Annotated in this window: 53 protein-coding genes, 1 tRNA gene and 1 riboswitch (2 of these 55 cut by a window edge); of the genes, 18 read left to right on the top strand and 36 right to left on the bottom strand. The window is 58.0% G+C overall.

The genetic code is table 11. The features are described from left to right. From LKE65_RS01210 to LKE65_RS01200, 3 genes are all read right to left on the bottom strand, one after another. On the bottom strand, positions 1-936 hold the 5' portion of the coding sequence (locus LKE65_RS01210; protein WP_278740119.1) for an NAD(P)H-quinone oxidoreductase. It extends 90 nt beyond the left edge of the window; only the first 936 of its 1026 coding nucleotides appear in the window; the start codon lies at positions 934-936; its stop codon lies beyond the left edge, outside the window. 121 nt (positions 937-1057) lie between these two features. Beyond that, positions 1058-2827: a chloride channel protein gene (locus LKE65_RS01205; protein WP_278740118.1), complete on the bottom strand. Its 1770-nt coding sequence runs from the start codon at positions 2825-2827 to the stop codon at positions 1058-1060. A gap of 89 nt (positions 2828-2916) precedes the next feature. Continuing rightward, positions 2917-3951 carry a sugar ABC transporter substrate-binding protein gene (locus LKE65_RS01200; protein WP_244896401.1) on the bottom strand — a complete coding sequence of 345 codons (1035 nt, stop codon included), beginning with the start codon at positions 3949-3951 and terminating at the stop codon, positions 2917-2919. 108 nt (positions 3952-4059) lie between these two features. Between LKE65_RS01200 and LKE65_RS01195 the strand changes: the two genes are divergently transcribed. Next, a complete protein-coding gene (locus LKE65_RS01195) occupies positions 4060-4284 on the top strand; it encodes a hypothetical protein (RefSeq protein ID WP_278740117.1) in 225 nt (74 codons plus the stop codon). 50 nt (positions 4285-4334) lie between these two features. On the opposite strand, the gene LKE65_RS01190 is transcribed toward LKE65_RS01195, so the two are convergent. The 8 genes from LKE65_RS01190 to tkt all read right to left on the bottom strand — a co-directional run bounded on the left by LKE65_RS01190 (position 4335) and on the right by tkt (position 13686). Continuing rightward, positions 4335-4562: a hypothetical protein gene (locus tag LKE65_RS01190; RefSeq protein WP_086646239.1), complete on the bottom strand. Its 228-nt coding sequence runs from the start codon at positions 4560-4562 to the stop codon at positions 4335-4337. Positions 4563-4575: 13 nt separating this feature from the next. Continuing rightward, the gene (locus LKE65_RS01185) at positions 4576-5154 is read right to left on the bottom strand and encodes a gluconokinase (protein ID WP_278740116.1); all 579 of its coding nucleotides are present in this window, start codon (positions 5152-5154) and stop codon (positions 4576-4578) included. 2 nt (positions 5155-5156) lie between these two features. Further along, positions 5157-5870, bottom strand: a complete 714-nt coding sequence (gene rpiA, locus LKE65_RS01180; RefSeq protein WP_278740113.1) for a ribose-5-phosphate isomerase RpiA — start codon at positions 5868-5870, stop codon at positions 5157-5159. 17 nt (positions 5871-5887) lie between these two features. Beyond that, positions 5888-6637 (bottom strand): 6-phosphogluconolactonase, encoded by a 750-nt coding sequence (gene pgl, locus LKE65_RS01175; protein ID WP_278741722.1) that lies wholly within the window; start codon positions 6635-6637, stop codon positions 5888-5890. 17 nt (positions 6638-6654) lie between these two features. Continuing rightward, positions 6655-7563, bottom strand: a complete 909-nt coding sequence (locus tag LKE65_RS01170; protein ID WP_278740112.1) for an HAD family hydrolase — start codon at positions 7561-7563, stop codon at positions 6655-6657. 53 nt (positions 7564-7616) lie between these two features. Further along, positions 7617-8615 (bottom strand): phosphogluconate dehydrogenase (NAD(+)-dependent, decarboxylating), encoded by a 999-nt coding sequence (gnd, locus tag LKE65_RS01165; protein WP_278740110.1) that lies wholly within the window; start codon positions 8613-8615, stop codon positions 7617-7619. 25 nt (positions 8616-8640) lie between these two features. Further along, the gene (locus tag LKE65_RS01160) at positions 8641-11496 is read right to left on the bottom strand and encodes a bifunctional transaldolase/phosoglucose isomerase (RefSeq protein WP_278740109.1); all 2856 of its coding nucleotides are present in this window, start codon (positions 11494-11496) and stop codon (positions 8641-8643) included. 87 nt (positions 11497-11583) lie between these two features. Beyond that, positions 11584-13686: a transketolase gene (gene tkt / locus LKE65_RS01155; RefSeq protein ID WP_278740108.1), complete on the bottom strand. Its 2103-nt coding sequence runs from the start codon at positions 13684-13686 to the stop codon at positions 11584-11586. A gap of 329 nt (positions 13687-14015) precedes the next feature. Here tkt and LKE65_RS01150 point away from each other — a divergent pair, with 329 nt between their 5' ends. The 5 genes from LKE65_RS01150 (at position 14016) to LKE65_RS01130 (ending at position 19193) form a co-directional block, all read left to right on the top strand. Next, on the top strand, positions 14016-14588 hold the full coding sequence (locus LKE65_RS01150) for an ankyrin repeat domain-containing protein (RefSeq protein WP_095349579.1): 573 nt from the start codon (positions 14016-14018) through the stop codon (positions 14586-14588). Positions 14589-14704: 116 nt separating this feature from the next. Continuing rightward, a complete protein-coding gene (hisC, locus tag LKE65_RS01145; protein ID WP_278740106.1) occupies positions 14705-15772 on the top strand; it encodes a histidinol-phosphate transaminase in 1068 nt (355 codons plus the stop codon). A 159-nt stretch (positions 15773-15931) separates the two neighbouring features. After that, a complete protein-coding gene (locus tag LKE65_RS01140; RefSeq protein WP_086646257.1) occupies positions 15932-16210 on the top strand; it encodes a hypothetical protein in 279 nt (92 codons plus the stop codon). A 186-nt stretch (positions 16211-16396) separates the two neighbouring features. After that, positions 16397-17431, top strand: coding sequence for a transporter (locus LKE65_RS01135; protein ID WP_086646256.1), 1035 nt, complete (start codon positions 16397-16399; stop codon positions 17429-17431). A gap of 337 nt (positions 17432-17768) precedes the next feature. After that, positions 17769-19193 (top strand): lytic transglycosylase domain-containing protein, encoded by a 1425-nt coding sequence (locus tag LKE65_RS01130; RefSeq protein WP_095349576.1) that lies wholly within the window; start codon positions 17769-17771, stop codon positions 19191-19193. 64 nt (positions 19194-19257) lie between these two features. On the opposite strand, the gene LKE65_RS01125 is transcribed toward LKE65_RS01130, so the two are convergent. From LKE65_RS01125 to lgt, 4 genes are read right to left on the bottom strand one after another with little or no spacing between them, the layout of a single operon-like run. Continuing rightward, positions 19258-20229 carry a hypothetical protein gene (locus LKE65_RS01125; protein ID WP_253528334.1) on the bottom strand — a complete coding sequence of 324 codons (972 nt, stop codon included), beginning with the start codon at positions 20227-20229 and terminating at the stop codon, positions 19258-19260. Next, the gene (gene pgeF, locus LKE65_RS01120) at positions 20226-21029 is read right to left on the bottom strand and encodes a peptidoglycan editing factor PgeF (RefSeq protein WP_278740104.1); all 804 of its coding nucleotides are present in this window, start codon (positions 21027-21029) and stop codon (positions 20226-20228) included. Before pgeF ends, LKE65_RS01125 begins: the two co-directional genes overlap by 4 nt. After that, positions 21026-22012, bottom strand: coding sequence for a class I SAM-dependent methyltransferase (locus LKE65_RS01115; RefSeq protein ID WP_244896400.1), 987 nt, complete (start codon positions 22010-22012; stop codon positions 21026-21028). Before LKE65_RS01115 ends, pgeF begins: the two co-directional genes overlap by 4 nt. 50 nt (positions 22013-22062) lie before the next feature. Next, on the bottom strand, positions 22063-22911 hold the full coding sequence (gene lgt, locus LKE65_RS01110; RefSeq protein ID WP_086646226.1) for a prolipoprotein diacylglyceryl transferase: 849 nt from the start codon (positions 22909-22911) through the stop codon (positions 22063-22065). A 258-nt stretch (positions 22912-23169) separates the two neighbouring features. On the opposite strand from lgt, the gene LKE65_RS01105 reads away from it, so the two are divergent. Next, a complete protein-coding gene (locus LKE65_RS01105; protein WP_278740102.1) occupies positions 23170-23466 on the top strand; it encodes a putative quinol monooxygenase in 297 nt (98 codons plus the stop codon). Between the two features lie 50 nt (positions 23467-23516). On the opposite strand, the gene LKE65_RS01100 is transcribed toward LKE65_RS01105, so the two are convergent. Further along, a complete protein-coding gene (locus LKE65_RS01100; protein ID WP_165926066.1) occupies positions 23517-25112 on the bottom strand; it encodes an L-lactate permease in 1596 nt (531 codons plus the stop codon). Positions 25113-25333: 221 nt separating this feature from the next. Between LKE65_RS01100 and LKE65_RS01095 the strand changes: the two genes are divergently transcribed. Together LKE65_RS01095 and LKE65_RS01090 are read left to right on the top strand one after the other, a co-directional pair. Further along, entirely contained in the window at positions 25334-26671 is a 1338-nt protein-coding gene (locus LKE65_RS01095) for a PQQ-dependent sugar dehydrogenase (protein ID WP_278740098.1), read from the top strand. A 149-nt stretch (positions 26672-26820) separates the two neighbouring features. Beyond that, complete coding sequence (locus LKE65_RS01090; RefSeq protein ID WP_278740096.1) at positions 26821-28005, top strand: lipase family protein; 1185 nt, start codon at positions 26821-26823, stop codon at positions 28003-28005. A 234-nt stretch (positions 28006-28239) separates the two neighbouring features. Here LKE65_RS01090 and LKE65_RS01085 read toward each other — a convergent pair. Both LKE65_RS01085 and LKE65_RS01080 read right to left on the bottom strand, forming a co-directional pair. Continuing rightward, positions 28240-28316 (bottom strand) — tRNA-Arg (locus LKE65_RS01085). A gap of 71 nt (positions 28317-28387) precedes the next feature. After that, positions 28388-28825 (bottom strand): hypothetical protein, encoded by a 438-nt coding sequence (locus LKE65_RS01080; RefSeq protein WP_165926068.1) that lies wholly within the window; start codon positions 28823-28825, stop codon positions 28388-28390. 227 nt (positions 28826-29052) lie between these two features. On the opposite strand from LKE65_RS01080, the gene guaA reads away from it, so the two are divergent. Both guaA and LKE65_RS01070 read left to right on the top strand, forming a co-directional pair. Beyond that, entirely contained in the window at positions 29053-30651 is a 1599-nt protein-coding gene (gene guaA / locus LKE65_RS01075; protein WP_278740095.1) for a glutamine-hydrolyzing GMP synthase, read from the top strand. A 481-nt stretch (positions 30652-31132) separates the two neighbouring features. Next, entirely contained in the window at positions 31133-31777 is a 645-nt protein-coding gene (locus LKE65_RS01070; protein WP_278740094.1) for an SCO family protein, read from the top strand. Positions 31778-31779: 2 nt separating this feature from the next. Here the strand turns inward: LKE65_RS01070 and LKE65_RS01065 are convergent, their stop codons facing one another. The 10 genes from LKE65_RS01065 to mtnA all read right to left on the bottom strand — a co-directional run bounded on the left by LKE65_RS01065 (position 31780) and on the right by mtnA (position 42513). Continuing rightward, positions 31780-33132: a PepSY-associated TM helix domain-containing protein gene (locus LKE65_RS01065; RefSeq protein WP_278740093.1), complete on the bottom strand. Its 1353-nt coding sequence runs from the start codon at positions 33130-33132 to the stop codon at positions 31780-31782. Positions 33133-33143: 11 nt separating this feature from the next. Further along, the gene (locus LKE65_RS01060) at positions 33144-35474 is read right to left on the bottom strand and encodes a TonB-dependent receptor family protein (RefSeq protein WP_278740091.1); all 2331 of its coding nucleotides are present in this window, start codon (positions 35472-35474) and stop codon (positions 33144-33146) included. A gap of 70 nt (positions 35475-35544) precedes the next feature. After that, complete coding sequence (locus tag LKE65_RS01055) at positions 35545-35934, bottom strand: hypothetical protein (protein ID WP_278740090.1); 390 nt, start codon at positions 35932-35934, stop codon at positions 35545-35547. Positions 35935-36482: 548 nt separating this feature from the next. Further along, positions 36483-37246, bottom strand: a protein-coding gene (locus LKE65_RS01050; RefSeq protein WP_278740088.1) for an IS5 family transposase whose coding sequence is annotated in 2 segments (ribosomal slippage) — positions 36483-36904 and positions 36904-37246 — 765 coding nt in all. Because the reading frame shifts where the segments join, the coding sequence is not laid out codon by codon here. A gap of 371 nt (positions 37247-37617) precedes the next feature. Then, complete coding sequence (locus LKE65_RS01045; RefSeq protein ID WP_278740085.1) at positions 37618-38367, bottom strand: class I SAM-dependent methyltransferase; 750 nt, start codon at positions 38365-38367, stop codon at positions 37618-37620. A gap of 6 nt (positions 38368-38373) precedes the next feature. Then, positions 38374-38592 (bottom strand): hypothetical protein, encoded by a 219-nt coding sequence (locus LKE65_RS01040; RefSeq protein ID WP_086646214.1) that lies wholly within the window; start codon positions 38590-38592, stop codon positions 38374-38376. A gap of 129 nt (positions 38593-38721) precedes the next feature. Further along, entirely contained in the window at positions 38722-39765 is a 1044-nt protein-coding gene (locus tag LKE65_RS01035; RefSeq protein ID WP_278740083.1) for a cysteine synthase A, read from the bottom strand. A 72-nt stretch (positions 39766-39837) separates the two neighbouring features. Beyond that, positions 39838-40728, bottom strand: coding sequence for a DUF2272 domain-containing protein (locus LKE65_RS01030; RefSeq protein ID WP_095349611.1), 891 nt, complete (start codon positions 40726-40728; stop codon positions 39838-39840). A gap of 157 nt (positions 40729-40885) precedes the next feature. Further along, on the bottom strand, positions 40886-41383 hold the full coding sequence (locus LKE65_RS01025; protein WP_278740078.1) for an aminoacyl-tRNA deacylase: 498 nt from the start codon (positions 41381-41383) through the stop codon (positions 40886-40888). A 32-nt stretch (positions 41384-41415) separates the two neighbouring features. Then, a complete protein-coding gene (mtnA, locus tag LKE65_RS01020) occupies positions 41416-42513 on the bottom strand; it encodes an S-methyl-5-thioribose-1-phosphate isomerase (RefSeq protein ID WP_278740076.1) in 1098 nt (365 codons plus the stop codon). A gap of 323 nt (positions 42514-42836) precedes the next feature. Here mtnA and LKE65_RS01015 point away from each other — a divergent pair, with 323 nt between their 5' ends. Continuing rightward, complete coding sequence (locus LKE65_RS01015; protein WP_278740074.1) at positions 42837-43541, top strand: histone; 705 nt, start codon at positions 42837-42839, stop codon at positions 43539-43541. 159 nt (positions 43542-43700) lie between these two features. Here LKE65_RS01015 and LKE65_RS01010 read toward each other — a convergent pair whose 3' ends face one another. The 3 genes from LKE65_RS01010 to LKE65_RS01000 are packed head-to-tail and all read right to left on the bottom strand — an operon-like array spanning position 43701 to position 45868. Further along, the gene (locus LKE65_RS01010; protein ID WP_278740073.1) at positions 43701-44738 is read right to left on the bottom strand and encodes an asparaginase; all 1038 of its coding nucleotides are present in this window, start codon (positions 44736-44738) and stop codon (positions 43701-43703) included. 27 nt (positions 44739-44765) lie between these two features. Then, complete coding sequence (locus tag LKE65_RS01005) at positions 44766-45287, bottom strand: hypothetical protein (RefSeq protein WP_278740071.1); 522 nt, start codon at positions 45285-45287, stop codon at positions 44766-44768. Next, the gene (locus LKE65_RS01000; protein ID WP_086646208.1) at positions 45287-45868 is read right to left on the bottom strand and encodes a Fur family transcriptional regulator; all 582 of its coding nucleotides are present in this window, start codon (positions 45866-45868) and stop codon (positions 45287-45289) included. Before LKE65_RS01000 ends, LKE65_RS01005 begins: the two co-directional genes overlap by 1 nt. Positions 45869-45991: 123 nt before the next feature. On the opposite strand from LKE65_RS01000, the gene LKE65_RS00995 reads away from it, so the two are divergent. From LKE65_RS00995 to LKE65_RS00985, 3 genes are read left to right on the top strand one after another with little or no spacing between them, the layout of a single operon-like run. Next, positions 45992-46903, top strand: a complete 912-nt coding sequence (locus tag LKE65_RS00995; protein ID WP_278740068.1) for a metal ABC transporter solute-binding protein, Zn/Mn family — start codon at positions 45992-45994, stop codon at positions 46901-46903. Continuing rightward, positions 46900-47706 (top strand): metal ABC transporter ATP-binding protein, encoded by an 807-nt coding sequence (locus LKE65_RS00990; protein WP_278740067.1) that lies wholly within the window; start codon positions 46900-46902, stop codon positions 47704-47706. Before LKE65_RS00995 ends, LKE65_RS00990 begins: the two co-directional genes overlap by 4 nt. After that, entirely contained in the window at positions 47706-48500 is a 795-nt protein-coding gene (locus LKE65_RS00985) for a metal ABC transporter permease (RefSeq protein ID WP_095349547.1), read from the top strand. The genes LKE65_RS00990 and LKE65_RS00985 overlap by 1 nt, the downstream gene beginning before the upstream one ends. Before the next feature lie 34 nt (positions 48501-48534). On the opposite strand, the gene LKE65_RS00980 is transcribed toward LKE65_RS00985, so the two are convergent. Together LKE65_RS00980 and LKE65_RS00975 are read right to left on the bottom strand one after the other, a co-directional pair. After that, the gene (locus LKE65_RS00980; protein WP_255375217.1) at positions 48535-48666 is read right to left on the bottom strand and encodes a hypothetical protein; all 132 of its coding nucleotides are present in this window, start codon (positions 48664-48666) and stop codon (positions 48535-48537) included. Positions 48667-48715: 49 nt separating this feature from the next. Next, entirely contained in the window at positions 48716-49210 is a 495-nt protein-coding gene (locus LKE65_RS00975) for a flavin reductase (RefSeq protein ID WP_095349546.1), read from the bottom strand. Positions 49211-49272: 62 nt separating this feature from the next. Between LKE65_RS00975 and LKE65_RS00970 the strand changes: the two genes are divergently transcribed. After that, positions 49273-50292, top strand: a complete 1020-nt coding sequence (locus LKE65_RS00970) for an enoyl-CoA hydratase/isomerase family protein (RefSeq protein ID WP_165926086.1) — start codon at positions 49273-49275, stop codon at positions 50290-50292. Positions 50293-50397: 105 nt separating this feature from the next. Here the strand turns inward: LKE65_RS00970 and LKE65_RS00965 are convergent, their stop codons facing one another. From LKE65_RS00965 to LKE65_RS00955, 3 genes are all read right to left on the bottom strand, one after another. Continuing rightward, on the bottom strand, positions 50398-50997 hold the full coding sequence (locus tag LKE65_RS00965) for an acetate uptake transporter (protein ID WP_278740066.1): 600 nt from the start codon (positions 50995-50997) through the stop codon (positions 50398-50400). Positions 50998-51186: 189 nt separating this feature from the next. Continuing rightward, positions 51187-53397, bottom strand: a complete 2211-nt coding sequence (locus tag LKE65_RS00960; protein WP_341461203.1) for an FUSC family protein — start codon at positions 53395-53397, stop codon at positions 51187-51189. A gap of 25 nt (positions 53398-53422) precedes the next feature. Then, positions 53423-53905 carry a MarR family winged helix-turn-helix transcriptional regulator gene (locus LKE65_RS00955; RefSeq protein ID WP_341461176.1) on the bottom strand — a complete coding sequence of 161 codons (483 nt, stop codon included), beginning with the start codon at positions 53903-53905 and terminating at the stop codon, positions 53423-53425. Between the two features lie 180 nt (positions 53906-54085). Next, positions 54086-54318, top strand: a riboswitch (cobalamin riboswitch). 175 nt (positions 54319-54493) lie between these two features. Between LKE65_RS00955 and LKE65_RS00950 the strand changes: the two genes are divergently transcribed. Together LKE65_RS00950 and cobW are read left to right on the top strand one after the other, a co-directional pair. Further along, positions 54494-54934, top strand: a complete 441-nt coding sequence (locus tag LKE65_RS00950; RefSeq protein ID WP_278740063.1) for a DUF1636 domain-containing protein — start codon at positions 54494-54496, stop codon at positions 54932-54934. Further along, on the top strand, positions 54931-55660 hold the 5' portion of the coding sequence (gene cobW, locus LKE65_RS00945; RefSeq protein ID WP_086646200.1) for a cobalamin biosynthesis protein CobW. It continues 323 nt past the right edge of the window; the window shows 730 of its 1053 coding nt (coding positions 1-730); its start codon is at positions 54931-54933; its stop codon lies off the right edge, out of view. The genes LKE65_RS00950 and cobW overlap by 4 nt, the downstream gene beginning before the upstream one ends.

Raw genomic sequence — 55660 nt, 5'->3', positions numbered from 1 at the left:
GGTGGCATGGATAAGCGGTTTTATGCTTCCCCGGTCCAGCAGGGGCCATACCCGCTCATGCAGTTCGCGGGCAATGCGGGCCTTGTTGGCGCTGTCTCTGGGGCGCAGGCTGCTACCTGTTACGGTCAGGCGGCGGGTCATAATCCGGGCCAGATCGGCCTGTTCCGCCTTGGCTCCTCCCTGAAGGGCAATAATAACCAGCCGGCCATCAAGCGTGAGGGATTTGAGGTTGCGGTTGAAGTAAGCGCCGCCAATCATGTCCAGAATAATGTTCACGCCCTGATCGTGGGTCAGTTCGCGAATACGGGTTAAAAAATCTTCTGTGCGGTAGTTAATGGCCGTAGCCCCCAGCTCCGTGCACAGGGCGCATTTTTCATCTGTGCCAGCGGTTGCAAAAGCCTGCCCGCCAAAGGCTTTGACAAGCTGAATGGCCGTGGTGCCAATACCGCTGGTGCCGCCATGGATCAGCACCCGTGCACCGGGTTCGGGCATGGTCGGCATGAACAGGTTGGACCAGACGGTAAAATAGGTTTCCGGCAGTGCGGCGGCCTGCTCGGCATTAAAACCCTTGGGCCATGGCAGGCACTGGCCTGCGGGCACAAGGCAGTACTGCGCATAACCGCCGCCATTGGTTAAGGCGCATACACGGCTGCCGGGAGCGGGCATGGGGGTGCCCTCCTGTGGCAGGCCACAGGCCACCACTTCCCCTGCTATTTCCAGCCCAAGCCGGGGGCAGGCTCCGGGCGGAGGGGGGTAAAGCCCCTTGCGCTGCATAAGGTCGGGGCGGTTAACGCCTGCAGCCATGACGCGCACTAGCACTTCCCCCCGGCCGGGTTGGGGAACCTGCAGGGTTTCAAGGTGCAAAACGTCTGGCTCTCCGGGTTCGGTAAAGCAGATTGCTTGCATGGAGGATGGAACAACAGGTGCAGCAGGCATGGGACACCGCCGGTTTTTGATAACAATCAGACCCTGTTATTATGGGGGGTAGCCGTGCGGGGCAAAAGAGGCCGGGCGATCACGTCCGTGCTACGTGACGCGGAGGCAGGCGGTTGCCGGGCTATTTACCGTGTTTTTCCCCCGCCAGTTCGCGGCGGGTGCGTTCGAGTTCTTCCGCGTAACGGCGCAGGACGTAACGCTCGCTGAGAATACCCAGCACATGGCCCTCCCTGTTTGTTACGGCCAGTGCCGGGCGGGTTGTGCGTTCAAAGGCGGCAACGGCATGCCCGATTGAAAAATCGGGGGAAAGTACTTCCCCGTCATGCTCCACTAGAGCGGAAAGAGGCTGGTCGGGGGCAATGGTAATGGACTGGATCAGGTTGCTTTCCAGTAGTCCGGCGTAATGGTTCTGGCCATTGTGCAGCACGATATAGCGGGGCATGCGCCCGGCAAAGTTTGTGCGGGCCGTAGCAACGGTTGTGTCTGCGGCCAGCGTATCCAGCTCCGTACGCATCATGCGGCCTACGGTTAAGGTGCGCATCCACCCCACATCTACACCGGAGCGAATATTTTCTCCCCGCAGGTGGAAGCGCCATGTGGCGAAGGAATAGCCAAAAATGCGTTTGACCGTAAAGGAGGCAACAAGGGCGGTCAGGGCTACGGCGGCGGTCAGGTTGGCACTGTGGGTGGTTTCCAGCGTGAGCAGGATCATGGTCAGCGGTCCGCCAATAATGGCGGTGGCCAGCGCGCACATGCCCGCAATCGTGCACAGTCCCAGAGAAAGATCCATAACGGGGGCAACCACACTGGCAAAAGCGGCCCCGGTCAGCACCCCCAGATAAAGCGAGGCAAAAAACAGTCCCCCCCTGAACCCCGACCCGATTGAGAGGGTAGAGGCCGCTGCCTTGAGCAGCAAAAGCCCCAATGCGGCCCAGAGCAGGGGTGGGCTGACCAGCCCCGCCCGCATGGCAATATGGCCCGAGGACAGAACGGTGGGGGATATAATGGCCAGCCCGCCGACCAGCAGCCCACCCACCATGGGCCGTAGCCACAGGGGCTTGATGCACACCGCAAAAATCTGTTCCGCGTAGGCAGCACTTTTCATGAGTGCAACGCCGATCAGGGCGGAAATACCCCCCAGCACCGCCAGAAGGGGGTAGGCCAGTGCTGGAATATCCTGCGGAATGGTCATGGTAATGGCGGGGAGTGTTTCCCCCGTCAGGTGCACAACAGCCAGCGCACATAAGGAGGCGCAGGCAACCGGGGCCAGCAGGGGAAAAGCGTAGGAACCTATAATGAGTTCAAATGCGTAAAACGCCCCTGCGAGGGGGGCATCAAAAGCGCCACCAATGGCCCCGGCTGCGCCACACCCCACAAGCAGGCGCACATCAGCCCGGTGCATGCGCAGGTTGCGCCCGATGCGCGAGCCAAAGGCCGCGCCAATCTGGGTAAATCCGGCTTCCAGCCCAAGGGAAATACCACAGCCGTTGGAAAGAATGGTCTGCCCCGTTACAATCAGGCTATCCCGCAGGGACATACGCCCCCCATGCAGGGCATTGGCCTCAATCGGGTCAACCGGTCTGTGGCGGTTGTGGCGTTGCAGGGTGTAATGCCAAAGCCCCAGCAGCAGGCCACCAATGGCGGGTACCAGCAGGGCGCGCCAGGGAGCCACGTGCTCCAGCCCGGACAGGCGCTTGTAACCGGGAGCCAGCAGATTATGGGCGAGCAAGGTGGTAAAGGTGATCAGGCTTACGGCCAGCCCTGCCAGCACGCCGGTTATGGCCCCCAGAACAAGCAGCCAGAGCGAATCCGTGCGCACCAGTGCCCGCAGGGCCGCAAGCCACCGGGCTGGCGTCTTATGGGAGCGCAGGTGTTCCAGCAACGCTGTCATGCTGCATGGCATAACAGCATGGGGGCAGGGCGTCCAATAAGATGTATGAATGCCATACCGCTTATGGGGCAGCCTGCTATTGCGCTGGCTTATGGGGCAGGGGGCTGTGCTGCCAGAATGCGCGAAATATCATCCTCGCTCAGATGGTAGCGGAAGAAGATGTTGTAAAAATTGCGCAGTGCGGTCCGTATATCCAGGTCCGCGAACAAGGTGGGGTGGAGTTTTTTTGCAACCCACTGGACCTGTAGCAGGGCTTCGCAGCCGTAGCGGTCCCATGCAAATACCCCTTTGGGGTTGGTCCACCATTTTTGCTGCTGGAAGGCGTTGAGCGTGCGCAGGGGGGAAGATTCGGGGAGTTCCCCGGCGGCGGAGTCCACAATAACCACATCGGGGTTCCACACAGCGATCTGCTCAAAGCTGACTGGCCTGTGATTGCCTGCAATTTTTGCGGCGTTGATGCCTCCGGCGGCCTGAATCCAGGCATCAATCAGGGTTTTCTGCCCATCAATCTGCAGGGGGGAGAAACGGGCAATGTGGAGCACGCGTGGGCGTTCGGTTGCAGGAACCTGTGCCGTGCGGAACTTGAGCAGCTCCAGCACGCGCTCCATTTCCTGGCGGTAACGCTTGGCGGTATTATGGGCCTCCTGCGTGCCAATGGCCTCGGCACTCATGTCGAGCGAACTCAGCAGGTCCGGCATGGTCATGTATTCGGCAGCAAGGGCTGCCACGCCTGCGCGCCTGAGCTCTTCCGCCTTGGCTTTGGTGGGCACAAATGTCAGGCCAATTCTGTTGGCCAGCAGGTATTCCGCGCTGGCCGTATCGGGTTTGACACCCATATGCGCCATGTACAGAACGGGAGAAATTTTGAAAAGCCAGGGATTATCGCCCGGATTTTCCGCCGTGACCCGTATGCGCGGTGCCGCACCCAGCATGACGCTTATTTCGTTATGGGCAAACCACAGGTCGGCAATGGGGGGGGCACCATCCTTGATCTCGACCGTTGCGCCACTCATATCTGTTACAAGGCGGGCCTGTGCGTGCAGGGGAGCGCAAAAAGCAAGGCTTGCAGCCATGGCTGCCATAATGCGTGGCAGGCTGAAATATCTGGGGCGGTGGAAGGTCATGCGCTTATCCTAATTTCAGATATATTAAAATATGGACAGGCGGCTTGCAAGCCACATCGGCGGGGGAGGCAAAAGCCCCGCAGCCATACCAGCAGAAGGCGGCAGAGCGTGCGCAAACATAGTGTTATGGTGGGGGACAGGGTTCTGTATTACGCAGCGCAGTTATCGCACGCGCAGCGTTTTGCCCGCGCCCGGCAGGCGGAAGGCATACAGGCCTATGTTGTGTCCGACCCAACGCCCCAGCGCACCCGCACAGCACGCATAAACCCCCTGACCGGCAAGCCTTACAATAAACCCCAGACCGGCAGGCAGGCGGCAAAGCGGAAAGCCTGAGCTTTATGGCGCATGTTATGCGCGGATAACGGGCTATTGGGTTTTTAACGTCAGACCGTAACCGTGCGGTTACGGCGCCAGCTATCTTCCAGTGCATCGGCCGGGTCGGGGTGGAGGTCACTCCATGCGCCATCCTGTCCGGGGGCATGGGCCAGCGCCCGCCATTGGGCCTCCCCCGCCTGCCGCTCCACCACCACATGCCACGATGGGGGAATGCGGCCTAACAGGCGTTCCATTTTTTGGCCCGAGGTCAGTGGTTTGGCGTAGTTATGCCCCATAGCTGGCGGTCTTTCAGTGTTTGCTGGCTTTGAGCAGACCCATGATCTCGGCAATGGTTTCTGCTGGCTGGTGCAGGGTTGGCAAGGACCATGCAGCCTCGTCCGGGTGTGGGGGTTCGAGTGTTTCCAACTGGTTGGGTAGTTGCTCGGGGGGCATAAAGTGGCCTGTGCGTGTGCTTAGGCGCGTGTGCAAAGTTCCTTCATCTGCATGTAGATAAACAAACTGCACAGCCAGCCCCTGTGCACTCAGCATGGTGCGATACGCACGCTTGAGTGCCGAGCATGCCAGAATACCACCGGTATTGTGTTCCGCGCAGGATTTGAGCCACGCGTGGCACCGCTCCAGCCATGCTTTGCGGTCTGTGTCAGTCAGGGGAATACCATCGCGCATTTTGGTAATGCTGCTGGCATCGTGCAGGGTGTCCGCATCCAGCCATGGCCAGCCCAGTTCGTTATGCAGGCCCTCGGCAATAGTGGTTTTACCAGACCCACAAACCCCCATGACAACAATAAGGCGTTTGCCAATACCATGTGCCGCAGGCTGGGCGGGCAGAACATGCCCGGGCGGAAAAGCTGAACTGTTCAAAGACATGCCTAGCTCCCTTGTGGTGTGATGATCCGAATACCTTCCGGGCCTGCGGTAATGGTCTGTGTGGCCATATGCAGGAACAGCCCATGTTCTACCACGCCAACAATGCCATACAGGGCGTGGCTCAGCTCTTCGGGCTCCATAATGGCTGGAAAAACACAATCCATGATCAGGTTTTTTTCATCCGTGAGAAAAAAAGACCCATCGCGCATGCGGCGCGGTGTAACCTGTGCCCCCAAAAGCCCCAGCTTACGTGCGGCATTTTCCCATCCAAAAGGAATGACCTCTACAGGCAGGGGGCAGCGCGTGCCTAAGTGGTCCACGTATTTGCTGGCATCAGCCACTACCACAAACTGGGCTGCCGCGGCGGCCACAATTTTTTCCCACAGAAGTGCCCCGCCCAGCCCTTTGATCAGGTTCAGGGTTCTGGGTTCAATTTCATCCGCGCCATCTATGGCCAGATCAAGCTCGGGCTGCTGGCCAAAGGTGGTCAGGGGAATACCCTCTTCGCGCGCCTGCTTTTCAGTCACGATGGATGTGGGAATGGCGGTAATCCGCAGCCCTTCCTCGCGTATGCGGCGGCCAAGTTCGGCAACCACAAATTTGGCGGTGGAGCCGGTGCCAAGGCCCACGGCCATACCGCTTTGCACCAGAGATGCGGCTTTTACGGCGGATTGCTGCTTAAAAGCTGCTGCGGGGTCGGGTGTGGTGGTTGTCATCTGTCTGTTTGTCCTTGTTATTCTTGGCCCGATGGGGCTGCAGCCTGGTCTGTAAACCATATCAGTTCGCCTTGCGCCGTAACCGCGCTGGCCGGGCATGCGGGGTCCTGCGCACGAATGCGGGCCAGAATATCCCGTTTGGCGGCGCCTTCCACCAAAAAAACCACATGCTGGCTGGAATGAATGGCAGGGTAGGTCAGCGTCAGGCGGGTATGGGGTGCTGTGGGGGGCACACAGCTTGCAACCCATGCGCTACGGTTGTCGAGCACAGGCTGGCCGGGAAAAAGCGAGGCCGTGTGCCCGTCCGTGCCTATGCCCAGCAGCTGCACATCAAAAAAAGGCCGCTCTGGTGAAAAATCCTGTTCCCCGTAAAGGTTTTTCAGGGTCTGTTCGTACGCTCCAGCAGCCTCTTCGGCCAGCCCGTGGTCTGGCATGGGAAAAATATTGGAGGCAGGAATAGGGGCTTTTGAAAAAAGCAGACGCTGCATCATGCCAAAATTGCTGTCGGCATGGTCATGGGGCACAAAGCGGTCATCCCCGATAAAAAACTGCATGTTATGCCACGGAAAGCGCGCAACATAGGGTGCGCTGGCCATAAGGGCATACAGATGCTGGGGGGTGGAACCCCCGCTGAGCGCCAGCCGGAACGGTGCTGTGTCAGCTTTGGCAAGGCTGCGTTCGAGCAGCCAGTCCGCCAGTCCGGTTATCAGTGCCTCCCGGTGGGGAAAAACATGCATGGTTCCAGTGGCGGTGGTCTGTCCGGGCATCATGGGGTCTTTCATGCTCATGGAGGGGGTGCAGCATTTGCAGGGGCGGGAGCATAATGCGGGGCGGGGGCCGTATGGCAACGGGGCAGCACAAACTCCGTTATCGCGCGGGCCCAGCCCTCCTGCGTGTTGGGGGAGGTTATGCAATGCGCGTAGGCCTGCACACCCGGGGTGGACTGGCCCATTGCAATGGCGAGCCCGGCAATGGCCAGCATGGGAATGTCGTTGTTCATATCCCCGATACAGGCAACTTCGCCCACACTTATGCCGTAGTCAGCGGCCAGTTGGCGCACGGCATATCCTTTGTTGGCGTGCAGGGGGGTAATATCCAAAAACCATTTGCTGCAGAGGGCAACACTGGCCTGCCCGGCCAGTTTGCGGCCTATATGGACTTCCTGCTCCTGTAGCATGGCGTGGTCTGCCGTGGAGCCGGTAACCTTGCCAATATCATGCACACAGGCGCGCAGGTCGCCCACTTGTGTTGGTGTGCTTTGCACGGTCTGGCTTTCTGCCAGCACAAGAGGGTTCTGAGCATCGCGTACAAGCCACTCATGCCCACGGAACAGCCACGGGTCCACCTGCGGGGCAGTCAGCAGGTTCAGGGCTTCCTGCACGGTTTGTGGAGCGAGTGAGAGGCTGGAGCGGATGGTCCGGTCGGGGTTGAACAGGGTGCCGCCATTAAGCGCGCCGTAAGGGGTGCTGACCCTTAACTGCGCAAAATACATTTCCATTCCACCGGGGGGGCGGCTGCTGACAAGGCAGAGAGGTACGCCCGCAAGCTGCAATGCCTGCGCTGCCGCCATGCTTTGGGGGGTAATCTGCTTGTCCGGCGTGAGCAGCGTGCCATCCATGTCGGAAACAACAAGGCGGATCTGGCGGGCAGGGGGGCGTTCGGGGCCATGTCTGTTCTGCCCAAAGCCTGCCATTGTGTTCTTCCCCCAATGCCCCGGCCCGTATAAGGGCCGGGGGTAAAAGGCGTTTAGCCTTTGCTTTCTACGTGGCCGCCAAAGCCGAAGCGCATGGCGGACAGGATTTTTTCTGCAAATGTATTGTCACTGCGTGAACGAAAGCGCGTAAACAGGGCAGCCGTCATGACCGGCACGGGCACGGCTTCTTCAATAGCGGCTTCAATGGTCCAGCGGCCTTCGCCCGAATCGCTGACTTCCCCACTGAATTTGGAAAGCTCGCCATTATTGGCAAGAGCCTGTGCCGTCAGGTCCAGCAGCCAGGAGGACACCACGCTACCCCGGCGCCAGACTTCGGCAATATCGGCCATGTTAAGCGAGAACCGTTCGTCCTCGGCCAGAAGTGGGGAGTCCTTGCGGTACATAACGTCAAAGCCTTCGGCAAAGGCCTGCATCATGCCGTATTCAATGCCGTTATGGACCATTTTGACAAAATGACCCGACCCCGCCGGACCACAATACAGGTACCCCAGCTCGGCCCGCGGGTCCAGCCCTTCGCGGTCACGCTCGGGGGTGCGGGGGATGTCCCCCATGCCCGGAGCAAGTGCTGCCAGAATGGGGTCAATATGGTCAGCGGCTTCTCTGGCGCCGCCGTACATCATGCAGTAGCCCCGATCCAGCCCCCACACGCCGCCGGATGTGCCAATATCAAGGTAATCAATCCCTTTTTCGGCCAGCACCCTGGCGCGGCGGATATCGTCCTTGTAGTAGGTGTTGCCCCCATCAATAACGATGTCGCCCCGGCCCATCAGCCCGGCAAGGGACATAACGGTTTCTTCCGTAATGTCGCCAGCGGGGAGCATGGACCACACAATTTTTCTCGGGCCACGTAGCTGCGCAACAACATCGGCCAGACTGCTTGCCCCTGCTGCGCGGCCGGGTTCTGCCCGTGCCACGGTTTTTTCCACCGCTGCGGCGTCCCGGTCGTACACAACAACGTCGTGCCCAAAGCGTGTCAGGCGGACGGCAATGTTGCCCCCCATCCTGCCCAGCCCAACAATGCCTATCTGCATGATCTCTCTCCGCTTTCAGTCTTTATTACAGGGCGTCATGCAGGGCGGAGGCCAGTGCTGCAAGCCCTTCCTTGAGATTGCCACGGATATGCACGCGCAGGGCGCGGCGTTTGCGCTCGCTCAGCACGTCAAAATCACCACGGGCCTGTGCGGCCTTGACCACGCCAAACGTGTAGCTGGTGCCGGGCACGGGCAGGTCACGCGCATTGTCTGCCGTAATCTGGAGGAACACCCCTGTATTGGGGCCACCTTTATAAGCCTGCCCTGTGGAGTGGAGGAAGCGCGGCCCAAAACCTGTTGAGGTGGCAATGGTTTTGGCATCACGCACATGCAGGCGGATGTGCTGGAGCCATTCTGCCGTTTCGCGGTTACGCTCGATAAAGGCGAGCAGGGCCACGTAGTCACCCGGTTTTACGCGGTCAAAATGGGCCTTGAGAACACCACAGGCGCTCTCGGCCTTTACGGCAGCGGCGTTGGTGGGGTCCGTATAAAAGGCTAGAGGCCCAAATTCGGCAAACGGAGCCTGCGCAGGCAGCATGCCGGTCTGTTCGTAAGCTGCGGTCAGCTTGCGGGTTTCGATTTTTGTGGATTCCACATCGGGCTGGTCAAACGGGTCTATGCCCAGAAAAGCCCCGGCAACAGCGGTTGCCACCTCCCAGCGGAAGAACTCCTGCGCAATCTGGCGCTTGTTGTGCAAGGTGATGGTCAGCACCGGCTGCCCGGCTTCGATCAGGGTTGCAATGGCTTCATCCTGCTCATGCCGGTGTTCGGGGGCCAGACGCAGGTAAACAAACAGCCGGTCGTGGCCATAGCGGCTGGGACCACCCAGAGTTTCGTTATCAACCGGAATAATGCCCTTGCCGTGCTTGCCGGTGGATTCTGCCACCAGTTGCTCCAGCCATGCACCAAAGCTTGCAATCTGGGGTGTGGCAATAATGCTCAGCTTGTCACGGCCCAGTGCCTGAGCGGCAACGCCCATAAGTGTGCCAAGCTGCACACCGGGGTTGAACGCGGGCGGCACGCTGGCATCGCACAGGCGTACGCCACGCAGGGCATCTTCCAAAAACAGGCGGATGGGCACACCGGCGGCAGCCGCTGGCACAAGCCCGAAGTTGGAGAGAATGGAATAGCGCCCGCCAATTTTGGGGTCACCTGCAAAAACCTTCCAGAACCCTTCCTGCCGGGCCAGTGCCTCCAGTTTGGAGCCGGGGTCTGTAATGGCTACAAAATGCGCGCCCGCTTTATCCTTGAGGGCGCGCTTGGCCAGATCCTGAAAATAGGACAGCATAATATTGGGCTCAAGCGTGCTGCCGGATTTGGAGGCAACAATAAACAGCGTGTGCTCGGGGTCTATCTTGCGCTCAAAGGCCGCAACCTGCTGCGGGTCCGTGCTGTCCAGAACGTACAGGTGGCCAAAGCCTTCATGCTTGCCAAAAGTCATGGCCAGCACTTCCGGCCCCATGCTGGAGCCGCCCATGCCCATCAGCAGCACCTGCTTGAAACCGCGCGCCTTGACCTCGGCCTGAAACGCTTCCAGCTCGTCCACATGGGCCAGCCGTTCGTCCACAACATCCAGCCAGTTCAGCCAGTCGGATTCGGAATTGCCGGTCCAGACGGAGGCATCCTTGCGCCACAGCCGGCGGATGGTGCCATCCTTGCGCCATGCTTCCAGCCCCGTATCCAGCGCCGTTTGCAGGTCGGCTGGCAGGTTGGCTTTGGACGTGGTCAGCTTGTTGCCCATCAGGGCGATCTGTTTGGCGGCAACGGAACCAAGGAGGGCGTCAAACGCATCTTCAAATGCACTCACACCTTCATTGAGCAGCGTGGTGGTTACGCCATCCAGATCAAGGCCAAGGCGTTCGGCCTCTTCCATCACCTTGCGGGCTTCGGCCACGCCCTGTGTCAGGCTTTCGCTGACCGTACCGTGGTCGCGGAAGGCATCCATGGTGGCAGGGGGCAGGGTGTTGACTGTCTGCGGGCCGATAAGCGTGTCCACGTACAGCACATCGCTATAGGTTTTGTCCTTGGTGCCGGTGGAAGCCCATAGCAGGCGCTGGGTCTGTGCCCCGGCTTCTTCCAGAGCTTTCCAGCGCGGGGTCTGCATGATGTTCTGCCAGTAGGCATAGGCCATTTTGGCGTTGGCTATGGCAACCTTGCCGCGCAGGCTTTTAAGGTGCTCTGCGTCCTTGTCCGCTGCTTTGGTCCGCTGGTCTATGACGGCGTCAATCTTGCCATCAATCCGGCTGACAAAGAACGAGGCCACAGAGGCCACGCGGGACAGATCCCCCCCGCGGGCCTTGAGGTCTTCCAGCCCGCTCAGCCATGCTTCCACCACATCCGCATAAGCTGCGAGTGAGAAAATGAGCGTGACGTTAACGTTAATCCCTGCAGCAATGCTCTGGCGGATGGCCGGAATGCTCTGCGGTGTTGCAGGGATTTTGATCATCAGGTTCGGGGCGTTTACATCTGCCCACAGCCGTTTTGCCTCATGCGCAGTCCCGGCCTCGTCCCGCGCCAGATAGGGGGACACTTCAAGGCTTACAAACCCGTCGCGGCCTTTGGTCTGCTCGTAAACAGGGGCCAGAACATGGGCTGCGGCCTGAATGTCGGCTACGGCAAGCCGCTCGTACAGAGCGCCGGGGGAGAGTGTTTCATGTGCCAGAATATCGCGTATCTGCGGGTCATATTCCGTGCCTTCTCCCATGGCTTTCTGGAAGATGGCCGGGTTGGAGGTTACGCCGCGTATGTCGCCACTGTGCACCAGTTTGGCCAGCGAGCCGTCTTCCACAAAGGAGCGGCGGATAAAGTCCAGCCAGGGGGACTGATGGACCGTGGCCAGGGCCTGTAATGGGTTGCTGCCTGTTGGCACAGAGGCGGTCATACGTGCATATCCTTATCCTGCCCGGCTGCTGTTTGGCAGTAGCCGGGCTTTAGTCCTGTAACCGTTACGCCAGAGGGGCTGTCTGGTTCAGCCTGCCTGTTTGCGGGCGGCGTCTACAACAGCATCCACCGTAAAGCCGAAGTGCTTGAGCAGCTGGCTGGCCGGGCCAGACGCGCCAAAGCCGTTCATGGCAATAATGGTGCCGGTGGGGCCAGCGTAACGGTCCCACCCAATGGGGGAGCCCGCTTCTACCACCACGCGCCCCGTAACGGCGGAAGGTAGAACGCTTTCGCGGTAAGATTGTGGCTGCGCTTCAAACAGTTCCCAGCTTGGCATGGAAACCACGCGGGCGGGCACGCCTTGGGCACTCAGGGTTTCATACGCTTCGACCGCCAGCGAAAGTTCGCTGCCGGTTGCGATCAGGATCACCCGGGGGGTCTGTTCGCTGCTGGCCAGCACGTAAGCACCTTTTGCCAGACCAGAGGCCGGGGCATAGCGTGTGCGGTCCAGTGTCGGCAGGTTCTGGCGGCTCAGGGCCAGTGCTGCAGGGCCGGAGCGGTTGGCAATAAGGTAGCGCCAAGCCTCGGCAACTTCGTTGGCATCTGCCGGGCGCAGGGTGGTCAGGCCGGGGGTTGCACGCAGTTGCACCAGTTGCTCAATTGGCTGGTGAGTTGGCCCGTCCTCGCCCACGCCAATGGAATCGTGGGTGAAAATATAGGTCACTGGCAGCCCCATAAGGGCGGACAGGCGGATAGGGGCCTTCATGTAGTCCGAAAAGATCAGGAACCCTGCACCATATGGGCGTAGGCCATACAGGGCCATGCCATTTACAATGGCGCCCATGGCATGTTCACGCACACCAAAATGGAAGTTGCGGCCAGCATAGCTGCCACCCCATTTGGCAGGCTGAAAACTCTCCTGCCCCTTGAGCAGCGTTTTGGTGGAGGGGGCCAGATCGGCCGAACCACCCAGCAGCCACGGCAGGCGGCCTGCAACGGCGTTCAGCACTTCGCCCGAACTGGCGCGCGAAGCGGTGCCCTTGGCGTCTGTCGGGTAAAGCGGAATATCCGCATCCCAGCCTTCGGGCAGGGTGCCGCTGAAAATGGCGTCCAGTTCGCCCGCTTTTTCCGGGTGGGCGGTGCGGTAGTCCGCGAACAGTTTTTCCCATGCCGTGCGTGCGGCCAGCCCGCGCGCGCCAAGCCCTGCGCGCATGTGCGGCAGAACGGCATCAGGCACGGCAAAGCTGCTGTCTTCGGGCCAGTTGAGGAACTTTTTGGTTTCGCGCACTTCTTCCGCACCCAGCGGTTCACCATGGGCGGAGGCCTTGCCCGCCTTGTGCGGGGCACCCCATGCAATAACCGAGTGCGCAATAATCAGGGTTGGTTTGCTGGTCTGGGCGCGGGACTGGGCCAGAAGTTCTGCAAAAGCGGCTGTGTCGTTGGCGTCCTTGAGCTCAAGCACCTGCCAGCCATAGGCGGCAAAGCGTTCGGCTACGTTTTCGGTAAACGCAACATCGGTCGAGCCTTCGATGGAAATCCGGTTGGAATCATAGATCCATGTCAGGTTGCCCAGTTCCAGGTGTGCGGCAAGGGAGGCGGCCTCGCTGGATACGCCTTCCATCATGTCTCCATCCCCGCACAGGGTGTACACATGGTGGTCGAACAGCGTAAAGCCGGGCATGTTGTAGCGCGCGGCCAGCCATTTTTCGGCAATGGCCATGCCTACGGAATTGCCACAGCCGGCGCCTAGCGGCCCTGTTGTGGTTTCCACCCCCGTTGTGTGGCCGTATTCGGGGTGGCCGGGAGTTTTGGAACCAAACTGGCGGAACTGGCGGAGGTCTTCCACGCTCAGGGCGGGTTCATCCGTAACCTTGCCGTTGGTAACCTGCCGGATGCCTGCAACATGAATAAGCGCGTAAAGCAGCATGGAGGCATGGCCGATGGACAGCACAAAGCGGTCACGGTTGGGCCAGAGCGGGGCAGTGGGGTCGTAATTCAGGGTGTTCTGCCACAGGGTGTAAGCAATGGGGGCCATGGACATGGCGGCCCCGGGGTGCCCGGAATTGGCGTTCTGCACGGCATCCATCACCAGAGTGCGGATGGTGTTGATGCACAGCGTATCGGGGCTGTTCACTCTACCGGCTTCTGCCCCGGCAGGTGCACGCAGGGGGGTAGAAAAAGAAACGCGCATAGCGGGCCTGTCCTCCAGCTGGGCTTTAGTGCCAAAGCCCGCAAATATAGGGTTGGGGCCTGCGCACGAGGCCCCATTAAAAAACGTTTTTGCACAATTCCACGGTTCTGCATTTTTCGGCAAGAGACGAGCTTGCCGGGAGCGGAACCCTTGCGGAGTTATCCAGTTCAACCCATTATATCAAAAGAGTTGTTATTCTGCCATGTTCCCCGCCCGCCATATGCCAACAAGTTGCTTTGCGGTGGGTAGGCAATGTGACAAAATGGAACAATCGCGCAGGGCAGGACGTTGCCCTGATCAGGATAAACCGTTTTTTCCGGAGGTCAGCCATGACAGAAGAGTCTACACGGACACAGTCCGAGCAGGCCCCCGCCAATCCGGCAGCCGGAGAAGGCGGGCAGGCTTTTACGCGTGAGCAGGTGGAAGCCCTGTTCATTAACGCAGCCAGAGAAGGGGATGCGGACCTGCTGGCCCGCTTCCTTGAAGCTGGCATGGACCCGAATCTCAGGATGGAAAAAGGGTACACCCCCCTTATTCTGGCGGCCTATAACGGGCACACGGACGCCGTGCGCGTGCTGCTGGACCGTGGCGCGGACCCGAACCTGAAGGATGAAAAAGGCTCCACCGCCCTTTCGGGTGTGGCGTTTAAAGGGGATGTTGCCTTGGTGAGCATGCTGCTTGCCGCCGGTGCCGAGGTAGATGCCGCCAATGCCGTAGGCCGCACGCCGCTTATGTTTGCGGTCATGTTCGGGCGGGACGATGTTGCCCGTGTGCTGCTTGGGGCGCGGGCCAATGTGCTGCTGCGTGATGGTGAGGGGCTGAATGCCCTGGACCTGGCCCAGCGGCAGGGCAATGGCGCATTGTTGCAGGACCTGAAAAAAGCGGTAGGCGTTTCCGCCTGAGCCTGATGCAGGGGTACTGCTGCAAGGCTGTGCCGCGCCTGATTTTTTGACTGAGCTTTTTTGAGCAACGGCCTGCCAGCGCAGGCCGTTCAACTTATGTGCATGGAATGATCGGAATGAGCCGTTTCTGGAGCCCTCTTGTTCACACCCTTACGCCTTACGTGCCGGGTGAGCAGCCAAAAATTGCCAATCTGATCAAGCTGAACACCAATGAATCGCCCTATGGCCCATCCCCCCGTGCGCTGGAGGCCATAAAGGCCGCTACCAATGACACCCTGCGCCTTTACCCCGACCCGGAAGCCTTGGCACTGCGCACGGCGCTGGGCCAGCGTGTGGGGCTGGGTGCGGACCATGTGTTTGTTGGTAATGGTTCGGACGAGGTGCTGGCCCACGCTTTTCAGGCTCTGTTTGCACACGGGGGCCCGCTGCTCTTCCCCGATGTCAGCTACAGTTTTTACAAGGTTTACTGTGGGCTGTACAAACTGCCTTACCGTATGGTGCCATTGCGTGCGGATATGGGCATTGCGGTGGAGGATTACACCGGCCCATGCAGTGGCGTGGTCATTGCCAACCCCAATGCGCCAACAGGTATTGCTCTGGGGCTGGATGCCATACGCCAGTTGCTGGACATGCACCCCGAGCGGGTGGTGCTGGTCGATGAAGCCTATGTGGATTTTGGCGCACAGAGTGCGGTGGAACTGGTCCGCGATTATCCTAACCTGCTGGTTGTGCAGACTTTTTCCAAATCCCGCGCGTTGGCAGGGGCTCGGGTGGGTTTTGCCTTTGGGCAGCCTGATCTGATTGAGGCACTGGTGCGGGTCAAGGACAGCTTTAACTCGTACCCGCTGGACCGTCTGGCACAGGCGGGGGCTCTGGCCTCTGTTAAGGATGAGGACTGGTTTGCCAAAAGCGTGCAGCGGGTTATGGACAGCCGTACGATGCTGAGCGAAGGACTGCGTGGACTTGGTTTTGAAGTCTTGCCGTCCATGGCAAACTTTGTTTACACTCGGCATCCCGATCGTGATGCAGGAGAACTCGCGGCGCAGTTGAGAGCCCGGGCCATTCTTGTCCGCCACCTCAAGGGTGAACGCACAATGGCGTGGTTGCGCGTTACGGTGGGAACGCAAGAGCAGTGTCAGGCCTTGCTTGATGTGTTGCGCGACAGTGTTCTTCGCAATTCGTAAAAACTGTCTGGTCATTCGCCCAGCCGTTACAGCCTTGCCCGGGCCTGTGCCGCGCAGTGTGCGCGGTGGGTTTGGCAAGGCGGTCAGGTATTAAATTTTTAAGACATAAACCGTGCTGCGACCCCGTCGCACGGTCTTGATTTGATGGAGGGTCTGTTCATGCGCGCTTTTCGCGGCCAGATGTCTGATAACCAGCCAATCCGGCGCTCCCTGCCGGAAAAACAGAAGCAGCTGCGTGACCTGAAGGAAACGCTGGCTGCCATGAAGTCCCACACATCTCCTGCACTCAAGGAGAGTGTGCGCAAACGCATTGCCCAGCTTGAGGCCGAGCTTACGGCGGCTCCTGTTCTCAAATCCAACAACCGGCCCAGCGGCACTGCCCGCCCCCGGCAGGAGCGGGGGAACGCACCACGGCGGCCAACAATACGGTCTCTTTAAATAATGAGCCAGAAAGGGGAGAGGTGGTTGACCTCTCCCCTTTTTGTGTGGCTTGTGCGTGTTATAGCGTTTGCTTGACGTCTTTATTATCGCAGAATCAGATGGTTTGCGGTGCATTGGAAAAACCCCCCATAACAGATTAGCAGAGCAGGGAGATCGGAATTGGCTGGAACCACCTTGTCTCAACTGACCGATCTGCTTTCTGAAGGGGGAACCCTGCTGCGTGATGGTCTGGTCTGGGCCATTTACTGCCGCCCCGGTCAGGAGCCGCAGGAGCTTGAGCGCGATGTGGTGGTCCACCGCCTGACAACGGGGAACTTCCCCCCCGAATTTGCCGAGGGTGAAGGCTGGGCGTGGTTTCATTTTGATATTGTCCACACCATGTCCCGCCATCAGATCGAGACCATTCCCTCCCTGCCGGAAGAAGTGCGGCAGGTTCTGACCAACCTGGAACGTAGCACCCGGCTGGAAAACGAGGGGGATATTGTGTTCGGCGCACTCCCCGCGTTTGACGATACCTCCACCGATGATGATCGCAACGTCAGCACGTGGCGTTTTGCCCTTGAGCCGGATCTGCTGCTCACCACCCGCCGCCACCCTATTCCTGCCCTTGGTGTTGTGTTCCACGAACTCAAGCGTGGGCTGGTGCCCCGCTCCCCCGCCAAGGTGGTGGACCGCGCCCTGCTGGAATTTGCAGATACATTGCGGCGTGACTTTGCCCGGCTGGATGACCAGCTTGACCGGGCGGAAGATGTGCTGCTGATGCTCGACCGGGATACGGATCTGGGCCGTATGAGCGGCCTGCTGGGTATGGTGCGCCGCCGTTCCACGGAACTGCGGCGGGTACTGGCCCCCGTGGACCGTATTTTCCGTGATGAAGAACTGGAACTGCCCGAATGGGCCGAGGACGACCTGAAGGACCGCTCGCACCGGCAGGTTCATGCTGCGCTCGATGACCTTCTGGCCCTTCAGGACCGGGCCCGTTCCTTGCAGGACGAGCTGACATCCAATCAGGCGGAAGAAACCAACCGTCGGCTGTATATTTTGACCGTGGGCACCATTCTTATGCTCCCCGCAACGCTGGTCACCGGCTTTTTTGGCATGAATACGGGCGGGATGTTCCTGACCGATGGCCGCTGGGGCACGGTGGATGCGGGTGGACTGTGTTTTCTGATCATGATGGGAACATGGTTTTTGCTCAAGTTTATTCGCTTTTTGTAAAAGCTGCTGGTGGCATGTGGCAGGGCAAACCACACGCATCAGAATTGTTACGTGCGGGTGTGCGTGCCATAAAATAAGCCAAGTTGAAGAACACAGTCTCCGGCTGGGGATTTTGGCATGTTCTGGCCAGCCCATGGGTAAAAATAGCCATGTCCGTGTTGTTTGCGCATAGTAAAGCCGGTTCTGCCACAAAACGCTTGAACGCGGGTGGAGCGTTTTCTTGCATGTGGGGTATGGCCCGTATAAACACATGGGCGTATTTTCTGGTCCGGGCATGCGGGAGTGAGCATGGAACCGGCCGGTTTTCCTGTGCCACGGCAAGGATGGATAAAACAGCATGACAGGCAGACAGCCCTTTTCCAGGATGCAAGACTGTTGTGCCGCCCGTAATGCCCCCATCAGGTTTGGGCGTGGTATCAGGGGTGTGCTTGCTCTGGGGCTGCTGGCCGTGCTGGCGGCCTGCGCTGGCCAGCCGGGTGGAAGCGATACGGATGTTCCCATAGCGCAGGAAGCCGAGTTCTACCGTGCTCATGCCCGGTCCTACTATGCGCCTCCCGGCCCGGCGGAAGACCCGTGGGGCCCTTATATCCGCGAAGCTTCCAAACGCTTTGATGTGCCAGAGGAGTGGGTGCGCGCCGTTATCCAGCAGGAATCCGGCGGCAAGCTGTTCCATGACGGCCAGCTTGTGACATCCGGCCCCGGTGCCATGGGCCTGATGCAGCTTATGCCCCCAACCTATGATGAAATGCGCGCCGCGTATAATCTGGGTGGGGATGCCTACGAACCGCACGATAACATCATGGCGGGGACTGCGTATTTACGGCAGTTATACGATGTTTATGGCTCCCCCGGCTTTCTGGCCGCATATAATGCGGGCCCTGGACGTCTGGAAGATTTTATCACCCGCAACCGGACCCTCCCGCGGGAGACACGGAATTACGTGGCCTCCATCGGGCGGCGTATTGTGGGTATTTCACCTCTCAATCGCTCTCAGGCCGATATGCAGGTGGCCAGCCATGATTCCTTTACACAAAGGGCGGTTGGCAATGGCGCTGGCCGGAATGCTGGCGGCATAAGTGCTGTACAGGCTGCATGGTCGGCCCGGCAGCAGGGGAGCATGCAGCCCGTGCAGGTGGCGGACGCCATTGGGGATGATACGGCAGATACCGCCAGTGCCCCCGCGGCCACTTATGGGCAGGACTGGCATCCTGTTTCACGTAAAACAAGAGTGGATGGGCTGACGGAAAGCCCATCGGATGTACGGGCCATATGGGCCAAACGGCTGGGAGCAACCGCGCAGACTACCCCAGAGACACCCGTGCAGGTTGCTCAGGCGGGGGAGGCGGAAACAGATGAACCCGCATATATTCCCGCGCCCCTGACCGAATCGGGTGTGTCTGATCCCGAACCGGCCCGGCTAAGCGTGGCGGATGGGCGCAAAGGGGGCAGTTTACGCCTGATCCCCATGGCGCATGCGGAACCAGCCCCCTTGCTAAGCAGGAAGGTACGCGGTGTGGATGCCAGAAACTGGGCTATTCAGGTTGGCGCGTTTGGTTCCGCTGCTCTGGCGCAGCAGGCATCGGGGCGGGCACAGCACCAGAACACATCCCTCTCTGGTGCACGGGTGCAAATTGCTGTGGTGCAGGCAAAAAAGGGGCGGCTGTATCGTGCGCGTCTCACCAACCTGTCGCATACCGATGCAGTGGGCGCCTGCCGCAAACTGAGCGGGTGCGTTGTGATTTCGCCTGAATCACACCTCTAGGCGGGTGCTTCTGGCCTCTGGCCTGTATGGGCCGAGGCACTATGCCTGCCGGGACTACCTTGCTCTAACCGGCCGGAGCGGGCGTGGTGGCAGGCGCTGCCGGGGCGGGTTTGGATGTGCCGGGGGCCGCAAGAGGGGCATTATCCCGGCCGGAATAACGGTCAATAATCTGCTTTGTGGCGGCAGCGGCTTCCTGCGCTGCTGCTACGGCCACATCCCCCCAATACTGGTCGAGCGAATGGGCGTCTATGTCATGTAGTTGCGTGGCGGCCCCGGCTTCCTTGCCGTTTGCATCCACAACATGCCAGACAATTTCGATATGTTCCTGAGGGTGCCCCGTAGTGCCAGCTGGGCCGGGCGTGAGCTTTACGGTGGTGCTTACAATAAAGTCGGCATTTTTGGCCGAGTTTTGGATTGTATCCTCACTATCCCGGAACGAGGCGGCAAAGGCTTGCGCCAGTGATGTGTTGCCATCGCCCGGAGCGCCGGTAACGCCTGTAAAATACACCCGCGCGGCCCGGTGCTTAAGGCTGTGTGGGTCCTTGTCCATATCATCAGCCTGAATACCCGTCAGCACCGCGGCAATTCGGCTTGCCGCATCCTGCGCAACCAGCGTGAAGAATGGCCCGTCCCCCGCAGACCATTGCTCCACTGGAACCGGCTGGCCCTCCTGCGTGGCGCGAACCGTGTTTTTGGGGGTCATGACCGTATAAATGGGCACAACCTGCCCGTTGCGCAGTTCGGCCCGCATGTTCAGCCACCAATCCCCCTTGCGTGTGGGCTGGGCAATGGCTGGAATGGTCTGCTGGAGGAGTGCCTGTGCGACATCCTTGGCCCACAGGCTGGCATTGGCGTCGGAGAGTAGGGCATTGGGTGGGGTGGGTACATCCAGCCGTGCAGGGGGCGCATTGGCAGCCAGTCCCGGCCCGTTTTTGCCTGAATGTGCAAACGGGTGTGGCACATCAAGACAGCCGCCCAGCAAAAGCAGGGCAGAACAGGAAAAGGCTAGGCGTAAAGGCTGCTGGCGGCGTTTCATCCGTTACGGGTTCCCGTGGCGATAACAGAAATCTGGTGTCCAATGGGGCCGCCCCCCGCCAGCGTGCGCCGCCGATGGCTGAAAAAACGTGTCTCGTCACTCAGTGTATCCACGCCCAGAGCGGCTACATGTTTGAGCCCTGCACGTTGCAGGCGAAAAACACACCATCCGGCCAGATCAAACTGGTAATGGCCTGCCTGTTTGCCGGGGGCAAAAAAACGGGCAGCCTGTTTGTCAGCACTTGTAATGGCGGTGTGCATGTCCTCGGCTGTTTCATAGCTTTCCTGCGCAATGCAGGGGCCAACTACGGCGCGTATATCTTCCCGCACGGCACCAAGGGGGAGCATGGCCTCTATTGTTGCTTCCAGCACGCCACTTAATGCACCGCGCCAGCCTGCATGGGCCGCGCCAACAACGGTGCCCTGTGCAGTGCTGAACAGGACCGGGGCACAGTCTGCCGTAATCACCCCTATGGCCAGTGCGGGGTTGCTGGTTACCAGTGCATCTGCCTCAGCGCCGGTGCCGGCAGGCCACGGGCTGGTAGCCGTCACAACCACTGGGCCATGCACCTGTGTTACACCCAGCAGGCAGTCTGCCTGCACACCCATATGGCTGGCAACAAGCTGGCGGTTGTGTGCCAGATTTTCTGCGCTGTCCCCTGATCGGGTGGAGCAGTTCAGGCTGGTATATGGGCCGCTGGACACACCGCCTTCACGCGTAAAAAAGCCATGCCGGGCTTGCCCCAGCAGGGGGCTGGTCAGGGGTGCCAGACCAGTGGGGGTGGTGGAGGAGCCGCTCATGCAACCGGACCTTTCGTAAAGCCAGGAGGCGTAGGCAGGGAGGGGCTGGCCAGCGCCATGACCTTGAACAGATGCCCCATTTTATCTGGTGCGACCAGCCGGTTTGCGGCCGAACGCAGCATGGCTGCATCCTGTGGTGCGGCGTTGCGTGCCAGTTGCTCGGTGCGTTCCATAATGCCCAGATGCTGCAAAAAATCACCCTGATCTTCGGTCCCGTAAGTGGCGGCCTCACCTTTGCGGGCTACGGCCAGCAGGGCTGTAAAATCGACATGGGTGGTTAGGTCTGCCTCACCTTCCTCCGCCTGAAGCGGATGGGTCGGGCGGGCATGGCGCAGCGCCTGAAGCGAATCCCCGGTGGAGCTTGTGTTGTGCCCATAGTCAATAAACAGCGCCACACCGGGGGAATGGGTAAACCTGTGGGCAAGGCCACGCACAATATGCTGGGCCTGTTCGCAGACTTCCACAACCGTATTGGGCTCGAGTACACGGCTGTCCGGCAGGGTAGGCGGGGGGCAGGCGATCAACTCCAGCGTCTTGTTGGCCACATAATGCTCATGCCAGCCCGTGCTGGTCTGGATGAACTGCCGCACGGGCAGGGCGTCCAGAAACTCGTTGGCCAGCAGGATCATGGGGCTTGCGGGTATGTCCTCGACGTGTTTGTGCCACACGGGCTGCGTGTAAGGCTGCAGTATTTCTGCCTGCACCTGCCGCAGCCGGGGGGATGTTTCGACCAGATGCACACTGAGCGCCTGCGCCATGGCAGGGGCCTGACGGGTGATGACACGCAGGGCATCGGCCATGAGTGTGCCCCGCCCTGGACCTGCTTCGGCCAGAATGATCTTGGCGGGGCTGCCCATGCCCTGCCACACCGTAATGGCCCACGCACCCAGCAGTTCGCCAAAAACCTGAGAAATTTCTGGCGCGGTAATAAAGTCCGACAGGAACGGTGTCTCGGCGTAATACTGGGCGTTTACCCGTGCCATAAAGTGGTCAAGTCGCTCTGCGTGGTAGATGTGTGGTGCCATAGGTCCGTTCAGTTTTTTTCAGCGGGTTGATCTTGCGGGTCGGGCAGGCCGACGTAAATGGGCTGGCGGCGGGCGTACAGCATCAGGCCAATGCCTGCGACCAGCATGGGCAGGCAGAGCAGCTGCCCCATGGTAATGCCGCCGGGCAGGTAGCCGAGAAAGGAATCCGGCTCGCGAAAGAACTCGCAAAAGGATCGTGCACAGCCATATCCTGCCAGAAACATGCCAGCCAGAAAACCGGGATGTTCCCGTACCGACAGACGGCGGGATGCGGTAAACAGGATTAAAAACAGCAAAAGCCCTTCGGTCAGGGATTCATAAAGCTGGGAAGGATGGCGCGGGATTGGCCCCCCGGTAGGGAAAATCATGGCCCAGGGCAGGCTTGCCGGGGCTTCGCGGCCCCAGAGTTCCCCGTTAATGAAGTTGGCCAGACGCCCCAGCCCCAGCCCGATGGGAACAGCCACGGTCACGCGGTCTGCAAAAGCCAGAAAGTTCAGCTTATACCGCCACGTAAACAGCACCATGGCGGTAATGACCCCGAGCGCGCCCCCATGGAAGGACATGCCCCCATGCCACACTTCCAGTATGGAAAGCGGATGGCTGAGGTAATAGCTGGGCTGGTAGAACAGCACGTAACCAAGCCGTCCTCCCACAAGCACGCCAATGGTGACCCATGTTAAAAAGTCATCCGCCAGTTCTGTTGTGCCAGCCCGCGGGCGCAGGGCCAGCAGCTTACGGAGCAGCATGATGCCCAGCACAATGCCCAGAATATAAGACAGCGCATACCAGCGAACGGCCAATGGCCCGAAATGCACCAGCACCGGGTCGAACTGTGGAAACATCAGAACAGGAAGCATGGAAAGGTCAATCCGGTGCGTGAGGGGCCAGAGGTCGGGGCGGCCTGCGCTTGGGTGGACCAGAGCAGGAACCGGCCCACCAAGGGGTGGGGCTTAGGCGGGACTATAAAGGGCGTGCCTGTTCCCTCCAACCCAGCAAATGCGCGGCAGCGTATTTGAACGCGCAAAAACAGGGCAATAAGCTGGTAGTCAGGGCGGTGTCAGTTTTCTATCATGCCCAGTATTATCCCTTTTTGAGAAGACAGAAGGTTTTTACCCATGAGCGATGAAATTACGGTCGTTGCCATTCTCAAGACCAAAGCGGGCTGTGAGGATGCGGTTGCAAAAGCCATGGCGGCCTGTGCGCCTGCGTCGCGCGCGGAGGCTACAAACCGCCAGTATGTGCCCAACCGGGATCTGGATGACCCGCAGACACTGATTTTTATTGAACGCTGGGCCAGCCGGCAGGCTCTGGCTGACCATATGGAAACACCGCACTTCAAACAACTGGCTGCCGCACTGGAAGGCAAGCTGGAAGCACCCTTGCAGGTGCATATTCTGCAACCTGTCGCCTGAAGCCAAAAAGCCCCCGCGCTCCCCGGCAAAAGGGAGCGCGGGTGTTGTGACTAACGCAGGACAAACTGCTGGATAACCACCAGCACCCCCATGCAGAAGGTCAGGAACAGGCTGTGCTTGAACGTGCGTGCCAGCACAACACCCTCCTGCCCTTTGAGTGAGGTTACGGATACACCGGTAGTAATGTTCTGGGGTGAGATCATCTTGCCCATGACCCCGCCAGAGGAATTGGCCGAGGCAAACAGAACAGGATCAAGCGAGAGCTGGTGGGCCGCAGCCACCTGAAGGTTGCCAAAGAGCGCATTGCCCGATGTGTCGCTCCCGGTCAGGAAGACAGCCACCCAGCCCAGAAAGACCGAAACAAGTGGGAAGAACATGCCGGTGGAAGATACCGCATAGCCCAGCGTGTAGGTCATGCCCGAATAGTTCATTAAAAACGCCAGACCAATGGTCAGTGCTACGGTTACAACCGCCAGCCATGCCTGCCGCACGGTTGTAACAATGGCCGCACCAAACTGGCGCAACGTAGTGCGGGTGAGCAGGGCGCTCAGAATAGCGGAAACCAGAATGGCCGTGCCCGTGCCAAGGGGTTCAAACTTCCAGACCGCAGCATAAACGGATTTGTACAGCGATATGAAAACAGCATTGTCCAGCCCCGGCCAGTGTATGGGCAGCGCGCCAATACGGGCAACGTGCAGTGCGTCCCACGCGATAACAACGGCAATAACCGTAACCCACGGAATCCAGCCCTGCCAGAGCGGCACGGGGGCTGCGTTGGCGGGTTTTTCCGCGTTGATCCGGCTAAGGTCTATGGCATATGCCGGGTCCGGCGCAGGCTGCCAGAAGCGCAGGAACACAATGCTGGCGACAAGAGATACGCTGGAAGACAGCACGTTGCTCAGGCTGTACAGCCCCGCGCCGGAAATGACGAGCAGGGTCAGGGCAAAGCTTCCACCAGCTACAAGCAGAATGGGCCATGTCTGCCGTATGGAGCGCCACCCACCGTAAAGCGCCATAACATAAAACGGAATAAGGCAGGCAAAGGGGGTCAGCTGGCGGCCAATGGTCGCACCAAGCACATCTGGCGGCAGCCCGGTAATGGAGCCCAGCACGGTTACGGGAATGCCCAGGCCCCCAAAAGCTACGGGTGCTGAATTGAAGATGAGCACATAGGTTAGCGCATCCAGTGCGGGAAAGCCCAGCATGATCAGCAACGCACTTGTAATGGCAACGGGTGTGCCAAACCCGGCAACCCCTTCCAGCGCTGCGCTGAAGCAGAAGCCAAGCACGATCAGGATTATGCGGCGGTCATTGGGGACATGCCGGATAATCCAGCCCCTGAAGGCATCAAACCGACCATTATGCACGGCAACGTTAAACAGCAGCAGGGCGCACAGCGCGATCCACATGACCGGCAGCAGCGAAAAAACCATACCGTTGGTTATGCTGGCCACAGCCAGTGCAGGGGGCAGGCCCCATAGGCCAATGGCAATAACCAGCCCCACGGCCAGCCCCCCAAGGGAGGACTGCCATGCTGGGCGGCGCAAAACCCCCATAAGAAACAGGGTAACAAGAATGGGGCAGGCTGCAACAATAAAGGAAAGCAGCAGGCTGTGACCCACAGGAGCAAGAGGCTGTATGAACATGATTGTTCTCAAACAAGGCGTTGTACCTCTCTCGTGATGGAGAGAGCGTTTGAAGTAACGCGTGCTCCTGTGTGAAGATGCAATAAAATTTCGTGTTATATCATGCACGGTGTTCCTGCGAGCCGCCTGCGAGTGCGGTTTTTGCCGTGCAAACCCGCGGCCACATGCTGCGTTCGGGTTAACATGGATTAAGTGTTGTGCGTTGTACGGAGGGCGGAGTTATGGGGTCACGAAGAATATGGGTGGCGGGCGGTGCGCTGGTTGCGTTGGCTGCCGTGGTTGGTGGGGGTGTTCAGTATTCCCGCACAGAGCGGGCAAGGCTGGCTGTGGAGCAGGGTATGGGGCCTGCCCCCGAGTTGCCCGCACCTGCGCCAAGGCTGTTGCCTACGGTTAACATTGCCAACCCCATAGGTTGGGGCAAGGGGGAGCACCCAACTCCTGCCCCCGGGCTTGATGTTGCGGCTTTTGCATCGGGGCTGGATCATCCGCGTTGGCTCTATGTCCTGCCCAATGGGGATGTATTGGTCGCCCAGAGCAACTCTCCGGGAACGGATATACAAACATTCAAGAACCGTATTGCCAGTTTTGTTATGGGGGCTGTTGGCGCGGGGGAACCCAGCCCCAACAGGATTATGCTCCTGCGTGATGAAAAAGGGCAGGGGAGAGCAACACTGCAAACGGTCCTGCTGGACCATCTCTACTCCCCATTTGGCATGGCGCTGGTCGGGAATGACCTTTACGTGGCAAACGCCAATGCTATTGTAAAATTCCCCTACCATCCGGGGGATACGCATATTACGGCCGAACCTGTAAAAGTGGCTGATCTGCCCGCAGGGTATAACCACCACTGGACCAAAAACATTCTGGCCAGCCCAGATGGGCGATTTTTATATGTGACCGTCGGCTCCAACAGTAATGTGGCCGAACACGGCATGGCGGTGGAAGACGGCCGCGCACGGATTGACAGGCTGGACCTGCAAACCGGAAAGCTGGAGCCATATGCAACGGGTTTGCGTAACCCGAATGGCATGGGGTGGGAGCCCAAAACAGGTGCCTTATGGGTGGCAGTCAATGAACGTGATGAAATTGGCAGTGACCTTGTGCCGGATTACATGACATCGGTGCAGGAGGGAGGGTTTTACGGCTGGCCCTATAGTTATTACGGCCAGCATGTGGATGTGCGGGTGAGCCCACCACGCCCCGATCTGGTCGCTACCGCACTGGTGCCTGATTATGCGCTCGGCCCGCATACCGCATCCCTCGGCCTGACATTTACAGATACCGCACGGCTGTTGCCTGAAGCCATGCGTCAGGGTGTTATGGTTGGGCAGCACGGGTCTTGGAACCGGCGGCCAAAAAGTGGTTACAGGGTCATTTATATTCCCTTTAACGCGGGCAAACCCGACGGCGCTGCACAGGAGGTGCTGACAGGCTTCCTCACCCCTGATCAGGAACATGTACATGGGCGGCCTGTGGGCGTGGCCATTGACCAGAATGGCGCGCTCCTTGTTGCCGATGATGTGGGGAATACCATCTGGCGCGTGACCGAAGCGCCCTGAGCAGTTCAGGGCGGGGCGTGTTTGGTTTTTTGTGTCCTTGCGTCCGGGGCGGGATAATGAAACTCTGCGGGCATGAAATTGGCGGAATGTTTGTATTTCCGCCGTTTTTTGCAATGTGGGGCGCATAAGCCCCGTATAAGGGGTCTTTCATGAAATCCGTCCCACGTCTTGTTGCTGCTGTTTCCCTGCTTGCTCTGGCGGCATGCCAGACGCCAGCACCGCAGGTTCCGGCCCCACCTGTGCCGGTGAGTGGTGCATTAACGCAGCACCAGCCGCTAGCTCCCGCGTTGGGGGTTACGGGGAGTGGTCCGGCTTTTAGCATTAAGTATCTGTCCACCAATGGGGTGTCAGGTGTTGGGCTGGTGCCGGTTACGGGGGTTGTTATTTACCCTGCGGGCCCGGCCCCACAGGGTGGCTGGCCTGTTGTGGCATGGGCACATGGCACGGTGGGGGTTGCCAACAGTTGCGCGCCCTCTCTCAACCCCCGCTCCGCACGGGACCAGACATATCTGGGTGAGTGGCTGCGCCGTGGGTTTGCTATTGTCGCAACTGATTATCAGGGCTTGGGGAGTGATGGCACACATCCGTACCTGAACGCCCGGACAGAAGCCTACAGTGTGCTTGATGGGGTAAAGGCTGCACTGGCCGGTCTGCCCGACCTGAGCAACAATATCATGATCGTGGGGCAGTCTCAGGGGGCAGGGGCGGCTTTTGCTTCCGCGGCTTATGCCCCAGCCTACGCTCCGGCATTGCATGTGCGTGGGGTAGTGGCCACGGGTATTCCCTACATGTCGCCCGAGGTTATCAAGGCCGTGCTGCATGCCAAGCCGCAGAACAGTGCCAGCGGCATAGACCCGGTTGTTGCTTATGCCTTGCTGATTGGCGCATCCGAGGCCGGGCTTAACCCTGCGTTCAATCCGGAGCAGGCCTTTACGCCGCGCGCCATGCCCGCATTCCATGCTGCATCGGAAATATGCGCCCGTCCGTTGATGGAGCGCATAAAAACAGAAGGGCTGACGCGGGCCAATGCGTTTGAGCCAACTCTGCCACAGGCTTTGGTGCCGGCGTTTAAAGGCATGCTGTTCCCTACGCTCAAGCTTGATGTGCCATTGTTCGTTGGCATTGGCATGACAGACCGGGACGTAGCACCCCAGGGGCAGCTTATGCTGGTCAAGGATGCCTGCAAGGCGGGCACAGTTGTGCAGGCACATCTGTATAAGGGGCAGGACCATTCTCAGGCTGTTCTGGCATCCATGGTGGATTCCGCAGCCTTTACAGCAGCGGTTATGAGCGGCCAGCCCGTTCAGGCGGTATGCACGCCCGTTGCGCAGTAAGGTTATGTAAAAAAGCAGGCATAAACCGGAACATTACGCAGTGTTCCGGTTTATGCAGAATATGAGCGGGGATTTCAGGCAGTGCAGGTGCGTGCCACGGCGTAATGCCCTTGGAACCTGCTTGTGGCCACAAAGCCAGAACAGTGCAGGCCTGAATTGGCAGCGTTGTTCCAGTGTAAACAGAAACAGCAAAACTGTTGTCTGTTTCAGGCATTTTTTATTTTAAGGAAAGTGTGGTGCACCCGAGAGGACTCGAACCTCTAACCCCCAGATTCGTAGTCTGGTGCTCTATCCAGTTGAGCTACGGGTGCGCCGTGAGGGGGTGTTTAGCCGAGCATCCCGACCTCGGCAACCCCTAAAAATGATATTTTTGATTTTTTTTCTAATTTCGGTTCAAAAAGTTATCCAGCGGGTGGTTTTCCGGGCGGCGGAGTATGATGTGCGCGCGGCAGGTGGGGGTGCCGTAAACACCTTCAAACGTGTCGTCTATCGGGTGAGCCTCAAAAACAATGGGCAGGGGCTGCTTGCGGGCATCGGTCAGAATAAGCTGGGCATGGTAGTGCTGGCGCTCCTTGTTGGGGACACCATGTAGGACCAGGTTGCCCATCTGGGGCACAAATATCATGCGCTTGGGCTGGATCTGCATATAGGATAGCCCTTCGGTCGGGCAGTCGCGGCCTTTGTCCGTTACCAGCATGCCTGTCCAGTCCCCATATGGGTCATTGGCAGCGGAGGTGGCTGCCTGTGCGGGGCTCAAGGCTGCCAACCCCATGCCCAGCAGGGCGGCGTATCCGCATAACTGCAAGTGTCTGGCGTTCATGTTCGGTGCTCTCCTGTGCTGTCAGCCTGAATCTGGGGTGATAAGCAGGTTGTGGCAAGCCCGGGTGGAAAACAGATTTGCTCGTTATTCTGGCTTTTATAGGGTGACGAGGCCGCCGCATGGCTTTATATCCGCTGTCATACTTACTTAGTGGTGGGCCTTGAGCGTGTTTGTCGCCACTGCACAAGAAAGCCAACCCTGACGCAGACCAGAAAGAACCATGACCCATGTCCGATGCCGCTCAACCCGTTTCACCTGTTGTGCTGGATGAAGCCTTGCACCATGACCGTATTCTGATTCTGGATTTTGGCAGTCAGGTTACGCAGCTGATTGCCCGCCGTGTGCGTGAAAGCGGCGTGTATTGCGAAATCTGGCCCTTTACGACAGATGCTGAAAGAATACGTTCTTTTGCTCCGCGTGGCATTATTTTGTCCGGCGGCCCGGCCAGCGTAAATGGGCCTGACGCCCCCAGAATTCCGGATGTGGTGTTTGAGATGGCAGTGCCCGTTCTGGGTATCTGCTATGGTCAGCAGGCCATGTGCAAGCAGCTGGGCGGGGAAGTGGAAAGCGGGGAACACCGCGAGTTTGGCCGCGCCTTTGTTGATATTGTAGAAGATTGCGCCCTGTTCCGTGGGGCATGGGCACGTGGTGGGCGTGAACAGGTCTGGATGAGCCATGGTGACCGGGTGGTGGCATTGCCGCCGGGGTTCCGTACGGTGGCGGTCAGCCAGGGGGCACCGTTTGCGGTGATCGCAGATGAAGGGCGCCGCCTTTACGGTGTGCAGTTCCACCCCGAAGTTGTGCATACACCGCACGGTGCAGCACTGCTGGAAAACTTTACGCATAACGTGGCAGGCTGCTCTGGGTCATGGACCATGGCGGGTTTCCGCGAAATGGAAATTGCTCGTATCCGCGCTCAGGTAGGGACCGGCAAGGTAATCTGCGGCCTGTCCGGCGGTGTGGATTCCTCCGTTGCTGCCGTGCTGATCCACGAAGCCATTGGCGAACAGCTTACCTGCATTTTTGTCGATCACGGCATGCTGCGTGCAGGGGAGGCGGATGACGTTATCAAAACCTTCCGTGGCCAGTTCAACATCCAGCTTATTCACCGGGATGCGTCTGACATCTTCCTGAGCGCGCTCGACGGCGTGACAGACCCGGAAATCAAGCGCAAGACCATCGGCCGTTTGTTTGTGGAAGTGTTCGAGGAAGAAGCCACCAAACTCGGCGGCGCGCAGTTCCTTGCTCAGGGCACACTCTACCCCGATGTGATCGAAAGCGTGAGCTTTACGGGTGGTCCGTCTGTTACCATCAAGTCCCATCATAACGTTGGTGGCCTGCCCGAACGCATGAACATGCAGTTGGTGGAACCGCTGCGTGAACTGTTCAAGGACGAAGTGCGTGACTTGGGGCGTGAGCTCGGGATTCCGGAAGTTATTGTCGGGCGGCATCCGTTCCCCGGTCCGGGGCTTGCCATTCGTATTCCCGGGAACATCACGCGTGAAAAGCTGGATCTTCTGCGTAAGGTGGATACCGTTTTTCTGGAAGAAATCCGCGCGGCCGGTCTGTACGATGCCATCTGGCAGGCTTTTGCCGTGCTTCTGCCTGTGCGCACCGTGGGCGTTATGGGGGATGGCCGGACGTATGATCAGGCCTGTGCCCTGCGTGCCGTAACCAGCACAGACGGCATGACAGCAGATGTTTACCCGTTTGACATGAGCTTCCTGACCAAAGTGGCCGGGCGGATTGTTAACGAGGTCCGCGGCATTAACCGCGTGACATATGACATCACCTCCAAACCCCCGGGCACGATTGAGTGGGAATAATCCCGCGTCTGGCATAGGGTGGTATCACCCGGCATGAAAGTGCCTTAAAGCCCGCAGAAATGCGGGCTTTTTTTGTTTTTTTGCTCGGGCATTGTCTGGCACCGGACGGTATCGCCAAGCAGCAATTTTTTACGGCATAGTGCGTGGCACAGACCGAGTCTGATGCCATGATTTAAACCGATACCAAGTTGGGAAACTTGTAAGCGGCATGGAGCGATGCTGGCCAAGAGCCCGTTGATTAGTGAGTTATGAATCCATTTAATGTGTCTAATTTTTACTCAGGCAGGAAATATCTACTGATTAATGATAAAAACGATAAGCGCATTTTGGATGGGTTTTAAGAGCTGATGCCTGCTGCGCTTATGTCGGCAATGGGGCGAGAATGGAAGCTCGGCCTTATGTTTGCGTGTAATAAAAAGCAGCCTTTGAAATTGAAAAGGGATGTCTTGCTGTCGTTCGGCATACTGTTTGCTATGATGGCATGATGAATCGCAAAAAGCCCACAAAGATTGCATTAACCAAGCCAATGCCCCTTTCCAGATGGCAGGAGTGGAAAAAAATATTTCCTCTGCTTGGTATCATCTTGCTTCTGTTTTCTGGCGCTGCATGTCTGAGAATATTTCTGACGTCGCAGAAGCATACGCAAATAGGCGGGCCTTACACTCTGGTTAATGGTCAGGGGCAGATTGTCACTCAGGCGGCTTTTGAGGGCCACTATACGCTTCTGTATTTTGGCTATACGCACTGTGTAGACATCTGCCCGTTGACACTTGCGACTGTATCAGCCGCTCTTGATGAGCTTGGTAAGCGGGGAGAAAGCATTATTCCCGTGTTTATTTCAGTTGATCCCGAACGGGATACCCCAAAAGTTTTACAGGATTACGTTGAACGGTTTTCCCCTCGTATTGTTGGCCTGACTGGGTCCGAAACTCAGCTTCAGTCGGTCGTGAAGGCTTTTCATGTTTCCGCACGACGTCAGGCCCCCAATGGTTCAGGCTATCTCATTGATCATAGTTCGCTTCTTTACTTCATGGATGGGCACAACCATCTGGTCGGCATGATCCCCGTGGATGCCAGTGCCCACCAGATTGCAAGCGAACTCAGGCGGTTTTTACCGCCATCGTGATGTCAGGTCGGACGGAATTTCGCAAATATCCGGTTTGCAATGGCCAGAACAAGTAATGCGGCCCCTAGCTCTGGTAGAAGCAACCCTAGAGTGACGAGCATTACAATGCCGATAATCCCATATTGCTGAGAGTGCATGGCAGGTGGAGCCCCTAGGGATCCCGCAGGTTTACGTTTAAGCCACAATACAGTTGCAGCACTACTCATTGCCAGTAAGCCCATTGCCACCAACAGGTTGATGACCTGATTTATCCCCCCAAAAAGCTGGCCTTCATGTACCGCAACGCCGTAGCCAATGATGCGATCCATAAGGCCTTTCCGGGCGAAGGTTGTATGTGCCTGCACATGGCCATCTGGTGTTACCGTCACACTTTCTCGCAAAGGTCGGTTTTGCGTGTCGGAACGTACAGTCCACATAGAACCAGACGGTGTAATGATGACCGGAGCGGGCATGGAGAGAGTGCTCGCGGTCTGTACAACAGTATCCAGACTACTTACCAAGTCCTCTTCAGGAAAAGAGGAGGAGACGGTTGGCATGTCCATACCGGGCATATCCATGCTGCCTGTTGCAGGCTGCTTCTGTGATGGCCCGACCGGATGTCCGGCAATGACCGTGGCGGCTGGAACCGCGCCGATTTCCCAGTCCTTGACAGAGGTCAGACGACCAAACGTGTTTTCGATCGATTGCAGGCCATGCCCCCAGACAAAAGACCACGGTAGACCGGATACCAGAAACAGCACCAGAAACACTGATGCCCACACGCCAGTGACAGCATGGAGATCCCGCCACCGGGTTCGTCCCTTTATGCCAAGGCGTGGATAAACAACGCCTGCCAGTCCCTTCTGACCGCGAGGCCACCAGAGCAGCAGGCCTGTCACAATGAGCACAATGGTCCATGATGCGACCATTTCCATAATGACAGAACCCACATTACCCAACAGCAACTGCCCATGCAGCCGGAAAACCAGCCGCTCAAATCTGCTTTCTTCCAGAACAGTTTTCACAACAGTGTGGGTGTTCCTGTCCACATAGACCCGCACGGCTTCTCCGTCTGGCCTGCTGACCAGAACACGTGCGGCACTCTGCGACGTCCGCGGAAGTTCATAAGCCAGGAAAGTCCCCTGCGGCACTGCTGATAAAGCCGCCTGAACGTCACGCTTGGGAGAGGGCGACTGAGCTGTGGGCAGATGGTCATATCGCCAGTCAATCCAGTCATCAATCTGAGGTTTGAAGAGATAAACTGTTCCGGTCAGAGAGAGAAAAGCCACAAAAGGCAGGCAGAACAGTCCTGCGAAGAAATGCCAGCGCCAGAGCGTGCGGCGGTCTGGCCAGAGAGTGGCAATGTGTATGGTCATGGCACTATCCCTCAAAACCTGATCCGCACGCCGCCAAAATACGCACGTGGCGAACCCGCGTAGATGGAGCCTGTGCTGTTCATGAGTGTCGTAGCACCGGCCTGCTGACCATTGGCCTGCAGTTTATCGCTGATGTTTGTGGCGCCCGCGATATAGGTCTGGTTGGCGACGTTCTGTACTTCAAAATACCAGTGCAAACGATGTGCCCAGCCACACCGAGCGGGGGGATCATAATGTATTTCAAGATTAAGCAGCGCATACCCCGGCGCTTTCAGGCGATTGGCGTTATCTAGCCAATAAGAATCACGCCACGTGACTTCCGCGTATCCGCCCAGTCCCTCCAGTAAACCGTCAGGCTGGTCGTAAAGAAAGCGGGCATTAAGAAAATTGGGAATGACCCCGGGGATATAATGCCCTTTACGGCTGAAGCTGCGTGAAAGCGTGCTATTGGAAAGAACCTCGGTATAATTGGTATAAATCTGATTATCGTAGGTGTAGCTCAGTTTAACCCGACCACCGGAAAGCATTTTAGGCAACGGTTTCCACTCCACACCCAGAACAACACCACGATGTTCGGACGCGGGTGCGTTAAAAGTGTAGGAGCCAACGGTGTTAACACCGGCAGACTGGCTGACCAGTTCGTTCTTATAAAACTCGTAAAAACCTGTTGCCTGAATGCTGATCGTCGAAGAGGGATGCCAATCAGCGCCCAGATCAATGCCGACACTTGTCTGGCTTTTCAGTTGTGTATTGTTCCCGTATTCCCCCTGTGGGGTAATGAAAAGATTGGAAGAAGATGGCGTGCCATAGGCTGTGCCAACACGGGTATGAAGCATCCAGTCTTTGGATGGCGTGTAAATTAACGCTCCTTCTGGTGCGAGATTGAAATAGAAACGATTGGCTGTGATGGCCCGTTGGGTACTGGCTGTCGCAGAGTAGCCATACAGTGTTTCTGTTGCACCAATGTCGGAATATGTGCCGCCAAGACCGGCGACGATGTGCCAGTCAGGTGCAAAATGCCAGTCTTCCTGAAAGCGTGCACCAAGATTCCACTGGTGCCCATAACTTTCCGAATTCATGGCCCCTCGTGTTGCACCGCCCAGGGGCATGATATTGTAAGTCTGTGAACCAAAATCGAGATAATCAAAATTCACGCCCGCAAATGTTTCCAACGCTCTGCCAGCAAGTTGCGCATGGTTGGTTATATCGCTGCTTACATTATAGGAATTATAAGGACCGACATACGCCATAGGCGACGTTGGTTGGTCGATATGGCGCTGATCGTATGTAAACTGGTTTCGCCAGATTGTGTGGCTGTTGAAATCATGCTCCCAGCGCAGGCCAACCACCGTGCGCCGGTCAAAGCGCCCCAGCCCTGCCTCTTCAGGGCTCATGGCAACCTTCGTGCCATAGCGGCCATTGACCAGCAGATTGACAGACGCACAACCGGCCGCCGCACCGGACGCATTGGTGCACCCCTGCTGGTAAGGATTGGCCCGGTACTGGTTGAGTGACAATCTTGCTGGTAGAAAAGCATCCGTGACGTTGTTGACGAATTTCAGGATAAGACGATCCGATGACGTCAGATTGACACGAAGCCGCATATTTTCTGTCGAGGTATTATAACGGCTATTGGCAATGAAGCCGTTTCCACGCACATCGCTGCCAAAGATCATCAGATCGTAGTGTCTGTTGCCAAAGCCGAGGGTGGCATAATTGTTGAACATCCCGAAACTGCCGAAATCAGAGCCCAGTTCCAGCCCGTGAATATCTGCTCCCTTCCGGGTGCGGAAATTGATGGCGCCGTTGATGGCATAATTACCATACAGGGTTGAGGCAGGCCCCTCAAAAACATCGACACCCTGATAAGCATGGGGGTCGATCAGATCGGCCCGGGCTGTCCCATCTGGTTGAGTCATGGGGAATCCATCTTCCAGAACCTGAATATTTTTAAGTCCCCATGATTGACGATCTCCCGACCCACGAATGGAAATATTCGTATCGCGGGGGCCATTTCCCTGCGTAAAGCTGACGCCGGGAATGGTCACCACCATATCGGCAACGCTCTGGCCAACTTGGTTCGCGAAATTACTTCTGTCGGAACTATAAGTCGTCTGGCCTGCCGGACGTGTAAGGGCAGACGACCGGCTTAATCCCGTTACAAGAATCTGTTCGGTTTTGACGGGGTTTTTGTGGGTTTTGGGCACAGAAGGAGCATGTTGACTCAAAGGCGAGCGGGGTTTCTCTGCACCGATGGCAGCGTGCAGAGTGCTGGCCGAGAAAATGACGGCAGCCGTTAGTGTCCCGTAAAACGGGAGTGAAAAACAAGACGTACGAAACATGTGAAGGAACCTGAATAGACAGCACAAAATGCTCACCTGCATGGTAGGTGAGCGGCTCTTTCAATTCAGATCAGGCAGGAGGTCCCTGCGGGCAGAGAGAAGTCCGTTTTGGTGTTGGCGGCCCCCGGATGGATGTGAACATCCATGACTGACGAATGGCAGCAATACGCAAGTCCACAAAAAGACAGAAAACGATGCTCGCAATAAGCAGGTCCAATGCTTCGGACAGAAGAAAGCCGTCATCATCGGGGGTGGTCGAGTGATGGTTCTGTCCGTCTGGATCAGACGATGTGCTTTGAGCATCGCAAAGAATGCTCAGCTTCGTAAAAGTTTTGAGGGGATCGTCGATCAGTGCTGTTGGGGAAGCAATTCCGCCAAATGTCAGGCGTGCAATCAGTGCAAGCAAAACGAGAGGCCAGAAGGCCAGCAGGTAAGCTGAACTGTGAGCACGTGGAGTCATGTCTCACCGTTACATCAAGTTCTTTCGGTTAACCAGTCCATATCGGTAGTGCGAACTCTACCTTTCGATGACGATAGCCCCGGTCTTTGAACCGTATTGCATGTCCGTTTTCGGGAAACGGAAATTGATCTCTGCACGACTGATAATGAAGGCAGAGCCGCTTGTCTGGCTTCATTATCATGCAGTTCTTCACCTCGTGTATGTGCTGGCGAGAAGACCCCTTCATCGTCCGGGTGTTGCCTCGGCGTCAGGAGTGGAGCAGCTGATCGGACTAGCAAGGCTTGTAGACGCGGCCTGTTCGTCAGAGGCTCGCATATCCACAATGAGGGCAAGAATGGACGGGCTGTACCAAATGGGTCAGGCTAGAAATCTTGCCGACAATTATGATAATTGTAGCCAATCCACCGGGCAATGGCGTGACTGGATGGGTAACAAGTCGTGCGGGGGTAGTGCCGTGAACAATGAAAACCTAACTGATCGTCAGAGACAAATCCTAAATCACCTTTATGCTGAAGCGCCTGTGTCGGTTAAAAATCTAGGCTCAGGACTCATTCTTTAAGATAGAAGATGAAGCTTGCTGCGATTTGGATTGCGGACATGAATGTATGAGCACAGCGGTCGTATCGTGTTGCCACCCGTCGCCAGTCTTTCAGCTTTGCGAACATGTTTTCGATCAGATGGCGCTTTTTATACAGATGCCAATTGTAAGGTGGCTTTGATTTCCGGTTCTTCTTCGGCGGAATACAGGCGGTGATATTGCGTTCTGCGAGAGACTGTCTGATTTTATTGCTGTCATATCCCCGATCGCCGATGACTTCCTCTGTCTCATCCGGCAGGTCCGACAGCAGCGCATCAGCGCCTTTGAAATCACTGACCTGTCCCGCAGTCAGATGAAGGCGAACAGGACGCCCTTGTCCATCACATATGGCATGAAGCTTTGAGTTCAGGCCGCCTTTTGTCCGTCCGATATGGCGGGAAAAAGCCCCTTTTTGAGCAGGGACGCCGATGTCCGGTGTGCCTTGAGATGTGTTGCATCGATCATCAGACGCTTCGAACGGCCTGCCTGTTCTGTCAGGGCGACAAAGATCCTGTCAAAAACACCGAGGCGGCTCCACCGGATAAAGCGGTTGTATAAAGTCTTGTGCGGACCATACGCTTTCGGAGCGTCTTTCCACTGAAGGCCGTTACGGATCACATAAACGATCCCGCTCAGAACACGCCGGTCATCCACGCGTGGCACTCCGTGCGCCAGAGGAAAAAACGGCTCAATCCGCTCTATCTGGCGCTCAGATAGCATAAACACATCACTCATAGGCCCACCTTCCATCGGTAAGCCTGTGAATCACAACCGTTCGTCCAGTTCAATAAATTAATAGGTCCTGAGCCTAGGGATATGATGGAAACGGCGCCCGTGAAAACCTGCTTTTCCACGGGATATTGCCCATCATTCTGTAAGTTCGAACTGCACACAGCGCATCCGTTGCAATTCTCTTCGAGGCTGTGATCGCAATAGGATCAAGAGAGTGCTCAGCAGTTGCTGAATGGCAGGAATATCATAGCGGCCTTGTTAATAGAGGCTGACCTTCCATAAGGATATGCCCTGTTTTTTGCCCAAAAACGAGGTGCCTGTGGCGAGCTCTGCGTAAGGTTGAAAATGCCGGGCGTGAGTAACTGCTCAATTCTTCAGGGTTTGCGCAAGCAAATGAAGATAATGGAAAGCGAGAATGTTTTGGGGAGCCAGTCAAACGGATTTGTATGAATCTGGCTGATCCGCATGTTGTGGCGGATGGTTTGTGCCAGCCAGCGCCAGTCAAACCCTTTATGCCCCGTGCCGTGTGTTTCCACCTTATCCAGATTGAACAGTGCGGCATGCAGGGTTTCGGCCCATGTGTATTCCTTGTGCCGCATATAACCGGTGAGCAGGGAGCCAATGTTTTTGACCAGAATAACCGGGCCGACCTCGTTAGGGACCGAGCACATAAAGGCGGCCGGCCGAGCAAGAGCGACCTGCTCTATAATACGGACAACAAGATTTTCTGGAATATGCTCTAGGGTTTCCAGCGCAAGAATAACATCGGTATTCTGGAACTCGCCATAGTGGTCGGCAATGGAACCCGTGATGATTTTAAAGTTTGGATGGGCCGAATACCTTGCCCGTGCAATGCCGCTTAATGCCTCATCCTGATCTATGCCGATATATGTGATGTTGAAGCGGCTATTGAGGACCTGGAACGCTTTGGCATGTGCACAGCCTATGTCCACCACCCGTAAGGTGCGGGATGGGGCTTGGGCGGCCAGCTTGGTAAACAGGCGGATTAAATGCTTGTATCGGGTAGTATGCAGGTAAGAAACCAGCGGGTTGAAAGCCTGTTTTTTTTCATAACAGGTCAGGCCCTTATTGCCGGGTGGTGTGGATGAAGTGGGCTGTACCATAAAAAGCTAGCTGTCATGCGATGGCGGGCGGTTGTGCCAATCTATGCAGACATCTGACAGCCACAAGGTAAGTGCCGAAACAAAAAGCCAGAGAAGGCCGGGGAAGATATTAAAATCCAGAATGACAACAATACCGATACAAAACGCGGCAATGGAAATGCTCAGGTTAACAAGGCAACAGAACACCGCAACAGGCCAGCTTTCGGGAAGACCAAGTTTTGTCATCAACACCTCACGCCAAAAACGGGGGCGTGCTCCTTGATAAGGGCCAGAAAACAGGCGTAACCCCGAGTGCTGGCAAAATCTGCCCCAAGAGCGGGCCTGAGCGGCCTCTCTTGGGGCAGGGGCATAATCTTACTGATCAAGCCAGGGAGCAACCGGCAGGTTTTTCTCCTGCAGGAAGGTCGGGTTGAACAGTTTGGATTCATATCGTGCGCCACCATCTGCCAGAATGGTCACAATTCTATGGCCCGGCCCAAGCCTGCGTGCGGTGCGTATGGCGGCCGCGACATTAATGCCCGATGACCCCCCAACAGACAGGCCTTCTTCCCCCAGCAGGCTGTAAATCACGTCCAGTGCTTCGGGGTCGGGAATGCGCTCTGCATCGTCAATGGGAGCGCCTTCAAGGTTGCCGGTCACGCGGGACTGGCCAATACCCTCGGTAATGGAAGACCCGGCTACGGACAGGTCGTTATTCTTGACCCAGCCGTACAGGCCGGAGCCTTCGGGGTCTGCCAGTACAATCTGCGGGGCCTTTACACCGTCACGCCGGGCTGCATCGTGCAGGCCAAGAGCTATGCCTGCCAGTGTGCCGCCCGTGCCGCATGCGCAGGTAAAGGCATCTACCTTGCCATCCATCTGCTGCCAGATTTCCTGCGCTGTGGTGGCGCGGTGGCCTTCACGGTTGGCGGTGTTGTCAAACTGGTTGGCCCAGACCCAGCCGTTTTCTTCCGCCAGACGGCGGGAGACATGCACGTAATTGCCCGGATCGCGGTAAGGTTTGGCGGGCACAAGGCGCAGGTCCGCGCCAATCATGCGCAAAAAGCCGATTTTTTCGCGGCTTTGTGTTTCAGGCATGACAATAACGCATTTATAACCGCGGGCGTTGGCGACCAGAGTCAGGCCAATGCCGGTATTGCCCGCTGTGCCTTCCACCAGAGTGCCACCGGGCTTGAGCACGCCACGGCGCTCCGCATCATCAATAATGGCAAGGGCCGCGCGGTCCTTTACGGAGCCGCCGGGGTTCATGAACTCCGCCTTGCCGTAAATCTGACAACCCGTTGCTTCAGATGCCTTGCGCAGAAGGATAAGAGGGGTTCCACCTACCGCACCGGGCATGTCGGGCGAGAGTGAGGTCCAGCCTGGACGGGTGGTGGAGGGCGCTGCGCTTTCGGTCATCTGTATACCCTGCTTGCTATGATCAGGTTGGGCGATCGGGGCTGGTCTGCGTTGGGGAGTACCCCCTGCGGCCTACCGGCCTGCGTCCGGTTCTTCTTGTGCATCATATAGCACTTCCAAAACCGCACACCAAGGATAGCGTGGGTCGTAGCTCTGCCCGGTCGGGCTTGCCAGGCGCCCCTGCTCATCCGTGGGAACGTGGGTCAGGGCTACGGCATCATCAATATTACCGCCAATAATGCTGATCTGGCGGCCAAAAGGCGGGCCATTCTGGCCTGTGGCGACCACATAGCCGCAATGCGCGGGAAAGCCGTAGGACGTCGGCAGGCTTGCAAAGCGGATGCTCTGCCTGCCACGCCCACGGGCCACACAGATCAGGTCGCCTGCCTTGGGGGTATAGGCGGCGGGGTCATGCGCACGCAGGATGGGGGACAACCCCGATGCCGCGGCGTTGATATAGGTGGAATGGTTGGGCGAGTAGGGGAAGCGGTCATTCGCTCCGGCAATACGCATAACGTAGGAGATAAATGCAGCCGACCATGCAAAAGACCCGTCATGCACAAAGTCCGTCAACTGGCCATCGGCATTGTGTTTGCCGCTCCAGGAGGCTTCAGTCATGTTCGGGTCCATGCCAATCCACCAGTATTCGCCCACGCGCTGCCACAGGCCGGGCGCTCGCTCGGGCTTGATGGCGGCGACCTGTGGTTCGGGGCGCTGTTCGGGGTCATCGTCATTAACCGGGCTGCCAAACAGGCGCCATTCGCGCATGGCAATGGCTACGACATCCTGCGGATTAAAAGGCTCAAAATTGCGCGTGGCAAAGTCCGGCACATGGCTGTTTAAGCCATAGCCGCCCGATACACTGCCGCCACGGGAGGACGTACCGCCCCCCGAAGAGGGCTGGGAGGTGCAGGCCGCCAGACACAAAGGTGCCAGAAGGGCCACAGTCAGCTTGCGTGGCATCTTGTCTCCATACCAGAACAGGGCCGTGTTCGGGGCCGGACGGAGTGGTTCCACCGCCTTGCAGAACAAAGCCCTGTTGTAAGGAATAGGCGTCCTTTATGGAGGGTGGAAGGGGGTTTATGCTCCTTTTACTCCACCCATGTGCTTTTTTGTCTGCTCAGGCCGGGGGTGTATCCACGGTAATGCTGGCAGTCTGGGCCTGCACGCAGCGTATGGCGTCTGCCGGGGCCAGTTCCACAACAAGGCCACGACCACCACCGTTGATGTAGAGCTTGTCCAGCTTGAGAATGCTCTCGTCAAACACAACAGGTACGGTTGTGCGTGCGCCAAAGGGGCTGATTCCCCCAACCTGAAAACCCGTGAGTGCTTCAGCTTTTTCAGCGCCAAGCATACGGGCGTTGCGACCGCCAAAAAGAGTGGCCACTTTTTTCAGGTCCATTTTCAGGTGAACGGGAATGGCAGTGCAGACAACCTGTTTTTTGTCGATTTCCACCATCAGGGTTTTAAAAACCTTTTGCTGGTCAATGCCTATGCCAGCCGCAGCATGCAGGCCGATCTTGCCCGGATCGGACACGTAATCATAATCATGCATGGTGTAGGACACGGCATGGGCGGTCAGGAACAGTGTTGTTGGTGTTTGATCAGAGTTTGGCATAACAGGCGTTTTTTCCAATGTGATCCGGGGTTTCAGCCTCGTTCGGGAAAAAGGGAGAGCAGGCCGTCGGGTGTGGCCGCGCAGCAGCCTTTTTCTGTTATCAGGCCGGTAACAAGGCGGGCCGGAGTGACGTCAAACGCGGGGTTGGCGGCCTTACTGCCGTCTGGAGTAATCTGCACCCGGTTGATCTGCCCGCTGTCATCCCGCCCGTGGATATGGGTAATTTCGGCTTCCGAGCGTTCTTCAATGGGGATTTCACGCATGCCATCGGCCACGCGCCAGTCTATGGTGGTGGAGGGCAGGGCAACCCAGAACGGTACATTGTTGTCCCGTGCGGCCAGAGCTTTCAGGTAGGTGCCAATCTTGTTGGCAACATCGGCATTGCGGGTGACGCGGTCGGTGCCAACAATAACCATATCAACCAGCCCGTGCTGCATCAGGTGGCCACCGGCATTGTCTGCAATAACGGTGTGGGGCACGCCGTGGCTGCCAAGTTCCCACGCCGTTAACGCAGCGCCCTGGTTGCGGGGGCGTGTTTCATCCACCCAGACATGCACGTTCAGTCCTTCGTCGTGTGCCATGTAAATGGGGGCGAGTGCCGTGCCCCAGTCCACTGTGGCAATCCAGCCGGCATTGCAATGTGTCAGAATGTTAATTCTGTCATTCTTGCCACGTTGCGCTGCCAGTGTGCGCAGCAGTTCCAGACCATGCAGGCCAATGGCCTCATTCTGGGCTGCATCTTCATCACAGATCCGGCCTGCTTCGGCATAAGCTGCATCGGCCCGCTGTGCTGGGGGCAGGGGACGGAGGTGGTTCAGCATTCTTTCAATCGCCCAGGCCAGATTTATGGCCGTGGGGCGGGTGGCGGCCAGCATGGCGGCCTGCTGTTCCAGTGCGGTATCGGAGCTGTCCGTGCGCAGGGCCAGGGCCAGACCATAGGCTGCAACTGCGCCAATAAGTGGCGCGCCGCGGACCTGCATGGTTTTAATGGCGTGGGCAACCTGCTCGGGTGTGGTCAGCTGAAGAATATCCAGCGCAAAAGGCAGGCGGGTCTGGTCAAAAATATGCACGGACCAGCCGTCTTTTTCATTAACCCAAACGCTGCGGTAAGGTGTGCCGTTAATTTTCATGGCCAAGGTTCCTGATGGCGGAAGATAAAAATCGCTCGCTGATCATAGGGTTTGTTTGAGTATGTGGGCAATATCCTCATGTCATGACAGTTTTGCGAACAAGTGTAGAACGTATAGTGTGTAATGGTTGAATCCAAACAGCCTATTCTTGAAAAGACGAGAGTATTTTTTTGCATTTCCGGTCATTTTTGTTATGTAGAGGGGGAAATGGGCGCGCTTTGCTGATACTGCGGAATGTGCCACGAACAGGTTTATTTTTGTTTTTTGAAAAGAATGTTTTCTCTTCTTGATATTTTTAAAGAAGATGAAAAGGGAATGCTGGAATGAGTGAAACCAAAAAAGGTCGCAAGGCTGTTGCCGGTAAACGTGCCCCCGCCCGCGCCGCTGCTGTAACCACCCCCAAAAAGCGCGCGCCGCGTGCAAAAGTGGAAGTGGTAGAAGAAATTTTTGAAGTGGAAGCACCCGCTCCCACCACGCGCAAGACCCGCCAGAGCGCCGCACCACGTAAAACGGCCAAAGTAGAAAAAGTGGCCAAGCCCGCAGCAGCCAGAAAAGCCAGCAAGTCCACTGCAGCCGCCGCTCCGGTGGAAGCCCCGGCCAAGCCTGCCCGCCGTACAAAAACTGCAGCCGCCGCCGTTGTGGCCGAGGCTCCGGCCAAGGCAACCCGCAAGGCAAAAACTGCCAAGGCAGCGCCCCGTGCAACGCGTGCCAAGGTTGCTGCTGTGGCAGAAGTCGCACAGCCTGCACCAACCCGCGCGCGCAAGCCAGCCCGCAAGGCTGCGGTGGCAGCACCGGCTCCCGCTAAACCAGCTGCTAAAGCAACGCGGAAACGGGCAGAAAAGGCCGAAGCCGCAGAGAGCGCAAAGAACCTGTCCGCAGTTGAAAAACTGCGCATTGTGCAGGAACGCCGCCGCCGCAAGCGCTATGAGCGTCTGGCAGCTGAAGCCGTGGCAGAAGCAGAAAAAGCCGCACCTGCACGCAAGCGCAAAGCCGCCACAACGCGGCGTCCCCGTGCCACAAAGGCATAAGGGTTAAGCAGCTTTACGGTGGAGCCTGACCATACAGGTTGGTCAGGCTTGCATTGCTTGGCCGGGTTTTTGCTCCCTTTACCGCACTGGATTGCCCGGTAAACTGTGTAAAGGCCCATTATTCCGGATAACCGTTTGGGTTATCCGGTTTTTTTATGCCTAGTTCTGAGCCGATGGAGCAGGTGGCAGATAAGTCTGCGCCAGCAAGCTGGATGCACGCAACTCCCCGACGAGCTGACCATTCCAGTTTTTAAGCGGGCGGCGCATGAAATGTGTTAAAACAGGTGCGTTCTCTATGCGAGCAAAACGGGCAATCAGGGCTGCTGCCGCAGTTTCTGCCGCGCGCACGCCGCCATCACGGCATTTTATGGCCATACCCAGCCCCTGTTCTGGTAGGGCGACAATCATCACGCCCTCAGCCCCCATTTTTGTCAGGACCTTCGGGGCCAGTTCGGTCATGATCCGCGTGTCAAACTGCCCGCTGCCCGCGATCATGAACGGGTTCTGGGCTATGGCGTTGCGCAGGCGTTGTGCGGCCAATGCCCGCTCGGGGGAAAGGCCAATGCCGCTGGCAAAGCGGGCATAACCCAGCGCCAGCGCAGATAGGGGGATAGCCCATGTGGGAATGGCGCATCCATCGACTGCCCTGTTTGCCGTGGTGTGGGGGGCTCCGGTCACATCCTGCAGTGTTTGGGCAACTGTTTGCATTACGGGGTGTTCCGGGCGTGTGTAGTGTGCCACGTCCTGCCCGGTTGCGCAGGAGAGGCAGATAAAGCCCGCATGCTTGCCCGAACAGCAGTTATGGAGTGCGCAGGGTGCCTCGCCCGCTGCTGCCAGCCCGCGGGCGGCGGCTGTATCCAGCGGCCAGTGGGTACCACATTCGAGCACACCATAATCCAGACCCGTACGGGCAAGCATGTCTGTGGCAACAGCAATATGTTCAGGCTCCCCCTGATGGGAGGCACAGGCCAGTGCCAGCGCTTTGTCTGGTAAGGCAAAGCGGTCTGCTGCACCTTCGGTCAGCAGGGGGAGTGCTTGTAACGCCTTGACCGTGGAGCGTGGAAAAATAGGTGTTGTGCAGTCCCCGGCGGAAAAAACGGTTTTGCCGTGGGCATCCACAACAATGGCAGCGCCATAATGGCTGGATTCCACAATGCCGTTGCGGGTTGTCTGAGCAAGAAGGACATCATCTGTCATAAAACTGGGCCTGTTGATCAAGAATGTTTAATTGCCGCTGAGAAGGTAGCATGGTGTGGCAAATTCTGCCGTATGGTCTGGCTCCAGCTCCAGAGCTTGCGCAACAAGAGAGCGTTTGAGCTTGAGCACAACAGGCATGTTATGGGCATCACACGCCGTGGTTTCTGCCGTTTTTGCCAGCCATGCGGCAATCCCGGCCCGCTCGGTCAGCATAAGAGGCGCGCGTCGGTTTAAGGGGAGGCCGGCGGCCATAAGGTGTTGCGCATGGTTTTGCGAAACAACCATGTATAAAAAACAGTCTTCACCAGCAGGCGGAAGCTTTTCCGGCGCAGGCACAAGGCTCAGGCGGATTTCGTCAGGCAGGAAGTGCGAGCGGGGGAGTGGGGGCAGGGGTAGGGCAAACAGGTCTGTCTGTTGCAGGTCCGGTGTTGTGGAAACTGTTTTGGGTCTGGCTGTTTTTTTACCCGCCCGAATGGGTTTGCGCACCTTGCCAGCAGGCAGGGTTGGCAGGTCTGGCTGAACAGGGCCGGTTGGGGCGGGGTGTTCCATCAGTTGGGGGCTGGGGCAGGCCCCTTCTGGCCGCGTGTGGCGGGGGCGCAGTCCTCACACACACCTTCCACTTCGACCGATGCGCTTTGCATGGTAAAGTTTTTTTTGCCACAAATGCTTTTCAATACGTCCAGAACACGCGGGGCGTCGGCAATTTCGGTCACACCGCCACAGCTCCGGCAGATCAGGAACTGCGCGCTATGCAGGCAGGTTTCCGCCGGTCCATGAGAGTGGTCGTGGGGATGGTCATGCTGGAGGTGGGTGCACGGCACAAAGGCGGACAGGCGTTCAATGCGGTGAATAAGACCATGTTCGAGCAAAAAATCGAGCGCGCGGTAAACGGTAGGGGGGGCAGGTTTGCGGCCCGATGTTTTGAGCTGTTCAAGCAGGTCGTAGGCTCCAACCGGCGTTGTGGCAGTCAGGATCAGGCCCAGAACATCACGCCGTTGCGGGGTCATGCGTCCTCCCTGCCCGGCGCAGAGGTGAGCAGCGTGTTCAAGCTGGCGCTGAATACGGTCCGAAAAACCGTAGCCGTTATCTGCGGGGGAGGAGGCTGGTGTTCTGGTCTGCATGTTCATCATCCGTTCTCTCTTGTTTCTAGCCTAAACGAGCCAGAAGAGGAAGGCCAGACATGCGTGGTGAGGTGACGGATGATCAGAACTAATGTAATATTATTACATATCATTGATTGAGGTGTCGGCGTCATGGTTCTTCCGGGTAAGAAAAAACAGAATTTCTGGTTAAAAACAGTTCTTTGCGCGTTGGGCGTGGTCAGCACGCTCGGGTTTGTGGCCGGGAGCGCGCAGGCCGCCAAAATGCCGCTTGTTGTGGCAGCAGAAAATACGTGGGGTGATATTGCCGCACAGATTGCCGCACCAGATATGCGGGTTGTGGCCATTTTGTCCTCCCCCACGGTGGACCCGCACGAATATCAGGCCACCCCGACCGATGCGCGCATGATTGCGGCGGCAGAACTGGTTGTGGCCAATGGCGCAGGGTACGATGCATGGGCTGACAAGCTGGTTGCCGCCTCCGGCCTGTTGCCCGTGCGGTATGTTAAGGCCGATTCGTGGTCAGGCTGGCAGGAAGGGGGCAACCCGCATCTGTGGTTCAATATGGATGCGGTCAGCGCTTTTGTGCAGCATTTTGCCGAAGCCTGCGCCCACATAGACCCCGATCATGCGGATGGATACGCAGGCCGGGCGCAAAAGATGCAGTTGGCTATCCAGTCCATTCAGGCGTACGCGGGTTTGCTGAAGCAGCACGTCGCGGGCATGCACGTGGCTGCAACCGAACCGCTGTTCACCCCCCTGGCAGATCTGCTGGGTTTGCAGATGGACGAACAGGCCTACCAGCTTGCAATCATGAACGATGTGGAGCCAGCCCCTTCCACTGTTGCAACATTTGAGAGCGACCTGAAGGACAAGCGCCTGAAAATGCTGGTTTATAACCAGCAGGTGGAAGAGCCATCCGTCCGGCATCTGCTGGAACTGGCGCAGCAGTCCAATGTGCCCACCATGCCGCTGTCTGAAATGCTACCACCGCGCAAGCACTGGCAGGTCTGGGTGCATGATATTCTTGCACGCACAGGCCAGCTTCTGGGAGTGCAGCAGTGAGCACTCCGGCTATCGAGGCCGGGCAGCTCAGTGTGTCGTATGGCGGGCGGCGTGTGCTTGACCAGGTCAGTTTTGCCATTCCACCGGGCAGCTTTGTGGCTGTGCTGGGGGGCAATGGCGCTGGCAAAACCTCGCTCTTTCGCGCCATTCTGGGGCTTACCACGCCAGAGCAGGGCTATGTGCGCGTGGAAGGGCAGAGTTTTGGCAGGGGCCGCATGCCTGTGGGCTATATGCCGCAAATGCGGCGTATGGTTGCCGGGCAGCTTAATGGGTGGCACATGGTGGCCGCCGCTTTGCAGGGACGTGCCTGGGGCCTGCCATGGTGCTCGGCCAGTGCACGGGCGGAAGTGAACGCCGCATTGGATGCGGTGGACGCGCAGGATCTGGCCATGCGGCCGGTCATGTCTCTTTCCGGTGGGGAGCGGCAGCGGCTTTTGCTGGCGCAGGCCCTGCTGGACCAGCCGCGTATTCTGCTGCTGGATGAACCCTTGGCCAGTCTGGACCCCGCCCGCATGCGTGAGACTACGCGCCGGATTTATGATCTGGCGCGTGAGCGGGGGTTAACGGTTCTGTTTTCCACGCATGATATTAACCCGCTTATGGGGTTTATGGACCACGTTCTTTATCTGGCGCATGGCAAGGCGTTGTTGGGGAGTGTGGATGAGGTTATGACAACCCCGGCCCTGAGTGCGCTCTACGGTGCGCCGGTCGAGGTGGTGCGCGCAGATGGTCGCCTGTTTGTGGTGGCCGATGGCGGGGCAGACACCCTGCATTGTTGTGACTGTGCGGAGCATACGCGCTGATGTTTGCCTACGAGTTTATGCGCACCGCATTTGTGGCTGCTTTTCTGGCGGCTTTTGTCTGCGGTCCCGTAGGGTGGTTTCTGGTGCTGCGGGGGCAGAGCTTTGCCAGCCATGCGCTCTCGCATGTTGGTTTTGCCGGGGCGGGTGCTGCTTTGCTGTGGGGGCAACCCGCGCTGCTGGGGTTCGGGTTGAGTGCGGTTATCAGCGGTATGGGCATGGGCATGGCAAGCGACCGGGTGATCGGTCGGGATGTCATGATCGGGCTGGTACTGTCGCTCGCCATGGGTACCGGAGCTTTGTGTCTGCATTTTCTCACGCGCTCGGCAGGGGCCGCCACAGCTTTGCTGTTTGGTGATATTCTGGGTATTTCCCCGTCCAGCCTTTACTGGCTGGGCGCACTGGCCATTGGCTGTGTTGTGTGCCTTGGGGTTATGAGCAGGCCTTTACTGTTCGCCTCTCTCCAGCCTGATGTGGCTGAGGCCAAAGGCGTTAACCTGCGCCTGCTGGATGTGCTGTTTCTGGCTCTGGTGGGTATTGCCACGGCCATGTGTTCACAGATTACCGGCGTGTTGCTGGTTTTTACCCTTATGGTCGCCCCGGCGGCTGCCAGCCTGCGTCTGGGTTTTGGCCCAATGCTGGGCATGGCTGTAGCATTTGCCCTTGCCCTGTTTGAAGCGTGGGGCGGGTTGTGCCTGTCATGGCTGAGCGACTGCCCCGCATCCTTCTGGATTGCGTTGCTGGGGAGCGCTGTGTTTGCGGCTGCCAATCTGGTGGCCCATCTGCGCGGGCGTTAAAGCCGGGCAGATGGTGCCTGCTGTGCGGTAATTTTTAGGTGAGCAGCCAGTTCAGGCCCGTGCCTAGAACAACGGCGGCGGTCAGGGCCGCGTACAGGGCCAGTACCATCTGGTTCCGTGTGGCGGGAAGGGCCAGAGCGCGGCTTTGGGAATGTTTACGGACCATCAGTTATGCTCCTTATGTAAACAGGGGTGCAGCGCCCTTTGGGCCGCCGTTAACCCTGCTGATAAGGTAGAGAGTGGTATCTGCGGTTAAAATAAACAAGCCCTTCTGCACCCGCATGGCATAAAATACCCTGCACAACGCCAAAAAGAACACTATGGGTGCCCACTTCCACAATCTGGCTGATCTGGCAGTCAAAGGTCGCGGCGGCTTCGTGCAGGACCGGGGCACCGGTGGCCAGTGTCTGCCAGTGGCCGGCGGCAAAGCGCTCTGCCATGGTGTTCGGGCTTGCAAAATGGTTGGACAGGTCTTGCTGGCTGGACGTGAGAACATTGACGCACATGGCTCCTCCCTCATAAAAGGCAGAGCGCGCACGACTGTTGCGGTTCAGGCATACCAGCAATGTGGGGGGCGTGTCGGTCACGGAGCAAACGGCAGATGCAGTAAATCCGACCGGGTTATCCAGCGTTCCTGTAGTTACAATATTCACGGCCGCACCCAGTCTGGCCATGGCTTCACGATAGGCACTGGTCTCCGGAGCCAACATCTGCTGTCCTCATCACAACGGTTGATGGCTACGTGTTTGTGCATGAAACAAAGAGGAAAGCAATGATCGAGGACGTCCTTTCCGGCACGGCATGCGTGCGAACGGCCCGGCGGGGGCATCTGGGATGCATCATACTGGACAAGCCCAAACGGCTGAATGCCGTTGATCTGGAGATGGCAACCGGTATTGAACGCGCTCTGGCCGCATGGCGGGATGATCCATCCGTGCAGGTCGTGTTGCTGCAAAGCAGTGCCCCGCGCGCGTTCTGCGCAGGCGGAGACCTCAAGGCCATACGGGACGTGCTGCTGGCGGATGGCCCGGACCATGCGTTTGAGCTGATGGACCGTGTTTACCAGACCATGTTGCACATAGCGCAGTATGCCAAGCCTGTTGTGTCGTTCATGGATGGTATTGCCATGGGTGGCGGTGTGGGGCTGGGTGGTCATGCCCGTTACCGGGTTGTGACCGAACGCTCCATTGTTGCCATGCCTGAAACATCCATAGGGCTTGTGCCCGATGCGGGTGGGTCGTGGCTGTTGTCACGCGCTCCCGGTGGCGCTGGGTTGCGGCTTGCCCTGACCGGTGGGCGCATGAATGGGGTAGAGGCCGTGGCCATGGGTTTTGCGGACCATATGGTGCCATCGGATAGTCTGGATAATCTGCGCGGGTTACTGGCCCTGCGCCCGGTGGAGGATGTGTTTGGGCTTATTCGCCCGCTGGCCTTGCCTGCACAGGCCTGCACGCTGGAGGAATACGACCCCTCGGCCAGTCTGGAGCACATTGTGCGTGGGCTGGAATGTTCGGACCAGAATGTAGCGCAAACGGATTTGCAGGACATTTCACGCGCCTGCCCAACGTCCATTTTTGCGGCATGGTATGGCTGGCAGCACGCCCGCAAGGCGTCCTCGTTGCAGGAGGCTTTTGCGATTGAAGGGCGGCTGGTCCGTTACATGCTGGGCCGTCCGGATTTTGTGGAAGGTGTGCGTGCGCGCCTGATCGACCGCGATAACGCCCCGCTCTGGCAGCCCTCAATGCTGGCTGCGGTGGATGTGGCGGCACTGGAAGCCGCGTTAACCAGCTAGGCAGGCAGCACAGTGGCCCTTACCCGGTCATGGCGTAGGGTAAGGGCCGTTGCTAATATTATTTAAAAAAGCGTGCTGTTTTGGAAAATATGGGCTGTGGCAGCTTCAGGCCGCGGCAGGGTTATAAGGCCCAACAGGCAGGACCGGGCATTTGAACTGGGCTTCCAGAATTTCGGCCGCAGCCAGATACACGGCGGACAGGCCACATATCAGTCCTTCGTAACCCGCGATAACCGTAAGCCCCGGCTGGGCCAGCAGATCACCCAGCCCCAGCAATACAAACAGAATGACCAGCGTGCCAAAAATAACCTGATGCGCGCGTGTAGCCCGCAGTGTGCCCAAAAACAGGACAAAGGTGAACAACCCCCAGAGGAGCAGATAGCTGCCCACCAGAGCGGGGGAGCTTGCAGGCACAATGCCCGTGTGCGGCATGGCAATAAGGGCCACCAGGGTCAGCCAGAATGCCCCGTAGGAGATAAAGGCTGTCATGCCAAAGGTGTTGCCCGCGCCGTATTCCAGAATACCCGCAATAATTTGTGCAATGCCGCCAAAAAGCAGGCCCATGGCCAGAATGGCGGAGCCCATGGGTACAAACCCTGCATTGTGCAGGTTGAGCAGAATGGTGGTCATGCCAAACCCCATCAGGCCAAGCGGGGCCGGGTTGGCCCGCAGGGGGGTGTGGAGCGCAAGATCAGTTTGAGCCATGGTGTTTCTTCTTATGGAGATTAATGTAATGGCTCGGTTATAAGAGGTGTTGTTAGGTTAAGTTCCCATAAAAAATATATTAACAGCGTAAAAACTAATTTATTAAAACAAACTATAAAGTTCGTTGCTCTCTAAAATTTGTTTTTTACAGTATTGGGGGTATTACCCCGGCAGGTCCGTAGTAAAAAGCTAGCGCGCAGCCGGGTGGACAGAAACGGGAATGGCAGGTCGCGTCAGGTCTTCTGCCTGCTGGATGGGGCCGTGGTCATGGAAAAAACCGGGCACGGAGAGAATGATATTGGCTGCCTGCTCCAGACAGGACAGGGTTCGGTCACGGGTTAGGGATAGTCCGGCCTCCTGCGTTGGAATGGTGCGAATGGCCATAGCCGCCTGTTTGAGTGCACTGGCTGTTTCTGCCGGGTTATGGCGCAGTTGGGCAAAGGCGTTAAACGCGTTTGTCAGAGCGGTTTGTGCCTGCGGGTCCAGCGTTGCGTGGGCCGCGTTCCATTTGAGCCGCACAATCAGTCTGCCAAGAGAGAGTGAAGCAAAGGCCGCATCCGTATAACCCTGCCGGTCCAGATTGGTGGTAATAAAGGAAAGGCGCATCATCAGGCGTGAGATTTTTTGCAGTTGCAGCCCTTCCCACGCCACCCATGGTTCGGTGCGGCCATAAGGGGTACGCGCCAGTTTTTGAATACTGCGCGTCAGGGACGTTACCAGCCGTGCGGCATCCAGCCTGTGGTCGGCCGGCAGAATAACCCTGAAAACAATGGCCAGCAGGGCGCATGCTGCCACCATGCTCATCCAGTTGTTGGTCAGGGTCAGGTCGTCATACACAATCGGGTTATTGACCGAGAGCATCATGGTAAAAAACACGGCATACCCAAACGCGCCAATGCTGTAACGCGGGTGGAACTGCAACCACACGCCCGGCAGCAGGAACAGGCAGAGACTAAGCCAGAGCAGGGGGTAACCATCTATGCGTGGCAGGGCCAGCGTGTGGCACAAAAACCCCATGGGTATGGCCAGAAAAGTGCCTGCCGCCATCATGGGGCTGGCCTTGGCTGCTGAGGGCGTGGTGGACAAAAGGCTGGATGCCGCAACGGTGTATATGATCAGCAGCGGGCCAGAACTCCAGTGCAGAACATACCACAACATGCCCGCCAGCAGGGCAATAAAACTCCCGCGCACGCCGTTGCGCAGGGCTGTTGGCCATTCCAGATAAGGCTGGATGTTGGCCTGTGTGCGGTCGGGGCGCAGGCTGGTCAGGTCATGCAGGGCAAGGTCCATCTGCACCAGTGCGTCCCGCGTGTTGTCCAGTGCGGCCAGGGTGGTGGTGCTGGTGGTCTGGCGGGCAAGCTGTTCCAGTGTTTTCAGGGCGTCATGCAGGCAGGTGGAGAGCGGGGCGGGGTTTGTCAGCCAGTCGGGGTTTTCCGTCAGTTCCAGAATCCGGCCCAGTGTCTGGGCAACCAGCAGGTGTACGGCGCGGGTTTCTTCCACCCCGGCAGAAAAGGTCAACCAGTATGGGTGGTAGCTGACAATCAACCCCGTCAGGCGGCTTAAGCACAGGCGCAGGTTGCGCACGCGGTTTTGCATATCCGGGTCATCGGCTGCGGCAAATTCTATGGCGGGGGTCAGGCCGGTCATGTTGGCCAGCAGTTTGCTGCGGCTGTCATAAATCGGTTGGCTGAACCCACGAAAAGCTGCGTTGGTGCTCTGGGTTTTCTGTTCCTGTTTTTCCAGCGTGCTGGTTACGGAGGCATCAAGCGCTTCGGGGGTTGTGCGTTCACTTTCAGCTTTATGAAATGTTCTGGCGTGCAGAACAGTTTCCCGGAACGCCTGACCAAGCTTGTGCAGCACGGTGCTGGGTTTGCGCACGGATGTGACCATGAACACGCAGGCCGTAACCACAATGCCCGTTGCCACAACAGAAAGGCGGCTCATGGCGGATAGAAAAATGCCATCGGGGTTGGCAAAGGCAGGGGCTGCAATAATTACAATCGTATAGCCGGTCAGCACCGCCGCATACGCACGAAAAAACCGCAAAAACGTGGCGACCATACAGGCAAGGCCGACAAAAACGGACAGGACCGCAAAGTAGAGAACGGGGGACTGCACAAAAACAGCCATAACCCCCACGCTGATCGCGGCCCCAATCAGGGTACCAATAAGACGCCACACACTTTTGGAAACCATGGCCCCAACCGTGGGGTTGGAGACAATCAGCACCGTTGTGGCCGCACTGAGTGGGGACTGGAGCTGAAAAACAAAGGCCAGAAAAAGCGCAATGCCAATGGAAAGGAACACACGCATGGTATAGCCCGCTGTGGCGGTAAAGCCGTTCCAGCGGGCATCATCGGCAAAAACTGCGGGGGCAAAACGCTGGTTGGCCCAGTGCATGAGCGAACCGGGCAGTGTGAGCAGGTCAGAGCGTGTGGGCATGGTGCGCTTCGAGCAAGGAGGAGAGGGTCTGCGTCAGGCTATCGGCCTGAGCCGGAGGGAGCGAGTGCCGTATGGTCTGCTCGAGTTCAGCGGCAATCGTATGGAACAGTCTGCATTGTTCCCGCCCGGCATCTGTCAAAAACAGGCGTTTTGCGCGGCGGTCCTGCGCATCGGGTTTACGGGTGACCAGCTTTTGTTTTTCCAGCAGGTCAAGCACGCGCACCAGTGCAGAGCAGTCTATGTTCATGGTCTGGGCCAGGTCACGCTGGGTCGCCCCTTCAGGCAACATGCGCAGGTAGGCCATGGGCCGCATGACAGCAAGGGACATACCATGCGGGCGCAAAGCCCGGTCCAGTTGCGTGCGCCAGAGCGTTGCCAACCGCATGACCCGGAAGGTCAGCGCCATGCCGGGAAAATACGTTTCGTCCAGTGCTGGCATGTGGCGCTGCTCAGTCATGCGGTCCATTAACTTAGTGTCATTATAGTTGAGATAAAAAGTATATAGGCAAACTAGGCCAGCCCACCTTGTGGGTCAATCATGTTCCGCACTCTACGGTACTGGGTGGTCCTTAACGGCCTGTTCGTGCCGTGCAGCTATGCTTGGCCACAGCGCGACATGCCTTGAATCGGCAGGGCTTTTGTGCACATCATGCCCGCACTTGATGGTGCCCCTGACCGGGGGTGAAAAGGGAAGACCGGTGCAAGGCCGTTGCTGCCCCCGCAACTGTAAGTACCCATCATGTTCCGCCCCGGCCGTGTTCGGGGTTGCCACTGGTTCTTTCAGGACTCGGGAAGGCAGCGGAACAGTGCTTTGCGTCAGTTCATGGCTGGTGCAGGCAGGGTACAAGCCAGGAGACCTGCCATCACAAGTCTGTAAGGCCGTTCCTGTGGGAATGGTTGCGTTCTGGCGTTGTTTGCTGGCGGGGTGCCCGGCAGGCACGGATGCACCCGGTGGTGCGTTTTCTTTGCCATATGCGTGGCAGAGGGCTGGTTGTTACTGCCCCATGCCTGCCACAACCCCACGTTGTGGAAAAACGGCCTGTTGGAAAGACGCATGACCGCCGAACACTCTTTGCCATCCTCTTCTGCTCATTCAGCACAGGCGGGGCCACCCGTGCTGCATGTCTGCGTTACGTGCAGGCGGGGGGGGCCTGCCATGGATTGCCCGCCGGGTGAACAACTGCTCGAGCGCCTGCAGGTTCTGCTGGATGCGGAGCATCTGGCCGGGGTAGCCCCTTCCGCCACGCTGCGTCCGGTGGCCTGTCTGGCCGCGTGTGACCGGGGGTGTACCGCGGCCATAGCCATGCCCGAGCGCTGGACATGGCTGCTGGGCCACCTTGGGCCAGAAAAGGCTGAGGATATTCTGGCTTATGCCCGCCTGTATGCGGCATCGGCCAAAGGGACTGTCATGCCATCGCGCCGCCCTGCAACGCTGGCCGATATGGTGCTGGGGCGTGTGCCCGCAACGCTTTATAACGAACAGGAAGAACCATGACTGCTGCCAAGACACGCGTGCCCGTAACCATTATCACCGGTTTTTTGGGCGCTGGTAAAACCACCTTGCTGCGGCACCTGCTCAGCCGGGCGCAGGGGCACCGTATTGCCGTGGTGGTGAACGAATTCGGCTCGCTCGGTATTGATGGCGAAATCCTGCGCGGCTGCGGGGTGGAAGGCTGCCGCGAGGAAGACATTGTCGAACTGACCAATGGCTGCTTGTGCTGCACTGTCGCGGATGACTTCCTGCCCACCATGGAAGCCCTGCTGGACCGGGCCGACCCACCCGAACATGTGGTGATTGAAACATCAGGGCTGGCTCTGCCCAAGCCCCTGCTCAAGGCGTTTGGCTGGCCCACGGTGCGTAACCGCATGACGGTAGATGGCGTTGTGGCCGTGGTGGATGCCCCTGCTGTAGCCGCCGGACGCTTTGCGGATGATCCGCAGGCCGTGGAAGCACAGCGGGCCGAAGACCCCTCGCTGGACCATGACAACCCGCTGGCCGAGGTGTTTGAAGACCAGATCAACGCTGCCGATCTGGTAGTGCTGAACAAGACCGACCTGCTGGATGCAGCCCAACTGGCAGCAGTGGAGCAGCATATTCGGGACCATGCCCCCCGCCCTGTGCAGATTGTGCGGGCAACGGAAGGCAAGGTGGACCCCGCCGTGCTGCTGGGTATTGGCGCTGCGGCCGAGAGCGACCTTGCCGCCCGCCCATCCCACCACG

It is taken from the genome of Acetobacter fabarum (assembly GCF_022483405.1).
GTDB classification, from domain to species: Bacteria; Pseudomonadota; Alphaproteobacteria; order Acetobacterales; family Acetobacteraceae; genus Acetobacter; species Acetobacter fabarum.
Note: the sequence above shows the minus strand (reverse complement) of the source record. Positions and strands in the feature narration are given on the sequence as shown.

What these genes read in the sequence shown, in the direction of transcription:
- LKE65_RS01205 (WP_278740118.1), bottom strand. Translation starts at nt 2,827, where the DNA reads ATGACAGCGTTGCTGGAACACCTGCGCTCCCATAAGACGCCAGCCCGG.
- LKE65_RS01200 (WP_244896401.1), bottom strand. Translation starts at nt 3,951, where the DNA reads ATGACCTTCCACCGCCCCAGATATTTCAGCCTGCCACGCATTATGGCA.
- LKE65_RS01190 (WP_086646239.1), bottom strand. Translation starts at nt 4,562, where the DNA reads ATGGGGCATAACTACGCCAAACCACTGACCTCGGGCCAAAAAATGGAA.
- LKE65_RS01185 (WP_278740116.1), bottom strand. Translation starts at nt 5,154, where the DNA reads ATGTCTTTGAACAGTTCAGCTTTTCCGCCCGGGCATGTTCTGCCCGCC.
- rpiA (WP_278740113.1), bottom strand. Translation starts at nt 5,870, where the DNA reads ATGACAACCACCACACCCGACCCCGCAGCAGCTTTTAAGCAGCAATCC.
- pgl (WP_278741722.1), bottom strand. Translation starts at nt 6,637, where the DNA reads ATGCCCGGACAGACCACCGCCACTGGAACCATGCATGTTTTTCCCCAC.
- LKE65_RS01170 (WP_278740112.1), bottom strand. Translation starts at nt 7,563, where the DNA reads ATGGCAGGCTTTGGGCAGAACAGACATGGCCCCGAACGCCCCCCTGCC.
- gnd (WP_278740110.1), bottom strand. Translation starts at nt 8,615, where the DNA reads ATGCAGATAGGCATTGTTGGGCTGGGCAGGATGGGGGGCAACATTGCC.
- LKE65_RS01160 (WP_278740109.1), bottom strand. Translation starts at nt 11,496, where the DNA reads ATGACCGCCTCTGTGCCAACAGGCAGCAACCCATTACAGGCCCTGGCC.
- tkt (WP_278740108.1), bottom strand. Translation starts at nt 13,686, where the DNA reads ATGCGCGTTTCTTTTTCTACCCCCCTGCGTGCACCTGCCGGGGCAGAA.
- LKE65_RS01150 (WP_095349579.1), top strand. Translation starts at nt 14,016, where the DNA reads ATGACAGAAGAGTCTACACGGACACAGTCCGAGCAGGCCCCCGCCAAT.
- hisC (WP_278740106.1), top strand. Translation starts at nt 14,705, where the DNA reads ATGAGCCGTTTCTGGAGCCCTCTTGTTCACACCCTTACGCCTTACGTG.
- LKE65_RS01140 (WP_086646257.1), top strand. Translation starts at nt 15,932, where the DNA reads ATGCGCGCTTTTCGCGGCCAGATGTCTGATAACCAGCCAATCCGGCGC.
- LKE65_RS01130 (WP_095349576.1), top strand. Translation starts at nt 17,769, where the DNA reads ATGACAGGCAGACAGCCCTTTTCCAGGATGCAAGACTGTTGTGCCGCC.
- LKE65_RS01125 (WP_253528334.1), bottom strand. Translation starts at nt 20,229, where the DNA reads ATGAAACGCCGCCAGCAGCCTTTACGCCTAGCCTTTTCCTGTTCTGCC.
- pgeF (WP_278740104.1), bottom strand. Translation starts at nt 21,029, where the DNA reads ATGAGCGGCTCCTCCACCACCCCCACTGGTCTGGCACCCCTGACCAGC.
- LKE65_RS01115 (WP_244896400.1), bottom strand. Translation starts at nt 22,012, where the DNA reads ATGGCACGGGTAAACGCCCAGTATTACGCCGAGACACCGTTCCTGTCG.
- lgt (WP_086646226.1), bottom strand. Translation starts at nt 22,911, where the DNA reads ATGCTTCCTGTTCTGATGTTTCCACAGTTCGACCCGGTGCTGGTGCAT.
- LKE65_RS01105 (WP_278740102.1), top strand. Translation starts at nt 23,170, where the DNA reads ATGAGCGATGAAATTACGGTCGTTGCCATTCTCAAGACCAAAGCGGGC.
- LKE65_RS01100 (WP_165926066.1), bottom strand. Translation starts at nt 25,112, where the DNA reads ATGTTCATACAGCCTCTTGCTCCTGTGGGTCACAGCCTGCTGCTTTCC.
- LKE65_RS01095 (WP_278740098.1), top strand. Translation starts at nt 25,334, where the DNA reads ATGGGGTCACGAAGAATATGGGTGGCGGGCGGTGCGCTGGTTGCGTTG.
- LKE65_RS01090 (WP_278740096.1), top strand. Translation starts at nt 26,821, where the DNA reads ATGAAATCCGTCCCACGTCTTGTTGCTGCTGTTTCCCTGCTTGCTCTG.
- LKE65_RS01080 (WP_165926068.1), bottom strand. Translation starts at nt 28,825, where the DNA reads ATGAACGCCAGACACTTGCAGTTATGCGGATACGCCGCCCTGCTGGGC.
- guaA (WP_278740095.1), top strand. Translation starts at nt 29,053, where the DNA reads ATGTCCGATGCCGCTCAACCCGTTTCACCTGTTGTGCTGGATGAAGCC.
- LKE65_RS01070 (WP_278740094.1), top strand. Translation starts at nt 31,133, where the DNA reads ATGATGAATCGCAAAAAGCCCACAAAGATTGCATTAACCAAGCCAATG.
- LKE65_RS01065 (WP_278740093.1), bottom strand. Translation starts at nt 33,132, where the DNA reads ATGACCATACACATTGCCACTCTCTGGCCAGACCGCCGCACGCTCTGG.
- LKE65_RS01060 (WP_278740091.1), bottom strand. Translation starts at nt 35,474, where the DNA reads ATGTTTCGTACGTCTTGTTTTTCACTCCCGTTTTACGGGACACTAACG.
- LKE65_RS01055 (WP_278740090.1), bottom strand. Translation starts at nt 35,934, where the DNA reads ATGACTCCACGTGCTCACAGTTCAGCTTACCTGCTGGCCTTCTGGCCT.
- LKE65_RS01045 (WP_278740085.1), bottom strand. Translation starts at nt 38,367, where the DNA reads ATGGTACAGCCCACTTCATCCACACCACCCGGCAATAAGGGCCTGACC.
- LKE65_RS01040 (WP_086646214.1), bottom strand. Translation starts at nt 38,592, where the DNA reads ATGACAAAACTTGGTCTTCCCGAAAGCTGGCCTGTTGCGGTGTTCTGT.
- LKE65_RS01035 (WP_278740083.1), bottom strand. Translation starts at nt 39,765, where the DNA reads ATGACCGAAAGCGCAGCGCCCTCCACCACCCGTCCAGGCTGGACCTCA.
- LKE65_RS01030 (WP_095349611.1), bottom strand. Translation starts at nt 40,728, where the DNA reads ATGCCACGCAAGCTGACTGTGGCCCTTCTGGCACCTTTGTGTCTGGCG.
- LKE65_RS01025 (WP_278740078.1), bottom strand. Translation starts at nt 41,383, where the DNA reads ATGCCAAACTCTGATCAAACACCAACAACACTGTTCCTGACCGCCCAT.
- mtnA (WP_278740076.1), bottom strand. Translation starts at nt 42,513, where the DNA reads ATGAAAATTAACGGCACACCTTACCGCAGCGTTTGGGTTAATGAAAAA.
- LKE65_RS01015 (WP_278740074.1), top strand. Translation starts at nt 42,837, where the DNA reads ATGAGTGAAACCAAAAAAGGTCGCAAGGCTGTTGCCGGTAAACGTGCC.
- LKE65_RS01010 (WP_278740073.1), bottom strand. Translation starts at nt 44,738, where the DNA reads ATGACAGATGATGTCCTTCTTGCTCAGACAACCCGCAACGGCATTGTG.
- LKE65_RS01005 (WP_278740071.1), bottom strand. Translation starts at nt 45,287, where the DNA reads ATGGAACACCCCGCCCCAACCGGCCCTGTTCAGCCAGACCTGCCAACC.
- LKE65_RS01000 (WP_086646208.1), bottom strand. Translation starts at nt 45,868, where the DNA reads ATGATGAACATGCAGACCAGAACACCAGCCTCCTCCCCCGCAGATAAC.
- LKE65_RS00995 (WP_278740068.1), top strand. Translation starts at nt 45,992, where the DNA reads ATGGTTCTTCCGGGTAAGAAAAAACAGAATTTCTGGTTAAAAACAGTT.
- LKE65_RS00985 (WP_095349547.1), top strand. Translation starts at nt 47,706, where the DNA reads ATGTTTGCCTACGAGTTTATGCGCACCGCATTTGTGGCTGCTTTTCTG.
- LKE65_RS00980 (WP_255375217.1), bottom strand. Translation starts at nt 48,666, where the DNA reads ATGGTCCGTAAACATTCCCAAAGCCGCGCTCTGGCCCTTCCCGCCACA.
- LKE65_RS00975 (WP_095349546.1), bottom strand. Translation starts at nt 49,210, where the DNA reads ATGTTGGCTCCGGAGACCAGTGCCTATCGTGAAGCCATGGCCAGACTG.
- LKE65_RS00970 (WP_165926086.1), top strand. Translation starts at nt 49,273, where the DNA reads ATGATCGAGGACGTCCTTTCCGGCACGGCATGCGTGCGAACGGCCCGG.
- LKE65_RS00965 (WP_278740066.1), bottom strand. Translation starts at nt 50,997, where the DNA reads ATGGCTCAAACTGATCTTGCGCTCCACACCCCCCTGCGGGCCAACCCG.
- LKE65_RS00960 (WP_341461203.1), bottom strand. Translation starts at nt 53,397, where the DNA reads ATGCACTGGGCCAACCAGCGTTTTGCCCCCGCAGTTTTTGCCGATGAT.
- LKE65_RS00955 (WP_341461176.1), bottom strand. Translation starts at nt 53,905, where the DNA reads ATGGACCGCATGACTGAGCAGCGCCACATGCCAGCACTGGACGAAACG.
- LKE65_RS00950 (WP_278740063.1), top strand. Translation starts at nt 54,494, where the DNA reads ATGACCGCCGAACACTCTTTGCCATCCTCTTCTGCTCATTCAGCACAG.